This is a genomic window from Shewanella sp. S1-58-MNA-CIBAN-0166 (assembly GCF_040310085.1).
Classification (GTDB): Bacteria; Pseudomonadota; Gammaproteobacteria; order Enterobacterales; family Shewanellaceae; genus Shewanella.
The window spans coordinates 1-49,611 of the sequence record NZ_JBEOPN010000036.1; the positions used below are offsets into that span (position 1 = coordinate 1).

Consider the following 49,611-nt stretch of genomic DNA (forward strand, 5'->3'; position numbering starts at 1 on the left):
AATCCCCACCAGAATACTGGTAGGGATTATCTTTCATCTGCAAGATCGGTCAAGTGCCCTTAAACGATCGGCATTGACCCAATTGGGTAGCGTTTATAAAGAGCGTTATGTATCAATCAATACTAAAAATTATTTCTTAGCTTTTTTCTTAGTTGATTCACTAACCCATTTACCGCCGATAAACTTAGAAGACCAACCGGTAGCTTTGCCGTCAACTTCAGTAGCAACATACTGCTCTTTGGTTTTACGACTAAATTTAACCGAGGCTTTATTGCCTTCATCATCTTCGACTGGCGCATCGGCAAGATACGCATATTTAGGCCATAACAAATCACGATACTGCACTAACTCTTCCACTAACGGCGCACGTGTTTCACGCGATTTAGGGAAAGTACTGGCGGCTAAAAATATGCCAGCAGCACCATCACGAAGCACAAAGTGAGCATCCGATTTAGTACATTTTAATTCAGGTAGAAAGATAGGATCTTCTTTTGGTGGCGCCGCTTCACCGCTTCTCAGCAACTTACGGGTGTTTTTACACTCGCTATTGGTGCAACCAAAATACTTACCAAATCGACCGTTTTTAAGTTCCATATTATTGCCGCAACGATCGCACTCAATAATTGGACCTTCATAGCCTTTAATCTTAAATTGTCCAGCTTCAACTTCGTAACCATCACATGACGGGTTATTACCACAAACATGTAATTTACGTGTTTCGTCAATGAGATAACTGTCCATCGCGGTACCACACTTACCACAACGATGTTTAGCACGTAACGCTTCCGTTTCGCCATCTTCATTGTCGCTTACCGCTTCTTCACCTGGGGTTAAGTTAAGCGTGGTCTTACAACGTTCTTTAGGTGGTAACGCATAACCAGAACAACCTAAGAACACCCCTGTTGAACCAGTACGAATACCCATTGGACGGCCACAGGTTGGACACTTAATGTCGTCTGTTAATACCATCTCATTAGGGCGCATACCGCCTTCATCGGGATCTAACTCGGCCAACAATAACTGCTTGGTAAAGTCGCCATAAAAACCGTCTAATACTTTTTTCCAGTCCAGCTTACCTTGAGCAACATCATCTAATGTTTGCTCCATGCTGGCGGTAAAGTCGTAGCTCATTAATTCTTTAAAACTGCCGACTAAGCGTTCGCTGACAATCTCACCCATTTTTTCAGCAAAGAAACGGCGGTTATCAACTTTAACGTAACCACGATCCTGAATGGTTGAAATAATCGTCGCATACGTTGAAGGACGACCAATACCACGCTTCTCAAGCTCTTTAACCAAAGACGCTTCACTGTAACGCGGTGCAGGCTTGGTAAAGTGTTGCTTAGGAGATAAGGTTTCAAGCACTAACTTGTCACCTTTTGCAACGACTGGTAGCGTCTTATCTTCTTCGTTTTTCTTACTCACTTGTGGCTGAACACGAGTCCAACCATCAAAACGTAAGGTACGGCCACTGGCTTTTAATTCGTAATCACCCGCGGTTACCGTTAAACGTGTTGCATCATATTGAGCAGGTGTCATTTGACATGACACAAATTGACGCCAGATAAGCTCATACAAGCGCTGAGCGTCTCTTTCCATATCGGTTAACGAAGCGGACTGCACAGCCACGTTCGACGGTCTAATAGCTTCATGCGCCTCTTGAGCGCCCTCTTTGCTACCATAACGAATAGGTTCTGCCGGTAAATACTTGTCACCGAACTCGGCACCAATCATTTCACGTAAGTTTTCAACCGCTTCTTTACTCAAATTGGTTGAATCGGTACGCATATACGTAATGTGGCCAGCTTCGTACAAACGCTGCGCCATCATCATGGTTTTCTTAACACCAAAACTAAGACGAGTACTGGCAGCTTGCTGCAATGTCGACGTAATATAAGGTGCCGAAGGTTTGCTTGAGGTTGCTTTATCTTCACGCGCAGTGACAACATACTTTGCATCACGCAACGCATCGACAGCGACTTTAGCTTGCGCTTCATTAATCGGTTCAAATGCAGCAGATTGATACTTCATCACCTGCATTTTCAAGCTAGCGGCGGTAGGTGTATTTAACTCAGCATGGATATCCCAAAACTCTTCTGGAACAAACGCTTTAATTTCACTTTCACGCTCTACAACTAAGCGCACTGCTACGGACTGAACACGCCCAGCAGATAAACCTCGAGCGACTTTTTTCCATAATAATGGTGATACCATAAAGCCAACAACACGGTCTAAAAAGCGACGAGCTTGCTGGGCATTAACCATATTGGTATCAAGTACCGACGGTTTACTAAACGCATCTTGAATCGCTGTTTTAGTAATTTCGTTGAACACAACTCGCTGATACCGTGAAGGATCACCACCAATAATTTCCTGTAAATGCCAGGCAATGGCTTCCCCTTCACGGTCCAAATCCGTTGCGAGATATATTTGGTCAGCAGTTTCTGCTAACGCTTTTAATTCTTTAACAACTTTTTCTTTACCAGGCAGAATTTGATACTTAGCCGCCCAATCTTTATCTGGGTTAACACCCATTCGCGCCACAAGCGCTTGTTTGTCTCTGATCAGCTTGTATTTAGCTTTTTCTTCAGGAGATAATTTCTTAACTTCTGCTGCGGTTTTAGTCACAGTTGTACCGTCAGAAGTAGACGAAGTTGGTAAGTCACGAATATGACCTACACTCGACTTCACAATGAAGTCTTTACCAAGATATTTATTAATTGTCTTGGCTTTGGCCGGCGATTCGACAATAACTAGCGATTTACCCATAGTTTTATTTGCGCCAAAAAGTCTCGAAAAAAAGAAAATTGATTCCATATATAGAGGGTTGAGACAATAGTTTCAAGTTAATCCCTCTTTTACATGGCTAGTAAGTCATTTTTTAATCAGAATTGAATCAAAAATAAAAAATGTAAAAAATAATATGCGTTTTTTAAACGTAATTTTTCACTTAATGATACTTGCGAGCACCTTCAGTGCATTTTTAGTCATTTATACACATTTGTACAAATTAACCACACCTTGTTAACCCTTATAGCTTCAGTATACTGGGGTTAAATTAGCGTTAACTGACATGAACAATCACGTTCCTTTTTTATAAGTAACACAAATGAGTGTAACTACAATAATAATTATTCACTAAAATTCTCAAGGATCACGAATGAAGCATTTTGAAGCGAACTTTGATGGCTTGGTTGGACCAACCCATAACTATGCCGGATTATCATTTGGTAATGTGGCCTCATTTAGTAATGCGGCCCAGACATCAAATCCTAAAGCGGCAGCTAAACAAGGTTTGCAAAAAGCCAAGTCATTAGCAGATTTGGGGATGGTGCAAGGGGTATTAGCCCCACAGGAGCGCCCAGACCTATACACATTGCGTCGAATTGGTTTTTCTGGGTCTGACGCTGAGGTTTTACAAAAAGCTGCTCAGCAGGCTCCTGCGCTACTTAATGCTTGTTGCAGTGCATCAAGTATGTGGACAGCTAACGCGGCTACAGTGTCACCCAGTGCAGACACCTGTGACGGTAAAGTTCACTTCACCCCAGCTAATTTAGTTGATAAATTACACCGCAGTATTGAACCTGTCACTACCGGCAATATTTTGCAGGCGACATTTAATAACGACCGCTATTTTAAGCATCATCAACATTTGCCAGAACACGCAAGCTTTGGTGATGAAGGAGCAGCTAATCATACTCGACTATGTTCTGAATATGGTCATGCTGGCGTTGAATTATTTGTCTATGGTCAAACAGCAACTAACCCTAACGCCCCTAAACCAACAAAATATCCAGCTCGCCAAACTTTGGAAGCATCTCAAGCAGTAGCGCGGTTGCACCAACTTGAAGATGAAAGCTGCGTGTTTATGCAGCAAAATCCAGATGTGATTGATCAAGGTGTATTCCACAATGACGTTATTTCAGTGGGTAACAAAAATGTGTTGTTCTACCACGAACAAGCGTTTTTAAATACCGAAGCAAAGTTCGATGAAATTCGCCGTAAAATGAACTCTGATATGCATTTTGTCAAAGTCACCACAGAGCAAGTATCCATTGATAATGCCGTTCGTAGTTACTTATTTAATACCCAAATCATCACCCTACCTTCAGGTGAAATGGCCATTATTGCGCCAACAAATTGCCAGGAAAACCCTGCTGTATTTGCTTACTTAAATGAACTTGTTACCTTAGGCACGCCGATCAAACAAGTGCGCTATTATGATGTTAAGCAAAGTATGCAAAACGGTGGTGGTCCAGCCTGTTTACGTTTACGAGTCGCGATGAACGAACAAGAAGTCGCTGCAGTTAATCAAAACACATTGATGAATGACGGTTTATTTACGCGATTAAATGCTTGGGTTGATAGACATTATCGTGACCAACTCACGGTAAGCGATCTAGCAGATCCACAATTAATTATTGAATCACGCACCGCGTTAGATGAACTCACACAAATATTAAAGTTAGGCAGCGTGTATCAGTTCCAAAGATAACGTTTTAAAAAAGATTCAAACTCAATACATGCCGTTGATAAAATCAACGGCATTTTCATATGTAAAAAACTCAACATATTAAACAAAAAAATCGGTCACTAATGTGACCGATTTAACACTAAATCACCAATTTAGTAGCGGAAGCAAGTCGAAATATTAACCATCATCACGGACACTTACACTATAACTTTCAGCTTCACCAAGTGGAGTTTTGACTGTAATAATGAGCAACCCAGAAGATTTTTGGTTAGGACTCGCTTCACGAGTAACAGTAAACCCATATAATAAAGGCCTATTTGATGCATTATTACCAATCGTAAAACTACCTAAAGAAGATAATAAACCGTTATCTAAAGACGTCGTTATCGTAGTATCTATAGGTAAGGTATTATTATTTAAATCAGATACAAACAGGTAGACCGTCTTATCCGAAACACCTGTTAAAGCCGTTAAGTCTATCGCTGTAACAGGAGTAATATTCCACCTGAATCAATATCAACTAAACGGCCATAAGGTACAGAGCCTGACATAACAATAGGCATGTTCCTAAACACATTAAGTTGTGCTTGAGTGTTATCTACACCTGTTTGAGTACAGCTTGCGGCAGAAGATGTTGCACACAGTAAACCCGTATAAAATCCATCTGCACTATCGAAGCTTCCATTGGCATTAAAGTCAATGTATTCCTCGGTTACAGCGCCAGCAGGAACTGGTGAACCTCGGTAATTACCATCTTCGTTGTGATCGGTAAAGGCTTCAGTTAAATCGATGAAATCTTCACCAGTATCAAACAGACCATTACCATTTAAGTCTACAAAACTCTCTTCACCAATCGCAAACGCAGTTATCGTAGAACGACCTGGACGTGGTTCAGCTATTATAGAAGCGCTACCATCAACGTAAGCTGATAATAAATTACCTGAACAAGGTGGACGAGAAGCATCTACACCACCACCAACAAAAGCAACAGGACAAACAACCGATGTTCCTTCAAAAGGACGAGGGTTTTGACTTGTCCACTCAACAGAACATGCACCCGTTGCATCTAGTGTCTGGCAACTAGCGCCTATAGAACCACCTTCTGTTCTGAAGTTAATAACGGTTCCGTCAGGTACAGGGTTATTGAAATGGTCGGCTGAACGAATTGTGATGGTGGAAGATGCACCGTCATGATTCCATGCTTCAAGATTAAGAATCGTCGCAGATAACGAGAAACTATTATAATCAGCTAATCCAGTAGTGACCGTTAGGCTATCAGACACATTGGCAACGATTGGGCTTGTAGCATCAGTCGCGTCTTGCCACACTGCAAACACTTTAACAGGCGTTGGAACTGTACCCGAACGCACAGTAACTGAAACGTTACCACTTGCATCGGTATAGGCAACAGCATACTTGTTAGGTGTATTGATGTCAGCTGGGTATTCGCTATCACCAACTTTAGGAAAATTAGGGCAATTAACAAAGTCAGATGCTAATGGGGCTGGAGTAATAACCATCCCACCCACATCTGTCGAAAGCTCAAAACAGACTCGTTGAGCGCTTGCCGGTTGTCCTACTTCATTAAGCAATTTAAACGCGACACTCGATGTTTCTGAGCGAGCACCAGCACCATCTAAGCCACCAGATACTTTTAATGCAAGCTCTGTAGGAGATGCACTTATAAATTGGATTGATCCAACAGAGATAGGACTGATAGTAATATCTGCTGTAGCACTTACACTTGATGCTCCTGTAATTGCTGAAACAGTAACAGTATCCGTACCTTGACAATTAATGCTTCGATAGGTAGCAAAACCTTTACCCGCATTTGTTATCACCGGAGAATCAACCACTGCATTACCTGCCGACATACATTGAGAAGAAAACTCTAATGTGAAGGGTTGGCTTGTCTCAATACTTCCATCCGGAGATTTAACGGTCACTTCAATAACAGTAGAACCACCAGCAGGTAAAGTATTAGTACCTATATAGGTACTAACTTCAAGAGAGATATCTACACGACCGATCTCAAACGCTTTGGTAGAAGTCACTTGTTTAACTTTTAAAGACACTTCACCGGCACCAACATCACCGTTTGAATATAGATCTAAAACAGCCTTACCGTCAGCATTTGTTATTGCAGTTGCTGAATTAGGGCTAATTGCACCTAATGTTGTACCAGCAGTTACTAAGACTTGTTTTAAAGGTTGATTAGAACCATCAAGTTTAACTATTGCCCCTAAAATACCAGGCCGTTGATTGGTAATATTATCTGTAATAGGACATAATTCGAAATTTTTCAATACCTTATCGAAACCAGCAACACCATTACAGTCATAAATTTCAAAACTGATAGATGGGTCTGCTGCGACAGGATCGATATCATCACCAGCCGTGGTAAAACTAGCTGTTGCCGACGTTAAACCATAGCTAGCAGTGACAGTTGCAGCCCCCTCAACGGTTCCTGCTGTAATAGTTAATTCAGCTTTACCTGCTCCATCAGTAAGAGCTGTCCCTACTGAAGGTAAAAACTCACCTAAGCTACTAGAAAATGATACAACTTTTCCACTTAATGGGTTGTTATTTCGGTCAAGTAGATAAACTTGTACACGGCCTGGAGATGCTTGGCTAATACTAGAAGCCTGATTTCCAGTACCATCCAATAAGCTTATAGATAATGAATTGTTTTCACCATCGCCACCAGGAGCATCGCCAGCCACACTATAATTAAATGTTTCGACCAATAACTCACTGCCTAGATTAAAGGTTGCTTGAATAGTACCAGCACCATCCACCGTACCAGTTAATAGAGTCACTTTAGCAAAACCACTCGCATCAGTTAGTGCATTACCTGACGTTGGATTAATCACCCCCTCACCAACTAGAGAGAAATTAATTAATGCATTCGGCACAGCTATTCCATCTTTTAATAACGAAGCTATTACTGTTCCTGGCGAAGTCTTACTTATATTTCGTAATTCATTACTCGATGAATCGAATACTGTAAGATTTAGAGCATAAGAATCGATAGGCTTAATAATGACTTCATCGCCCAAGGTCTCAAAATAGATACTTACTTTAGAAGTCTCTATTTCAACAGATAACTTAGCCGCTCCCGCAACATTACCAGCGGTCAAACTAATTGATGCAACACCGTTAATGTCAGTAACAACTGTACCTATGATAGGGGATAGATTCCCTAAACTAGAAGAGAACGTTGCTAATTTACCAACCAGAGGTAATCCATTTAAATCAACATATGTAGCTTCCACTTTAGCTGGAGTGGAATTACTTATTATAGAGATTGGGTTACCGCTATTATCAACTAACTTTAACGATAATCTATTGGTACCTGCTGCGACACCATCACCTAACATGTAAAAATTAACAGACGTAGTTAAACCTAATGCGGAGCTAATAGTGACTGTTGCGGCAGTCTCCACATCAGCTGTACGCAATTTAATTTTTGCAATTCCTGTAGCATTAGTAAGCGCAGTTCGACTAGCAGGCTCAAATGTACCGTAAGAACTATCATTTAAAGCAAATGAAACGACTTGATTTGCAATACCTACTCCAGCAGAGTCCGCCAAAGCAACCTCTATGTAGCCCGGTTGCGCATCTGAAATTTCAGTTATTGCAGTACCCGCAGCATTAAGTAATTTGGCTGTTAATGTTGAAGAGCCTGAAACACCAGCATCACCTTTAGAATAAAAATTAATCCCAATAGTTTCTTGTTCATCAATAGTAACATTAACTGTGCCAGCACCCTCTTTGTTGGCTGCTATGACTTTAATCATAGCCATACCGTCAGCATCTGTTAACGCAGTTCCACTATTAGGGATAAAAGTCGCTAAGGCTGTATCGTTTAGTTCAAAACTCACAAGACGATTAACTATTGGATTGCCAGCGGGGTCTTGGTAATCAACATGAATATATCCAGGCGTCAAAAAACTAATATTACTAATCTCATTACCGGCGGTGTCTTTTAAAGAAAGCTTTATTTGATTCTCACCTGTCACGGCACCATCACCAGACATTGTTACACCTGTAGATGCCGATTCACCAGAATCAAGAGATGCAGTAACAGTAACGGCCCCTTGAGAAGATGAAGTACTTAACGTTACTTCAGCAACACCATCAGCATTAGTTTTGGCTGTACCTGACGTCGGAGTAAAAACCCCAAATGAACTATCAGATAAAGAAAAAGTAACAACCTTGTTCGCCACTGAATTATTAAGTGAACTCGAAACAGTTGCTTTTAGAATTGCAGGCGAAGCTGCTGATATATCGTTCGATGAAGTACTCAGTGAAATAGATAAAACTTCTGTTATTCCACCATCGCCTCCAGAATCAGTTCCATCATCAGTAATACTTCCTCCTCCACCACACGCGAAGAGAAAAATTGAACATAAAAGCGCAAAATAAACTTTATATGCTGACCTCATTGTCAGGCTCCCTGTTACATTAAGATTAAACTAAATAATTATTATAGTTACTTATACATTAACAATACGCAAACATCTTATAACTTTAGCATAACTCTACTATTTTATTCGCTATTTATTGGCGAAAACTTTCACTTTTATGCCATTTCCTAAGTTGCCGATACCTGCTAATCTTTAGCGCATTCAATAAAGACATAAAATAATATGATGAGAAGGAACACTCTGTGAGTAATCAATACAAGCTCGGACTCACGAGCAAAATTTTAATTGGCATGGCATTAGGCATTATATTTGGCCTAGCATTGAGAAACTTTTTCCCTGGTAGTCAATTTATTCAAGAGTACATTACCGATGGATTCTTACATGTCATTGGTACTATCTTCATCTCAAGCTTAAAAATGCTTGTCGTACCTTTGGTATTTATCTCATTAGTATGCGGTACTTGCTCCCTTAGCGATCCATCTAAACTGGGACGTCTTGGTGGCAAGACCATATCCTTCTATTTATTCACTACCGCTATTGCGCTCACTATTGCGATTCTAGCAGCCGTGTTAATCCATCCAGGTAATGCAAGTTTGGCCGGTAACGTATTAGAATACTCGGCAAAAGACGCGCCTAGCCTGTCTGAAGTCATTATTAATATTGTACCGACAAACCCTATGCAAGCCATGAGTGAAGGCAATATGTTGCAGATTATCCTATTTGCAGTTGTTTTTGGCTTTGCCATCTCACATATTGGTGAAAGAGGTACGCGTATAGCGTCATTTTTTAACGACTTAAATGATGTGATTATGCGTGTGGTTACCTTAATTATGCAGTTAGCACCTTATGGTGTGTTTGCACTGATGGCGACCCTCAGCTTAACGTTGGGCTTAGAAACCTTCGGTAGTGTTGTCAAATACTTCCTCCTGGTGGTTGCCGTTTTATTTATCCAAGGCTTAGTGGTTTACCCTACTCTACTAAAACTGTTCTCGGGTCTCAGCCCGTTGATGTTTTTACGTAAAATCCGCGACGTACAGCTGTTTGCTTTTAGTACCGCAAGTTCCAACGCAACATTGCCGGTAACCATTGAAACCGCAGAGCACAGAATGGGCGTCGACAACAAAATCGCGTCATTCACCTTACCACTTGGTGCCACTCTCAACATGGATGGCACCGCCATTATGCAGGGTGTTGCAACGGTATTTATTGCCCAAGTATTTGGTATTGAACTGAGCATCATGGATTACGCGACTGTAGTGGTAACGGCCACACTGGCATCTATCGGTACTGCGGGTGTGCCTGGTGTCGGCCTTATTATGCTGGCAATGGTGTTAAACCAAGTAGGCTTACCGGTTGAAGGTATTGCCTTAATTATTGGTGTAGACAGAATGCTAGACATGATCCGCACTGCAGTAAACGTCACTGGTGATGCAGTGGCTACGGTGATCATTGCCAAATCAGAAGGCGAATTTAATGAAGAAGTCTTCAACGATTCGCAAGCAGGTAAAGCAGCCAAAAGTTTTGAAGAACAAGTGCTTAACGCAAAAAAATAACACTTAAGTTCACCTTATATAAAAAAGCGCTAATTTAGCGCTTTTTTATTATCTTTTTCCTACATAAATGTGCCATTATAATCAACTTACATTGAAATAAGCTCTCATAGATATCAACAAATGGATATCAACAAATGGATATCAACAAATGGATATCAACAAATGGATATCAACAAAATCTAGCCAGCTTTAACTTATAAAAAACGGAATAAATATGGACATGACTTTATTGGCGGGTTTAGCGGTTATTCACATTGTGGCATTAATGAGCCCAGGACCTGACTTTGCCATTATCGTTAAAATGGCTACGCAGCAAACACGCTTAACCGCACTTTATTGTGCCTTCGGCATTGCTGTCGCTATCTTAATTCACACTTTTTTGTCGTTGATGGGCATCAGTGTGATGATACAACAGTCTCATGTTGCCTTTATGACCGTACAACTAATTGGCAGTAGCTATTTAGCATGGATGGGATATGGGGCGCTCAAGTCAGCTATCACCAGTATGATTAGCAAACGTCGTAATTCAGATATTTCATCAACGCAACCTAATGTGGCAAAAGCGGCGCTGATATCGTCATTAAAGGGATTTAAAGTTGGACTATATACCAATCTACTGAATCCTAAAGCGCTGATCTTTTTTATTACTTTATTTTCTGTATTGATTACGCCACAAGTCAATTACTCAACTAAAATTGCCGCCACGGTATTGTTATTTGTGTTGTCATTGGCGTGGTTTAGTTTACTCGCACTGATCCTATCTAAACCTCGGGTACAACAAAAATTACTCGCGGCCAATACCATTATAGATCTACTCGTTGGGATTATTTTTATTGCCGTTGCAGTCACGATTGCCAATAATATAATTCATCAAATTATCGGTCAGTTTTAAACATGATTAAATTCGATTAAGTAAGCAGTTGAATAAGTTGACTATTTTTATCAAGCAGTTACCTGTTTGAGCCACGATGCTTACCCGTTTATAGCTTTAAACTAAGAGACTTTAGCAAGCCTGTAAACGGCTGCGAGGATAATGCAATAATCGACGTGCTAAATAATCCACAACCACATTCAAACCCGCAGTGAAAAACAACAGCAACAATGCCCCACTAAAGCGAATTTCAGAAAAATTACTGTCGACATAAAAACCCAACGTCATCACCCCAAGCATGCCCAAGATAGCCGTTTCACGGATAATCACTTCAAATCGATAAAACAGCAGTCCCATAAAATGTGGGTATATGGCAGGTAGCACTAGATAACTGTACTGATCAATCCTAGGCTTGTATGTCAACGGCACACTAATGCTGTCAGCTTGACGTGACATTAAAAAGACCATCAGGCCGCTATTGTGCAGCGCTAACGCGATAATCGCTGGCAACATCGAGGGCCCTAATAGCATCATAAACACAAAAGCCAATAAATATTCAGGCAATGAACGTAATATTAAATTCACCGCCCTCATGATTAAAATAACCACTTTTGGCATCATCAAGCGGGTATTAAAAGGCAATAATACCAACGTCAACACATGAGTTAACCCCAAGGCACAAAAAGCCAGTACCAAGGTAGCAACCATCCCGGGAAACACTTGCTGGCTGATTAATGTATAACTCCAGTTAACGAGCTTCGATAGGTTATCTGTGTCAAACCAGCTCAAGAAGGGTTGTCCTTGAAGCATCGGTGGTAAAACATCAACACTGATAAAACGCCAAATAAGTTGCGAGTCGATAACAGGAATGGGAGGTAAGAAGTACACAGCAAGCGGTAAATACAGCCAAAGCATTATCGGTTTAGCCCAAAAACGTATGCTACCAATTAACAACACAAATAAGATTAATAGTGCACCGCCTTGTTGATAATGCCCCTGACGAAAAGCGGATTCTAAATAAAACCCTAATGTCGGCATACCAATAAAGCCCAACACAGCACTACTACGAAGCGCGCATTCAAAACGGTAACGAATATAATCGACAATCTGCGGATACATGTGCATCCATCGACCATATATAAATGCCGACAGTTTATCGGTGCCCTTAGGCAGTGAAAATAAGGTATGCATTGGCGCTTGCTGTAAAATATCAGCAAACACACGGGCAAAAGTAGCAGCATAAGGAAGCGCTATGGCTAAAATACCGGTAATGGCTGAAAGACCAAATATCTGTAAGAATATCAATGCCCAAAATATCTCATGGATAGCACGGATAAATGCACACATTGCCGCCACTACAGGATGTTGATACCACAATGCTAATGGAAATCCCAATAGCAACCCAATCGTAATCCCAAGCAGCGCAAAACTAATGGTTTGCCACAGCGCATCAAGTAAATACTCTGTCGCGAAAAAGTCAGGGTGCACAAAGCCTTGCCACATGCGACCAAGCTCAGACCAAGGATCGAGTGCAATCACCTCGGTATCAGCAAAAAACCAACACACGGAGACCATGAGTAAAAGCAACAGAGTGATTTTCTGCCAATGCCCTACAAAAGAGTAGCGACTGTGAGTCATCATTTTAGGCATTATAAAAACGGGGATAGAATGAAGATAAATCGCTTAGCAGCATCAACATGTTCATATTTATGCCACTGAATGGTTTGGTAAATCGGCTAATGCATAATGCTGTGATAAATGAGCCAGAGATAATTGGCTCGCTTTGTCATCCAGTACTACTTTGCCATCACTAATGACAATAATACGCTCAAAGTTTGCTAACGCTAGCTCGGCATCATGTAGCACACAAATAACACTCTGATGCGTTTGCTTAATCAAGTTTAGTAATCGTAAGCCCATTAGCGGATCTAATGCAGAAAAGGGCTCGTCGCCCATAAACACTGATTGTTGTTGAAATAACGCTCTGGCTAAGGCCACACGTTGGCGCTGACCACCAGACAACTCACTGACTTTCTGTTGCAAAGGCACGGTTAGTTCTAGTTGCTGGCAAATAGCGCCGATTTGTTGTTGCGGCTTATTAAACGGCAACAACAAATTAGCCAAATTATACCAACGGGAATAACGCGCTAACCCACCAATAAACACATTGTGATATATCGACAGGTTATCAACTAACCCCTGTGCTTGTGAGCACAAACAGGTCTGCTCGGCCAATTGTTGATAAAGGTGATGCAACAGCGTGGTTTTACCCACGCCTGAAGGGCCTAAAATAGCCACATGCTCTTTTGCCTTAAATGACAAATTCACTTTAGGTAATATAATTTGCTGGTTATAACCTAAATCAACATCAACCAACGACAACATTAATCGAGCATTCCAATTGTTTTTGCCACGCGCTCAATCGGTTCATAATCGCTATTTTTAGCCGGTACAAATGACTCACGTGGGAAGCTGGCTAACAAATCTTTATCCGTCATACCAATTAACGTTTTAGTCAGCTTTTCTTTAAAGCCTGCACCAAACGTTTCATCAACACCCGAATGCACCGTCCATTGATAATCTGGGTAAGTAGGGCTTTCCCAAATAACTTTCACTTTGCTGGTATCAACTTCACCGTTTTCAACTGCTGTGTCCCACACTTTGTAATTAACCGCGCCGACTTGATAAACACCTGCTTCAACTTGGCTGATAGTGCGGCTATGGTCGCCAGAAAAACCAATGCGTTTAAAAATTTGTTCAATTGGCTTACCGGTATTTTTTTCAATAAAATACTGTGGCATCAAACGGCCTGAAGTTGAGTCTTTAGAACCAAAGGTAAAGGTATAATCATTCAATGAAGGAAAATTAGTTGAAGCAGCCATTTCAGTAGATTTATGAGCAATCAAATAACTCTTGAAAAACTGATCTTCAAAACCTTGGGCAATAGCCTCAGAACCGGGCACTAAACGACGCGCTTGCACACCAGATAAACCACCAAACCAAGCAAGTTGTACTTGGTTATTACGAAATGCTGTTACCGCTGCAGAATATGACTTTACCGGAATATATTTCACTTCCACGCCCAACTGCTCGGTTAAATAATCAGCCACTTTATCAAAGCGAGTCCGAAGCTGACTTTCATCTTCATCAGGGATAGCCGTAAAGGTAAACGTTGCACTTAATGCAACTGTCGAAAATAAACTTAAAAAGCTAGCCGATAATAAATGTGTTAGTTTCATCTCAATCTTAAAAGTTAGTCTGTCAATAACCCTATTCTAACTTACCTGATACCTGATTACACCGACAAAGCCCATTCAGTGTGAAATGTTAGCAAGAATAATTACTACGATGACCATAATGATAATAAGTTTTAATATAACCATCATAAAAAGTTTGGTTAATATTTAACCTTACCAACTTGTAGGGTAATATTGGCCAAGCACATTTCACATAAAGTGACGGCTTAACAAGGATGGATTATGCGCATATTGGTTATTGAAGACGACCCTCTGTTGTCACACCATTTACAGGTGCAGTTATCAGATCAAGGTAATCAAGTGCAAGTGGCATTAACCGCAAAAGAAGGATTTTATCAAGCCACTAATTATCCTATTGATGCTGCTATTATTGATTTAGGCTTACCCGATCAAGATGGAATAAGTCTAATCAAAATGCTGCGTAATGCAGATGTTAAAGCGCCGATTCTAATTTTAACCGCTCGACTAACGTGGCAAGATAAAGTCGAAGGGCTCAATGCTGGTGCAGACGACTACTTAGTTAAACCATTTCAAAAAGAAGAACTCATCGCCAGACTTGATGCCATAGTGCGCCGCAGCAGTGGTTTTGTTCGCTCAACCATCACCAGCGGTGCTCTGCAAATAGATGTCGCGGCAAAACATGTAACGCTAAACCAAACACCATTAGACATCACTGCCTTTGAATACCTTATTCTGGAATACTTGATGCGCCATTGCCATGAGGTTGTCGCTAAACAGCGTTTACTGGATGTGGTCTATGCCGACAAAGAAGGCGATCCCAACACTATTGAAGTGATGGTCAGCCGATTAAGAAAGAAACTTGCTCAAGGTGGAATAGAACAGTCCATCATTACCCTTCGCGGCCAAGGATATAAATTTAACCACCCATGCGACTAATTTTACGACCTAAAAAACGTCTGCTTACCAGGATGTTCTTAACCTCCTTGGGTATTATCGCGTTAGTAGGATTTGGTCTGGCCTGGTTAATTACCTTGCTCCATGCCCAAAATCGCTATAACCAAACCACCAGCGCCTTAATAGCTCAACTACCCATCATTGCCGCTGAGTTTCGCGAAAACAATCTAATCCCTATCACCCAGGCCCGTGAAGGTGACGACGTCGACACGCAATACATTATGGCTACCTGCAATAGCAGCTATAACACCTTATGGCGTTCTGACTTCGCTATCAGCTTAAACTTGAATAACATTTGTGAACAATATCTTGATATAAAAGATGATTTTCCACCGTTCTACCTCAATTTTAATGACCAACAAAGTTACTTTGCTTACTTGCTCAGCATTGACGTTGAAACCGAAATGTATCATCTATTGATTTTAAAAGACGCCACCACATTGAAAACTGAACTCAGTCAATTTAATCGACTCACTTATTTTAGATTGGCAATGGTAATGGCTATTGCACTGTTACTGCTAGTAAGTGCAGCCTACTGGGGAATGCGGCCATTAACGAAGCTGAAACAAGAGTTGATACAGCTGCAACAAGGACATAAAAAAAGCCTCTCACAAGATTACCCCGTTGAATTACAAGGCATCACCACGGCATTAAATCAACTTATGGACCAAACAGATCAACGTCAAACGCGCTATCAAAATGCCATGAACGACCTTGCTCACAGTTTAAAAACGCGTCTCGCCGCCAGTATTGCCATCATTGACGATGACTCATTAGATCGTCAGCAACAGCACCAAAAAATACTTGAACAAATAAATGACATGGATCATTTAGTACAGTATCAACTCAAGCGTGCCATGTTAGGCCAACAAGGCTTACGTCAACAACAAACCGCTATCGCACCGATTGCTCAACAACTTGCGCAAATGCTCGATAAAATATATCGAGACAAACATGTCATATTCACCCTAAACATATCAGCATCATTGCAACTACCACTCAGCAAAGGCGATGTAATGGAGCTATTGGGTAATTTACTGGAAAATGCATTTCGCTTATGTGGCAATAACGTCATGATCAGCGCCGCGAGCCTCGATAACAATATCATCCAACTCAGTGTTGAAGATGACGGCCCCGGCGTAGACCACGCCATTAAACAAAAAATAATCCAACGCGGTATGAGAGCCGACACTCAATCATCGGGACAAGGAATTGGTCTAGCAGTATGCCATGAGCTCGTTAGCAGTTATGGCGGCACAATGACCATTGGTACTAGCGAGCTTGGCGGCGCAGCTTTTGTCATTCAGCTCCCCGCAACGGCATAAGCACGCAGCAACAAAGTCAGCAATCAAATAAGCATATAAAGCCACAACTGGTTTTACTCAACAGTAATCACTAACTTAATGGCGCATAAAGTTGCTCGGCACGATTAAACATCGCCCAAGAAGTCGCAATATACTTATCGTTACTAATAGGTACATTGCCACGATGGCTGTGTGTAAAACCGGCTGGAGCAATCACCATAGTGCCTTTTTTGGGGCTTATTTTACGTTGTTGATAATAAAATTCTGTTTCGCCGCCCTCTTCAACATCATTCAGGTAAAACATGTATAACACCACCCGATGAAGCGCCTCATTATGGCCATTCTGTGGATACTGCTCTGAATGCCAATGCGGATATCCACCCACACCTTGCTGATAATGCTGCACATTAATCGTACCACTGCGATACAAATATTTAGTTAATGCCGCTGCCCTTGGCCGACCCAATACCTCAAAATTATCAGGCGTTAACGTTTGCGGTTGACCATTTTCATCTGCTACTTGTACAGAAACCGCTCCCATTAAGGTTAACGAGTATTGGGTAAAATAATCGCTAATATAGGTAAATGTCGCCGCTAAAAGTTCATTTTTTAATTCAGCTAAATCATCAAAAGCATCTAACATTAAATCACGACTGCGCTTTTTCTCGGTATCTACGCCAAAACCTGTATGGCCTGGCCCTACACTCGGATGCGTTTCAAATGCCGCAATTAAGCGATCACATAAATCATTACTTATCGCGTTGGGATATACTTCAATAAAATCCATAGGGAGTGACTATTGTTAATTTATTTATAGTAGTATGCTGCCACGCAATTAAAGTGCCTGTAAAGGGCAATACATAACATAGCTCATTGTTCTTCAAAGTAACTATCGATTGAATATGAAAAAAAACCAAAAAATCGCTGTAGAACAATTAGAAGTGGGTACCTTTATCCGCTTGCCTATTTCCTGGAAAGACCACCCTTTCCTGTTTAGCAGTTTTAAAATTAAAGACGCTGCACAAATTGAACTTATCAAAGGCTTAGGGCTAAAAGATGTTTTTTTTGATCCCGAAAAAAGCGATATTGAGCCTGTAACGTCCGAGAATGCCAACACCTCTAAACCCGACGAGCAGGCCCTCAACGCACTAAAAGAGCAAATGATTAACCAGAAGTCGGCCAAAATAGATGAGCAACAAAAGCTCAAACGAGATTTAAAGAAAACCGAACAACAATTTAATCGCTCAGTGTCGATGATGCGTTCAATGGTCTCTAAAATCAGTAGCCGACCACTCAATGCGGTCAGTGAAGCGAAAGACCTCATCAGCAACATGACCACCATGCTACTCAATAGCGATAATTTAGCCTTACATTTAATGGGCGATGCCAAAAATGATGAGCATATTTATCACCATTCACTCAACGTCGCCATGTTGTGTATGTTAATGGCAAAAGAGCTAGGTTGGAGCCGCGAAGAAGTTGAAACGATTGGTATTGGTGGGTTATTTCACGATATAGGTAAACTCAAAGTTCCGAGTAACATTATCAATAAGCGAGTGCCTCTTACCACACCAGAAGAAAACTTCATTAAACAACACCCATTAATGAGCATTAATTTTCTTAAACTCGCTGACAGCTTTCCAGACGAAGCCAAACCGTTAATTGCTAATCATCACGAATTTTTAGATGGCAGTGGCTACCCACAAGGGCTCAAAGCCGACAAATTAGACAAGCTGTCGCAGTTAATCGCCGTGGTTAACGAATACGACAATTTGAGTAATGGCACCAACCAAACCAAAGGGAAACCGCCAAGTATCGCCTTGGGGTTACTGTATAAAAACTATAAAAACAAACTCAATACTGAATATATTAGCATGTTAATCAAAATGTTAGGTATTTATCCGCCTGGCAGCATTATTGAATTATCCAGTGGCCAATTTGCCATGGTTATGTCAGTAAACTTGCAAAAGCTATTGTGCCCTAACATTGTGGTTTACGACCAACTGGTACCCAAAGATTTAGCCCCCATCATCAGTTTACAAGATGAAGGCTTAACTATTGTTCGCAGTCTACCTGCCGCAGCATTGCCAGAAAAAATCCATAAATACCTCAATCCTAGAGAACAAATCAGCTTAGGTATTGGCCAAAACTAGTGTGCTGCAGATAACATAGACTATTTCATCTCTTTAATGAGTGACTTACACAACACCATTTCAGTTTATTTACCCTAGCCAACTCAAGTATTTGAGACATAAAAAAAGCCATCAATCGGCAACAATTGATGGCATTATTTTGTCTAAAATAAATTGCGTTATAACCAACCTTTCCGTTTAAAGAAAAAGTAGGTTCCTGCTGCACTGGCTAGCATTAATGCCACTGCCATTGGGTAGCCAAACCGCCAGTCGAGTTCTGGCATAATATGAAAGTTCATCCCATAACTGCTGGCAATTAACGTAGGGGGTAAAAATACTACCGCCGACACCGAAAATATCTTAATGATTTTGTTTTGTTGCAAGCCACTGAATCCCATCGCTGCATCCAATAAGAATTGTAACTTGTCGAAAATAAACTGGCTGTGTGGCATCAATGATTCAATGTCAGATAGCATCTCACGAATGTCTTTCAAGTTTTCATCTGACAATCGGTCACGATAATAACGTTGCATATAACGTAATGAACGCTGAGTATCCAACAAACTCAATCGAATTTTACCGTTCGAATCTTCTTGCAAGGTAATCAGTTTAAAAACACCGTCAAGCTCTTCGTCATTAAATACTTGCTCGCCAACATTTTCTAAAATACTATAAATATCTTCAATTAAGTCAGATAGATAATCAACTTTCAAAGTAAAGAGCTCTAACAATAAGCCTTGTGGAGTGGTAATATCCAAGCGCCCTAAACGTAGGTAATTACGCAGTAAACGAATAAGGCCGACATCTTCTTCACGTATTGTTAGCAAAAAACGTTCTCGCAAGTTAAACGACACGTTCACTGCGCGTACATCTGAACTCACCCGCTGTGGAAACAACGAGTTAATGTGTAAACCGTCTTGGTTTTGGTAAAAACGCGCCGAAGCCTCAATTTCTTTAATATCTTCTTCGTCAGGTACTTCTTCAGCAGAGAATAGCCTCAACCATTGACGCTCTTCGTCGTCGGGTTTTAATAAATCTAACCACAAGGTTGATTCAGGGACTTTATCGCCCACACTCAATTCGGTGGTGATTAATTCTCTATTTTGATAGGCGTATGCAGTGATCATCGCTCCCCCAAAGTCCGTTAGGCTATTACAAGCATAACAAACAAAAACACTCAAAAAGTGGCGCTAGTTTACTCAACTACAAATGAATGAAAAGTAAAATATTCAACTGCGCCAAAAATCGTACCAGTTAGATAATTTGATCGGTAATTTGCTAAATAAGCCATGAGCTAAGCCGTTATATAAATCCAAATAAAACGTTGCAAAGTTCACCGCCATTGACACGATTTAAGCATCAGTAAATTGATATAAAAATCTGCGTAAATTAATGTCACTCTGCACGCTATTGAACCCAAAGTTCACACGCAACACTAGATCCAACAACATGTTAGCTCGCTTTACTCGCTAACTCACCAAAGCATAGCACGCGTTAAACCTAGACTCGCTATTATCTTCGCTCATAAAAAAGCGCCCAAATAGGACGCTGTTGTAACAACACCAATTAAGCTTAAGTTATTCGCCTTTTAAGCGACGGTCTAATTGGTCTTTCAAATTGGCTGGCACGCCTTTAATCAAAATAGTGTCAGATATCGGATCATAAATAACCCGTTCACCTAAATGGCCGCCATCAAAGCTCAAGGTAACTCCGCCACCTGTGCCTGAAAACTTCTTCAAGCTGCGTAGACTGGCTTTATCGGCCGGAAACTCATCGTCTAACTCATAACTGCCGCCACACGCAAAATCATAAAATGAATCCATACCAGAATCAGCTAACTCATCGGCTAAATCTTTAACTTCAATCACATCACCGGAACCTGCGCGTTCAGAACAATAATCAAATACCTTGTTACGACAATCTTGGCGTTCATCTTTGGTAAGCTCACTACCTGCGACAAAATCTTCAACTGCATGGATCAGGGTTTTGTTTTGCGCTTTAATGTTAACGCCTTCAACACAGCCCATAAAGTCTAAAAAGAAATCGGCAACTTTACGGCCAGCACGACCACGAATAAACGAAATATACTTACGCGAGCTTTTATCGGCCTGCCATTCAGTTAAATCAATGCGCGCAGCTAATTGAATATTGTTTAAATCTAAATGGTTGTTTTGCGACAATTCCATGTCATCTAATACTGTCATCGACGACTTAGCGCTTAATAACGCCACAAATAAATAGTCGCTCGTCATGCTGGTGTAGCAAGACATCAACAAAAAACCGCCTTGGCTAAAATCGTACTTGGCCAGTTCTTGTTGCAACAGTTGGCTCGCTTGACCACTAAACTCAACAAAACCTAAATCGCCTTTGCGATAACCGGTTAGTGCATCAGAAAATTCACTGTTGGCTTCGCCATCATCACCATGGGTTCCAAAAAAGCCAAACCCCTTACCCGCTTTACCCGAATAGGTTTGATGTAACTCTTCTAACATGGTTTCAACGGCGTGAGTATTCAACAACGGTTGCGGGCGTAAACGACAACGCATTTGCCCCTGACTGTCTTGAGAAATTTCGTGAATAATTGCTTGCTCAATACTAATGCTCATAAACCTTGTTAATCCTAGTCTGTCGCAGATGATAATTTAAAAAAGAATGATATCAGACCAACCGTATAAATCGAACAAGGGTTTACAATATTCCTCACATACAGCGAATAAAACTTGAGGCGAGCGACGGCTAAATCCGTTATTATGTGCAGCTAATTCATTATTTATTGAAGTTTTCTGACTATGGCAATTCAATCTAAATACACAAACACTCAAGTTGAAGCACTTATCAGCGAGCTGCTTGCAGTACTAGCTAAGCATCAAGCACCAACCGATTTAAGCCTAATGGTATTGGGCAATTGCGTGACCCATTTACTCGACAAAAAAGTCCCTGGTGAATCACGCCAAAAAGTTGCTGAGCAATTTGCCAAAGCCTTAACACAGTCGGTTAAGTAATCGACTAAATAAAATTTATCACCAATGCTAACAATCAGTTACACTGAAAACAGTCTGTGATAATAACGTAGGAATACGAGTTAACATGATCGAGCGCAAAAAGCAGCAAATGACGCGTGATAAAGTGTCACGCTTAGTTAATTGGGGTCACTGGTTTGCCTTCTTTAATGGCATATTAGCGATGTTAATTGGCGCTCGATATATTGGCAGTGTCGGCTACCCAGAAACCATTATTGGTTGGGCTTACCTGTCAATCAGCACCATAGGTCATTTTACCTTTTTGGCCTTTATCGGTTACTTAATTTTTATTTTCCCGATTACCTTATTATTACCTTACTCCAAAATTTTACGTGGTTTTGCTGCATTTATCGCCTCACTTGGTTTATATGCCCTACTGTATGACACCATTATTTATGACGACTACGGTATCCATTTAAGTCCTTTTGCGTTCGACTTAGCCTGGCAAGATCTCAATGCGCTATTACACAGCACTTCATACATAGTGACACCTATCGTCATTGTGATTGTTGAGCTTACTGCGGCCAATTATCTGTGGAAACGCATCGACAAAATTCAGAAAAAACAATGGGGCAACAAAGTGGTGTTGTTTGTCGGTATCTGTTTTGTCAGCAGCCATTTATTTCATATTTGGGCCGACGCGACCAATATGACTGAAGTCACCCGTTTTGACGACGCCTATCCAGTGTCATACCCTGCGACAGCACGCTCGTTCATGGAAAATCACGGCATTGACAGCAGCATGCAGTCAACAGAGTCTCGCAACACTAAATCACGTAAGCTGAGCTATCCCATCAGTCCGATGCAATGTATTGCAGACAGCCAACCCAATATTATGGTTATCAGCATAGACAGCCTACGAGCAGACATGGTCGACAGTGTCACTATGCCGTTCTTAAGCCAGTATCGTATTCAAAATCAGCGCTTTATGAATCACTATAGCGGTGGCACCGACTTTGAAACCAGCATGTTTACCCTCATGTATGGCTTACAAGGCAACTACAGCGATCGCAAAGAGTTTGATAGCACCAGCCCAATATTAACCAACACGTTGTCACAGCAAGGCTATCAATTAGCCATGTTTGCGCCTGAAAATGATCAATACGCTGCTAATAGCGCAATGTTCATCGGTATAAACATTCATATCAGCGAAGGCGATAATGGCAGCGCAGATGCCGATATCAACACCATTAATGCGGTGAATGCTTGGCAGCCAAAACAAACACAACCGTGGTTTGCCTTAGTTAATCTTACCGCACCAAAAGATTACGACACCCCAGTCGGATTTTTAGGTGTACAAACCATCAAACCGCACATGCCATTAAAGCCTGCGCAAAAGGTGCTGTTTAATCAATATCGTCAATCACTTAACTTTATCGACCAACAACTGGCTAGCCTACTCAATAACGTGAGTGATGATACCATTGTGCTCATCACTGGCACTTACGGCCAGGTCTTTACCAGTAATACCAGTGACGCCCGCAGCGATTTATCGCCAGGTAATGTTAAAGTGCCGCTGATAATCCATTGGCCCGACAGCCATGGTAATAAAGTGAATTACCGCACCAGCCATTACGGCATAGCGCCAACCTTGCTAAGCCATGTGTTAGGTTGCACCAATCCAAGTACAGATTACAGTTCAGGCCGCAGTTTGTTAGAACCTAATAATGAAACCTGGGTTTACATAGGCGACAGCCGCCGCTTTGCCATTTACCAAAAAGCTGAAATAACAGTATTGGATCGTTTCGGTAAATACCGCATTTACGATTTAGACTATAAAAAACGTTTAGATAAGAAAATGAGCGCACCAGAATTAATCCAAGTCATGCGTGAAGGCCGTAGACTTTATAATCAATAAGATATTTTATTACTAATAACATATTTAGCTTAAAAGATTGTAAACGAGCGAACTATTCATCAGCTTGCTTGCTTATGCATAGATAAGGTCGACGATTTTATTAAATGGATAGTTTATAATCAATCGATAACCGACTGATAACTAACTACTTGCGTAAACAAATCGCAATTGATACAGTAATTATCCACTTAGTAACCCCCAAGGCTCACAGCCATGCTAAGTGATTGGCATTTATGATGATATTTTCATTATATCTGAAGTCAAACTAAGTAATTTCGGTATGTAGCGCAGCCCGGTAGCGCACTGTCATGGGGTGTCAGGGGTCGGAGGTTCGAATCCTCTCATACCGACCAAATTAAAAATAAAAAATCCTGTACGCATCAACTGCTTACAGGCTTTTTTGTGTCTAAAGATAATACGTGAATTTTATTAATCCGGTCAAACCTTCTACTCTACAATTACAACTTACGTTATTTCTGTCATAACTTTTTTTAATGTCTAAATGTAGCGGGTCGCGAGGTTTGAGAAATGAAAACGGGTGGTTTGAGACAGGCAATATCGTATATTTCTCAAACTGAGTGATGTCACTTGGTTTAAGACAAATCAAAAATACATCAATTGAATAACGTTTAAACCTGCCTTAAATCGATTGTAACCAACGAAGTTTAACCGTCCCAGCACCGCAGGTGCGAACACCCACTTTTTGTTAGGCCGCTATTTAAGAGCAGCTTCGATTTTTTCGGTATCTAAGTACTTCTCAAATGCACCCAAACTTTGAGAGACAGATGATTCTGTCATTAACTCTTGCATTGCCACTTTCCCTACAATACTGAATGCAGACTCAAATGCTGTTGAATTTTCTTCAATAGCCTTCTTGGATATTTCTTTGCAATCTTTAGTTATTAATCTAGTAATAAGCTCTCCAACATATTTATTCATTTGATCTAAGTTAGCATCTGAGACATTTGAATAAGGTTTTATAGTGCTATGCTGGGACATACCAAAGTAGATCCATTTAGCTAAATTCTTCCTTTCTTTTCCATTCATTGAATCTGTTAAACAGACACCTAACTGCTGCGTTGCAGAGACTGTGCTTGCTAATGTATGCGGGCTCATTACAGCTGCTATTAAAATAATAGTGGAGATTAACTTCATAATGCTTTCCTTATTGATTGCCTAACGCCCCTCTAATAAGTGAACCAAGTGCTGGCGGGCGATTTGCTCAGTAAATGGCATGACAGCCTTGGTGAGTCTGAATTTAAAGGCTTGTTATACGCAACTTTCAGCTTTAGGTCTAAAGTAGTTTTTTGAGGCTGGTAATAGCAAAAAAATCATTGCAAATAAGGGGATGATATATATTCCCAATATCGGATAAATTCTAAATGCCTCAAACAGAGAAAGATCGTAAAAATACTGGTCATAAGCCTTCCAAAGCCAAAAAAGAGGTAATCCACCAGTCCCTATTAAACCAATAATCAAAGATTTTTCATCTCGCTTTTTCAAAGCAGAAGCAACCCAAAAAAAGGCTACTCCAGCAATTAACTGTGAAACTGCAGTTGATGGCCTAGCATCTACGACGAAAATCATCCATGCAGCAAGAGTAATGCTGACTCCTGAACTCAAGTAAAGCAACATTAAAGTCATTTTGGCAGAAAAAGGCATTTACAAACTCCTTGTGTATAACGCTTTAGTATTTATGCGTTGCGCTGTTTGCATGGCACAAACCGCTTGTTGGACGTGGCCGATGCCGAGTCCAGGTTAATGGGTAAGCTTTATGCTAAAGGAATTTGCTTTTTTTGATGCTAGCTCTGGGCTGAAAACAATTTCGAATTGATTATGTGGCTTGACTTGTACGTGTTTCATTGAAATTCCCTTGTCATTGTGGTGTTCCATCACATCTCTTTTATGTCTAGCTGATTCAATGAGGATAATATACTCGATTGAGTCTGCATTTAGCTCTGCGTTGCGGCTTAGTTCAACGCTTAGGATAAGGACGCGGCTTCGCGCGGCCTATCCTTATTTGTATGTTTAATTACTTATAAAAGATAGCTATTAATTTTTGATAACCATAGACATCACAAGACCTGCAATCATTCCTTGCGTGGCGGCAACTGCAATACGAACGAGCATCATCGGCTCTGTTATAGAGCTGTAAGTATAAGCTAATGAGCCCTCGTCTATTTTAGCCACAATACCAAACAACAAACCATATATCACACAAACGAAAACCTTTTTAGGTGAAATCAACCATTGATAAATAGCTACGAAAACACTAGAGACAATCAACACCCCAACAACATGATCTATAGGGGAAGCAGTCCCCTGCCTTAAAGCATCAGTTATTTCTCGGTAAATTGGCCTGATGCCAAGTTCTCTAAAGATACCTTCCAAACCAAACCATGCCAAATAATCCAGTCCTGTCCATGTTAAAAAGACCAAAGCTATCGCAGCTATATATTTACCAAACACTTTATACTTTTCCACTAAACTCTCCTGAAACATAACGTTTTAATATTTGTGCGTTGCGCCGTTTGCATGGCACAAACCGCTTGTTGGACTTGGCCTATGCCGAGTCCAGGTTAATGGGTACGCTTTATACTATAGGAATTTACTTTTTTTGAGGCTAGCTCTGGACTGTAGAGCAGTTTGAGTCAATTGATATCGAGTAGTGGGTAAGTTTTTCATTGAAATTCCTTTTCATTATGGTGTTCCATCACATCTTTTAAGTCTAACTGATTCAATGAGGTTAATACACTCGATTGAGTCAGCATTTGGCTCCGCGCAGCGGCTAAGTTCAACGAGACTGTAGAATAACTCTAACAGCCAAATTCAATTAAAAAACGAGCTCTTGAAATCAATCCTAAGCGCTTTTAAGACACTAGGTAATGCATTTGGAACCCAGAAAAAAAGCTGTTTTTCTTTAAAATGAGTAACTCTACAGCCTCAACGCCTAATTAACAGGCAAAAAAATGGTTGGTAAAAATACGCGACGAAGGAGCAAATACCAACTGTTATTTGTCCTTATTTATTAGCTTTTTAGGAAGAGGTATTGTGCACAACTCTTTTCCAAAGAGATCGCCAGATATATACTCTGTCAAATAACCAGAAATACCACATTGTTTTTGTATTCCTTCGATAATTGAGACATGTATATAATTTTTATTATTTATTGAAACTATATTCATTGAACTAGGTGAACCGCCTCCGCAACGATCAGAACCGAAAGACTCCTCTTTATCTCCATTCAATATTTCTAAATATGGAACTTGTTGTGTTCCTCCAGAAAATCTAGCAACTTCTTCTAAATCACCATCATTATCAATATCTATCGACAAAAAATTTTGTGTATCTCTTGTTCCTGGGAAATTAAATGGAATATCTACTTTTACCCAGTTTTCTCCTTGATCTATCCCTTCGGAAATTTGATGGCAAACATTAACTGCCTGAACAGATGCACTAAGCATAACCAATACAAGGGCGACTGATAACTTCATTACTCTGCCTCAACGCCCAATTAACGGGCAAAAAATTGTTGGCTAAAATAAGTGAACGTAGTGAACAAAAAGCCAACTTTTTTTGTCCTAATTTAATGACTTGTAATATTTTTATTGCATCAAGTTCATATGTTTTACGCTTTGCAGTTACTCTAACCAATAGAATCGATTAATTTCTATACTTATTTGAATGCTGCATGCTAATAAGAAGAGGGCTACCGAGAACAATCATAAAGAGTATAATGAAAACAACAAACGAATAATAAGATATAAAGAGCATTAATACTACGGTTAGCAGTAAAGGCACTATTAATGCTGTAAAAGCGTAAATAAGCTTTGTAGTTAAATTTGAATTACTTTTAATAGACAAAATCATTCCAATGCTTATGGCTAGACTTATAAGCAGAGGCAAAAAGAAAAAAAGAAAAAGTAAGCCCCAAAAAAATCCAATTGGATTTCCTACCATAAAATGCTCCTTGCAATAATCAATTGGGTCATGCTCACCTCAATGTCAGACATAATCTAACTCTACCAAGGTATTCGCTAATTGTGGATAACACAAAAATATAACGTTTTAGTATTTGTGCGTTGCGCTGTTTGCATGGCACAAACCGCTTGCTGGACTTGGCCGATGCCTAGTCAAAATTAATTGGTATGCTTCATGCTATAGGAATTTGCTTTTTTTGATGCAGGCTCTGGGCTACAGAGCAGTTTTGAATTGATTATGAGGCTTGATTTGTATGTGTTCAATTGCAATTCCCTTGTCATTCTGGTGTTCCATCACATCTTTTTTAAGTCTAACTGATTCAATGAGGTTAATACACTCGATTGAGTCAGCATTTGGCTCCGCGCAGCGGCTTAGTTCAACGCTGCAAGCAACTGCAGCTGTAACGGAACTTGTGCATGCACGAATATTTTACCGCACATACACAAGTGAAGAGTAAGCTGTCAGATTGACTTGCTTTGCATTACCCAATAACTCTCTGATTCTTTAAGTACGCATATAAAACCATGCTTCCAGGTACATTAAATATGATCACAAATAACGAAGCTAGCATGGAACTCACAACCCCCAGTTTCTTCCGTTTAATGAAAATGACAACAAGTGCAAAAGCAACCAACAATATACAGGCCGCCACTAAAAAAATGGATGCTGAAAGCCCGAGATACCAGATGATACTTCCTTGCTCAGTGGCCGGAAAAAACATTACTGCAACCAATAAAACCCAGAAGACAATAATTAGCCATTTCCATATAGGGGCAATCAATAGGTTTTTATTATAATTTGATTGATAAAACATTGCCTAAACTCTACTGATGCTTAACAGCGTATTAGCTATAATTTCGATAAACATCTTGAGAAGTCAACCAAAACCCAGCATCTATACCACTTTAATTATTAATAATTTTAGTAACTTATCAGCTTAAATCTCGCGAATCAATCACTCTTTAGTCTGGATGAAGCGATAATGTAGATAACCGAAAATGATATGGCTCGTTATGTAAATAATTTTTAACAAAAGCACATTAATTCAATAGGCTAGAGTCATTACCAATCTAAAGCCGAGAGTATTTAACTAGGTTGCTAAACTCATTCAGCCACTCAGATCGACTAGGTCTATTTGAGTATTCAAAAAGTTGGTATATAAAAAGATCGAATAAACGCCCAAAATGAATGCCTAACAAATCAGTATTTAAACATCACTTTCATAGACTTAACAAAACTAAAACGGGGTATTAACGCGAATAGAGTTTACATAGTCCATAAAACAACAACACAACCCTCTAAATTTCTCATATGTAGTGAAGCTCTGCGCTTGTCCTCCCTTGCAGAGCACCGAGCCGGAAGGAACCTTTTTATTATTCACATTAAAACTATTTTTAAATTACCTTTTATACTGTAAAAACAGTAATATCGAGCAACACAGTTCAACAAGGACAGTACATGAGCTTAGCAACAATCATCACGACCATAATCGGTGGGCTTATAACTTTCGCCTTATCAACAATAATCTATGAAAAATACAAACTAACCCAAGAGAAGAGAAGAATCTTAAGGTTAATTCAGTCTGATTTAGACTATCAAAAGAATGAACTACAAAAAAAAATCAAAGCAAGCGAAAAACTAATAGAGTACGCGCTAATTGTTGATTTAAAGATATCATTAGAATTGCCCGACTTCGTTATTCCAAGAATTCAGAATTTAACTAACATAGGACTGTATAAGCCATCTGAATCACCCCTTGAGTTGCCAGAAGATTTAATCAAAAAATTTGAAACTCTCATTGATATGCACAAAAAAGCAAATCAGATGTCTGAAAACATTCTTCAAAAGAATAATTTACTTAGTATAGAATCTGCGCTTGAGCTTCATTTACAATATCTTCGTTTTTTTGAACTAATTACTTACCTTCACAGTTCAAAAAACAACCTAAAAAACTTTGTATTTGATGAATAATTATACAAGCAAGATATACAAAAAATAGCTGCAGCTTTCAAAACCATAGCCCAGACCGATGATTTACTGCAAAGATTAATAAGCAGAAAATCAGGTATGGTGAAGTAAACTAATCTCCCCCAGCCTCAACCAATACAAATATGACTTCTTGCTATCGAATCCCATCAAGGCCCACTGCCCTTTGCAGATGTAGTGCGCTCTAATGGCCCGTATACATTGCGGTGATAACCGCTCAATCATCTGGTCGAACTGTCTTACTTCTAACGGAGGCGTTATCTCGACTACTGCCGAACTACCGTAAACAATCACCTCGCCTAACTTGTCGCACTGGCTTCTGCTTGCGAACCCTTAACCATATTCTTGATGGGCCCAATAGTTACCCCAGCGTGTTAACCCATGACGCAACGCCTTCATGTTCAGCGTCACTTGCTGCAGCTGCCGCTGCTGCACATTAATCTTCATCATTATTCTTGACCATTACTCTTCATCATCAATCATTGCCCTTATTTCATCAATCCCTAACTTAAGCACCCGGGCGCATATTGCCGAAACATCATCAAATGGCACTCTCACATCACCCCGCTCCCAACGCTGATTAATTCCAAGCTCAAAATCTGGGTCACTTTTATGGTCACTTTTTAGGGGGTTAGACTATGACAACTCTGTGATTACAGGCTTCAGAGCTAGCTTTCATGGCTCTGCCATGGGGCCGGAAATTAGAATCCTCTCCTAACACAGGAGGATACCGACCAAATCTAAAATAAAAAAGCCTGTACGCATAAAATGCTTACAGGCTTTTTTGTATCTAAAAACAAAACGTGAATTTTATAAATCCGATCAAAAACTAAACTCGATATCCTTTTTAATCTCAACATCCATCGGCGTTATATTTAGCTCCCTTTGTGCATAATAACGCTACAACGTTCGCATGCCCTTGCTGCTTGGCGCGCATTAAAACGGTTCGGCCTTTATTATCGCGTAAATTGACATCTGCACCTTGGGCTAATAACAGCTGCATGATGTCGATGTGTTGCTTGTCGGCAGCGTAGAACAATGGCGTAAAATGCTTATTATCATATCGATTAACCTCAGCAGCATGGGAGAGGAGTGTTTGCACTATCTTGAGCTGAGCTTGCTCTGCCGCGGCCATTAATGGCGAAAAATCATCACTGTTTGTGCCATTAACATCTGCTCCGTTATCTAATAAAAGGCTAATCGATTCAATATCGTTATGCTCAATGGCCAGTAATAGTGGCGTCATCTTACTTTCAGCACTTTGTAACTCAGTTTCAGCGCCATGTGAAAGCAATAAACTCACCATTGCCACATTGCTAGTGGCAACTGCATATAACAAAGGAGAGGTACCGCCATTATCTTTGATATTTATATCAGCGCCATAGTTGAGTAATAACGTGACTATATTTAGGTGCGATCGATTTGCCGCCCAGTTAAGTGCGGTATGGCCAGTTCTATCTTTTAAATCCACACTGGCACCTTGTTTAAGCAGTGTATTAACCACGTTTTCATGACCACTCAATGCCGCTAGCATTAATGCTGTTCGCCCTATTCTGTCTTTTGCTCTGGCATTTGGGCTTGCTCCTTGCTTGAGTAATGCTTTTACCGCTGGCTCGTCGCCAAATGCGGCTGCATGAAGTACTCCTTTGCGCTGCTGGTTAATCATCGCGCGTGTTTTGACGCTTTTTACTGATGCATCAACCGATGGTGCATTACTCTGTGCATCGCTATTTTGTTCGGTTGGTTTAGTCTGTACTGGAGATGTATCTGCTGGAATAGTCTCTATTGATTCAGCCGGAAAGCGTGGCGGATTTTGATATTGCTGATGTTGTGGGTAAGCCGAGTCTCCCTCGCCGCGGTAACCAGGAAAGCCTACATCTGCACCACTTTTGTGCTGGATATCGACAGGGTTATCTATGTGGTTATCTATTATTGATGGCTCTTTTGATTGACTCTCTGGATTGTTGATTATGGGTTGAGCATCAGATACAACCTCCTTCCCACCACGATAATTGGGATCACCTTTGCCAAGCTTGGGCATATTTTTTTGGTAATCGTGACCCATTGCCGGTTTTTTCGCACTTTGTTTAGGCACTGGCGGGGTTACTGCTGGGTTTGCTATAACTGGCGTGACTGGCGCTGCCGACGTTACTGCCGGAGTTATGATGGCTGGCGTGACAGCTGGTGTGACTAGCACCGGCGTGGTTGCAGTAGCCGGTGGAATGGTAGTTGCCGGTTGGATTGGATCGCTGTTTTCTTCAGCGAATAACGAGGTAATCGCCGAAGATAAAATAATGGCCGAGACAAAGATTATTCGTATGATGCACATTTGCTATTCCTATCTTCTAAGTCCGTAAAGACCGTTAATAACAATATCAATTAGGTTAAGTTAAAAGGAGAGAAACAAAAGTTCTCCCCCTTTGATTCACCTGCTAATCCTTAATTATCATCTACGGATTTTTGTTGTTGCGGTGGCAGTATCGTTATCACTATTAAGATCGCCTTCTGCTGTCACCGTCGCCGTCCAGCTAACAGCGGACGTTCTGATGATGTTGGCTGTCCAACTTGCATTTAATGAAATCGTATCTCCTTCAGCCAAGTCGCTGAAAGCCATCGGCGGCAGTTCAATAACCACGCCTTGGTTAGTGACTCCAGTAATGGTTACCTCACCACTGACACTACTAGGTTTAAGATTGCTCACATCGACAACCATTGCCACCGTTTGATTAAAGGACACTGTAGCTGATGCTGCAAAAGCAGTCAGTGCAACATCGACATCAGTATTCACCACAGGAACTTCGCCTTCATATTCGATAATGAGCTGTGCGTTATATAAGGCTGTTGATTTACTATCGCCCTTAATGTAAACCGCAAGGTCAAAATCTGACGTCATCGGTAAACCATTGCTGGTAACCGCCGGTTCGCCGTCCTCAGTGACAATAGTGACATACTCATTTGCCGTCACATCAACCCAACCTCTACTGGTTGCCAGAGGAGATATCTCTCCCTCTTCCCAATCCAGTAAATTGATCACTGTGGTCGTTGGCGTACCGACCTCATACTTAATATTTTCTTTGGCAAAAGGCGGCGCGCTACATTCAATCAACGGGATCTCAAGTCCAGGCAAGTCTTGACCAAACTTATTAGGTTTAAGTCTCCAGCGAGGGCCTGAAACAAGCTCACCGAGTGACGCATTTGGCAGTGCACTACCGATGAAATCCTGAATTTTTGGATCAGGATTGGCATCATAAGACCATTCAAAGGGGTCACGATTGATGGTGGTATAGTAAGCATTAGAATAGCCACCAGCGAGATCTGATGAGAATGCATAAGGTTGCTCTGCAGCGCTTTCACCTGGTGTAGCCAAAGGGTCCAGTGCTTTAGGGGTATTCTTTAATATTGTACCGACACCGATAAAGGATGGATCGAAAGCGCCACTTTCAGTATCGATTATATCGCTGTCGCCTTCATAACACGGAACAGTACTTTTCCATACGGCTGCGTCACCATCACCTTCAATTCTATAGGAAGGTTTACGCCCTGTTGCAGCTTCATTTTCCAAGTCTTCTGGACGAAGTTGGTCATTAGGGTTATTGGTGATCCAGTGATTAACAACAAGCTCTGCACGAGTAACGACAAAGTTTTCTGTGGATGTTTTCCATTCTTCAGGAAGCGCCAACTGGGCATACATGCGGATATCGTTCGGCCGTTTATGTATTCCGCCCCAACCATAAAGTGGCTTACCATCATCTTTAAGCTGCACGGAATAATCACTGCTTAAGGCGATGTTATCGAGCATGTTGGTCTTGTCGTTAGGAAACATTTGGCACCCTTCAGGCTGACCATCTGTTTCACAGGGTATCGCATTGGTTAGGCGATAGGCTTGTTGTCCACCCACTAACACTTGAACATTATCATCTAGTGGCGCGCCAGCGCAGTCATACGACAGAGTGCCGTCTGGGGTTGATATAATGGCTTGGGTACCGTCCGGGCTGGCAAAAAAGTATGGGATGGTCTCATAACAACTAAGCGCATGTTCCATAACAGTATAATGCTCTGTTTCACATTTTACCGAGGTGCCACCGAGCCCTTGACACCATGTTCCTAATGGTGGTTTTACCTTGTATTTTTCGGTGGCGGCATTGGCAACTTGAATACCAATCACCCCTCCGCCTTCGTCAATATTACCAACGAATCCTTCGAGGTAATCGCCATTACGCGCTTTGGGCTGCGCGCCTAGAAAATCAACCACATAAAAGCCAAACTCGCTATCCACTGGATATAACATCACCCCCGACTTGTCGAGAAGCGCTGGATTATCATCAGGACAACTCACTGGGCCAAGGCCACAAATGATCGTTTGGTCGTCTGCGAAGGTCACTCCATTCAACCCTCCCAGTACGTCATTAACAGAAAACACATGCACTGGCGATTCATAAGCCACCGCACTTCCTATTGAGGCCAGCAATGCTAAAGAGATAGCAAGGGCAATCGGCCTTTTATTAAAGTATTTAACAAATAACATAACAACCTCCTGTAATTATTGTTGGGGTTAAACTAGTTAGACATAACGACCTCCTGGATTTATTTTTAACCAAAACACGTCAGCTCAGTGTCAACACCTACACGCACTGCAAATTAACAAACAGGTCGTCATTCGATGATGAAATGAATGACAAGTAAGTAATAAGTAGTAGGTTATTTTTACGGCTACATAATGCTATGTCTCACTTTTACAGCACTCGAGATATTTACTTATGCGCCTGCTATTAACCATAGAAAAATCATGGTTAAATTCAAGAGGCAAAAAATCATAAAAGTAACGCTAAACACGTTTTTGGCGGGGGAAATCCTTCAACATCAATCTATTAAAATAATACGGGGTCAGATCAATAAAAAGTCATATTTTCATCGTTACTACTCAATAGGTTAGCTTCGTAATTCTTTAGAATGACACCTAAATAAAAATAGCCAGATCGGACAAAATAGGCTGTATTGACGAGTAACATCGAAATGAATCAGAGGATGATATTATGGAGACAAAAACCACGTTTTAGATACTACCAAAAGGTTATATTGAAGCGAAAACAGGGTGATTTTAACGAATAGATCATACTAAATAATTATTTATTTTTATAACTTATAACAATAAATACCTACAAAGTGATACCAAATCATTTTAAGTTTGGTGCGCATTGTTAATGGTCAAATACACACTTTAGATAACAAAAATCATAAGGGGAGTACAAGTTGCAGATTGAATAAAACCACCGTTTTGGAACTGTCACTCCGATGTAAGCATCGATAGTAACTTCACCAATAGATGGACGGGGAATAAAGCTGCGATGGGACGCATTTTTAGTCAACAGTCGCATCGCGAATTAGACGGTAAGGTTAATACCAATGCGTCCTAAATGATTTTACGCATTTAGGACGCTAAAATGGCAATACTAAGGTAACGTACATTAGACAGGCATAATATTATTGAGCAATGTTACTAATTTGTATCACGGGATGGGTATTTGTGAAATTAACTATATCTGCCGCTATCACAGCTTGATGTGGGCCAAATGATTGTTTAAATGTTTCTACAGATTCAAATGTAAGATGACCCATTGCGATGTAAATAGGAGGCTCACCGGGTACAACACTAGCAAGGCCAAGGTCTGCACTGGCTGAAATAAGTGCTTCCCCGACTAAATCTGCAACAAGTGGTAAATGGGTTTTACAGTAGTAATCCATATCGAAAGTAGCACTTTCACTATTTGGGTACAATACACTGACTTTAATCATGACATTCTCTCTTTTGTTAATCGTTAAGTTCTACAGTATTCAAACATAGTGGCGACAGGTTAACACTTTGGCGAAAACCTTATCTACACAATGCCCAGTCACCATATCGTTTTTTAAAATTGTTGCCCATGCTCATTGCTTCGTTTGCAAAGTGTTAGTTACATTTAATGAGGCTAGTCTACGCAACAACTTGTATAGGTACTTATCAAAAAAGCTCAGTTGATGGTCACTTTAGTCCAAAACGAATTAACGCGACCTCCATTGCTACATATTAAGGAATTGCCGTTGCTACATATTAAGGGGATTGCCGTTGGCGATACTCAGACGGCGAGCAACCGATATGTTTTTTAAACACACGATTAAAGGTTGATATAGATTCAAAGCCTGTTTGAAAAACAATGTCGGAAACCCGAGAGCTTGGTTCGTCTAGCAAACTAATGGCTTTATCAATTTTTAATTGGCTGATATGTTTTTTAGGGGACTGTCCATAAACCTCGTTGAATTTTCGTTTGAAGCTCGACACACTCATATGGCACAACGCGGCCAATTCTTCGATGCTTACATCACTGAATAAGTGATGTTGGATAACTTGTTCGAATTTGACAAAATTAGGCTTAAACATCGATGCTAAAAAATCTAATTCTGATGGGGCTGACACCTTTTGGGTCATCAACAACACAAATTCACGTAACTTGGTTTCTATCATCAAGGGCGTTGCCAAATCAGGTGTGTCGAGCAATATAGAAATACTGTCCCGAAAATGTGTCAACAATTGGTCCACTTCTACTTGCTTTAAGTCGTAATCGACTTGATAGTCCGATTGGGTGAAATCGAAATGGAATAAACGTTGAAAAATATCGGGAAACAAAAAAACACCAATCACCTCACCACGGCCTTGCTCTAACTGGCCACTTACGGTTTCATAGAAATAATTGACGCATTTGGCAAGCAAGCCAATATCACGGTTTACCGTCAATACTCCTGTTGCAGTACGCACCTGGTACTCACCTTCGGTAAAAAAAGCAAAACATGCTTCGTTAGACGCAAATTCTCGAGCAAAACGCTTAAAAGCTGGAATAGTAAGTTTTTTAAAAACAACATGACCTTTGTATTCAAGTGTTTTCTCAATAGAGGAACCCTGCATGAATGAACTACCGCATAATTGAACAGTCGTTAAAGTATGTAATACAGCTGTCTTTTACGCCAGAGGTTTGTGGTTCAAGACCTAACCTTAAACGAAAAATAGCGCCATAAGTGTTGGATAACAAGGCGCAGTTTCTTATATCTCGTAGCGTCATTCGTTACCTATATCAAGGTAATGAATACTCTATAAAAACTGATTTTTAATCGTTTAATACTCTTGTTCTGAAGTTAATCATTTAACACTTAACCTAGAAAAATGAGCTTCAAACAATACATTTCAATCTTCAAAAAAGACTCCCTTAATCAATATTTAAAGGGTTAGGTATTAGTGATAAAATGAACAGGATCATTTTGCTAACTGCATTACCTGACTGAGAGATAATAAACAACATCATGGTATTACCTGTACTCTATTCGTTGAGAAATTGTCCTTACGCAATGCGCGCCAGACTGGCTATTTATGCATCCAAACAGCAAGTAAACCTGCGCGACCTAGTGTTAAGCAACAAACCTGCAGAAATGCTTACGGTGTCGCCCAAAGGTACAGTGCCAGTTTTAGTCACCACAGATAATCAGGTCATCGATGAAAGTTTATCCATCATGCTATGGGCTTTTTCACAAACAGACCCTGACGATTATGTTAAAAAAGCAACGCCAAACGCGTTAACTGAAATGTTGGCGGTTATTGCGATATTTGATAATGAATTCAAAGGACATTTAGAGAAATACCGCTGCTCTAAACGTTACCATGAACCGTCGCTTATAGAAGACAGACAACAATGTGAGCGTTATCTTGCGGATCTCGAATTAAGGCTTTGCCAGCACTCATATTTAATGTCTGACCAACCAAGTTTGACAGATTTAGCATTAATGCCGTTTATTCGTCAGTTTGCCAGAGTTGAGCGACAATGGTATTTACAATCCCCCTACCCCAAATTGCGACAATGGCTAAATGATTATTTACAGAGTCGAATGTTCAGCAAGGTGATGGTACAAAACCCAATGTGGTTAGACTCAAAACAAGAAATTGTTTTTGGGTCCAATGTATAAGGCTGGCTTGATAAGCCAGTCATCAAAACTCGCGGCGACAACATTAAAATATTCGTCTTAGAATATGAACTAACAACCGTCTAAAATAAAAATCATCTCAGATAACAATCATCTCAGATAACAATCATCTAAGTTAAACGTCATCTAATATAACAATCACCTAAGATAAAAGTCATCAAAGATAACAATCATCTAAGATAACAATCGATAGCCTATCAACCTTGTGCATCGCAAAGTAAGTTGGCGTAACGTTCCATCGGAATACTCATTTGCTCTTGTAACGCTTTGCCTTTCGCCAGTAGATCGTGTCTTTTTATCGCAGGAATGTCGCTTTTGAATGCGAGCACAATGGTGTTGCCGCTTTCGACGTCAAAACTGAGTAATCGATTTTCAAATTCGAGCGCGAGTAATTCATCTAACTCTTGGCGTAACTCTGCTGACGTATGCCAGATATTGAGCACCAAAACCCCTTGTTGATTAAGCGCATTTTTACAATCGTGTAAGTAGGATGATTGTACTTGTTTCGGCTCCATACCTTGTGAGTTGTATAGATCTGAAAAGATAATATCGCTTTTTATGTCGGTGTTTTTAATGTAATTCACCGCATCGTCAATATGAATAGTAAGACGATCAGTTTCAGGTAAGTAAAAAAACTCTTTCGCAGCCTTCGCGACTGCTTCACGGTATTCAACCGCGTGTACCTTCAAATCGGCGAAGCTACTGAGCAATATTTTAGTCATTGAACCTGCACCCAGCCCCATGATTGTGGCTGTTGTTACTGCGGGAATAAAAAATAAACCGGCCATCATGGCTTGGGTGTAACCTAGATGTAATCCATTAATATCATTGATTTTCATGCAACTTTGATAGATTTTTCCATCAAAACTGAGAATGCGGCTGTTTCTTGTTTGATAAACATAAATGGGGCCGTGCTCATCTGCTGTAGATGAAATGCAGGTTCCTTTGATATCCATGGTATTTTTGATACCTCTTAAATATGGGGTTGTAGCGGGTAAGGCAGTATAACGGAAAATAAGCTTAGGTCTTTGTTATTGATTTTTATCGTTTAATAAATGAAAGTATTTAGTGAGTAGCCACTTTTATTTGCTACCGTTGTCTCGCAACAAAGTATGAAATTTCACGCTACAGAGTATGAGCTTTAGATCAAAAACCTCCGATTTACAAAAATGAACCTTGCACCGTTAATTTAACGTTAGTCGCTTTTTATCCGTCATCAAGCTTATGCGAAACATCTTATCTATCATTAATGTCTATCGTTAATATCTAACCTAGTCATCTCTAATCTAATAATCTCTAACCTGGTCATCTCTAATCTTATAGTGTTTAACTTTGCTATGCCTTACAGCAGAGTGAATCAATTCACTCTGCTCATGCGCTATTTTTTATCAAACTTGCTGAGACTGTTTTACGGGTTTGAATTAGGGTATATCCACCACTTAATACCACCAGCAGACTTCCAAGTAGGGTTGCTAAATCTGGCGATTCTCCAAATATAAATATCCCCAAACCTAAGGCAAATAATAAACGGGTATAACGAAAAGGAGAAATAACCGATACATCGCCCGCGCGCATAGCGATTGTGAGGGCATTATACGCCATCACCCCAAACACAATTGCACCGATAATTTGCGCTGCTGCAGTGGAACCAAGTTGTAATGGCTCGTTTTGGTATAATTGTATGGCAATGCCTGCTGGAATTAGCACAAAAAAACCATACACCCCAAGTTGCATATTAGACAACACTGGTGAAGCTGCGCGAGTTGCTAAATCACGACCCGCAAAACCTAAGGTCGCGACAACCGCAAATAAAGACGTTGCTTCAAAGCCATCAAGACCAGGGCGAATAATCATCAACACGCCACAAAAACCAATCAATACGGCAATCCAGCGTTTAAAACCAACCTGTTCACCAAACAATAAAGCGGCACCTATCATTGCGATTAACGGGGTGGCCTGCAAAATGGCCGATGCACTTGATAAAGGCGTTAGCGTGATAGCCAATGCAAAACAGAAACGACCAATAACTTCGCACACCGCACGGATGAGTATTGGCGTAGACAATATCGCTGGGTGTAAAATTGTTTGCCCTTTACGCCAAGTCAGCAGCATAAAAATCAACATTCCGCCCAATCCAAATAACGCTAAAATCAGACCAATAGAAGTGGTTTCGGCTGCCGATTTAATCAGCATGTCTTCAATAGAAAATGCTGCCATCGCGGCAACCATAAAAAGACTACCTTTAGTATTATTCAAAATAACTCCAACAATGGGTCGATTGTATCCAGCTGAAAAAGCGGAAAAGCTGACGAACTCAGCCGATAAAAATATAAGCCGGCAATGATATCACTCACCATATGCTATCGAGAAAACATCATTTGTTTACAACTGTGTCTAACTTGAACTTGAACTCAAATCTAAACTCAAACTTAAACTTAAACTTAAAGCTAAAACTAAAACTAAAACTAAAGTATTTATCGAAAGTAAGGCTGTTTCAATTCTGCCAATGCTTATGACACAGCTATTTAATGCGTTACTTGTCTGTGCGTGTAATATCAACTTCACTTGCAAATAGATTGCCCATCAATATTAAAGCCCAGTGCGATAACTCAACACTGGGCTTTAATGACTACACGCAAAATATCAATTTATGGCTTCATGTAACTCTTGATACATCAACTCACGCATCTTAAATTTTTGAATTTTCCCCGTCACTGTCATTGGGTATTGGTCAACAAACTTGATGTAGCGCGGTACTTTAAAATAGGCAAACTTTTCGGTTAAAAAGTGACGAATATCGTCTTCGGTGATGTCGGCATTGGCACGGACCTTAATCCACGCGCATACCTCCTCGCCGTATTTGTCACTCTGCACGCCAAACACGGCAGCATCCTGCACGTCCTTATGGCTATAAAGTTTTTCTTCAATTTCACGCGGATATATATTCTCACCGCCGCGGATAATCATGTCTTTTATACGGCCAACAATTTGCACATAGCCTAATTCATCCATTTGGCCGATATCGCCCGAATGTAACCAGCCTGCGCTGTCGATGGTTGCAGCCGTTTTGACTGCATCATTCCAATACCCTTGCATGATGCAGTAACCTCGACTGCACACTTCACCGGGTTGACCAATAGCAACCACGTCGCCAAACTCATTGATGATTTTCACTTCGGTATGCGGCAATGCTCGGCCGACGGTGAGCACTTGTTTTTCGATTGGGGAGTCAATTTCAGTGATGTGATTTAACGGGCTGCACTCGGTTTGTCCGTAACCGATTAGTACTTCTTTCATGTACATTAACTCTTGTACTCGGCGCATCACTTCTTCGGGGCATGTGGCGCCCGCCATAATGCCTGTGCGCAATGAGCTAAGATCAAACTGGTTAAATTGTGGATGTTCTAACTCGGCAATAAACATAGTCGGTACGCCATGTAACGCTGTGCAGCGTTCATTTTCTATTACTTGTAACGTGGTGAGTGGGTCAAAAGACTCCCCAGGATATACCGCAGCCGATGCATGAATAATACTGGATAAACTGCCTAATACCATGCCAAAACAATGATACAAAGGGACTGGAATGCATAACTTGTCGGCTTGAGTGAAGCCCATGGCATCAGCGACTAAATAAGCGTTATTTAAAATATTATGGTGCGACAACGTCGCGCCTTTGGGGCTGCCCGTGGTACCTGAGGTAAATTGAATATTAATCGAATCATGAGTATCGAGAGAGTCAGCAATGGTGGCCAACACATGTTGAGCTTCGTCGTTAACCTCCAGCAGCAAATCATTAAAATTGAGCATACCGGGAGTACGGTCGGTGCCCATTCGAATAACATACTCGAGTTCAGGCAGTGCGAGTGTAGTGAGCTTACCTGCAGTGCTGGTGCTTAACTCTGGCAGCAACTCATTTAACATCTGTAAGTAATCACTGGACTTAAATTTATCGGCACAAATCACTGCTCGACAGCCCACATTACTTAAAGAGTATTCCAGCTCTTCAGGCCGATAAGCCGGATTAATACACACCATAATGGCACCAATTTTAGCCGTAGCAAATTGGGTTAAACACCACTCAATGTTGTTAGGAGACCAAATTCCGACTCTATCCCCGGGCTGAATACCTAGCGTTAATAAGCCGGTGGCAAGCGCATCAACCTTTGCTTGAAACTCACGGTAATTCCAGCGGATTTGTTGATGATGAACGACTACCGCAAGATTGTCTGGGTAAGCACTGGCAATATCATCAAAATATTGACCAATGGTTTTATCGGTAAGCGTCGTTGAAGTGACACCATGATATTCACTTTGAGTAAGCGGTAGTTGTGCTTGATGTTGATTGACCATTAAAGCCTCCTTGCATGTGCTTCGTCATGCTCAAGCTAACCAATTAACGGCCTGACTCACAAGTAAAAAAGCACTACATTAGACTAAAGAGGCATGGTGAGTAATGTTTACAGCAAAGGCTAATATTGACAGTAACGCATTCATTTTTGTCAGTAACGGTTTGATGATGATGTCTAAACAACCTTGTTAAAACGACTTTTTAACGCCCCCTAAAAACAATAAAAAAAAGTGAACGACTAACTGGAGTGATAACCGGAGCGATAATTAAAACGATAGACGAAATCGAAAAATTAATCATAGCCCAAACTAAATACCTAAATACCTAAATACCTAAATACCCAACACCTAAATACCTAAATACCTAAATACTTAAATACCTAAACACCTAAACACCTAAACACCCAAACACCTAAACACCTAAATACCACCGACTATTAACATTATTACAACAACATCACGTAAGTTAACTACAGAATGGAATTGAAAAACACAAAACTATTAACCACAACCCGCACTAAATCATTTAAACGTTGATCTAGCGCAAGCTTTAGTTAAAAATCGAACAAATACTGATGTTTTTTAATTCCAAGCCGATAGCTTCCTTATACTTATCTAAAAGTGACATTCATCTAATTATTATGCTTGAGACAATTCGCACACTCTTTTCCGTTACAGATGAAAGCCTTTTAGTCGTTGGTGACTTTCAACCTATAGTCGTTTTCATCTCTATCGCTATCGCGGTTTTCGCCTCGTTTATGGCATTACAAGTCGCGTCGCAAGCGGTATTAACGCTCAATAAATATAAACGATACTTACTCACCAGCTGCGGCAGTATTGCACTTGGTGGCGGTGTGTGGTCGATGCATTTTATTGGCATGTTAGCGTTCAGTTTATGCACTCCGGTGAGCTATGACATCGGCTTAACCGCGTTATCGTTTATTCCGAGTATTGCCGCATCTTGGGTAGCCTTAAATGTCATATCAACAGCCAAACCAAAACTAAGCCAGTTTGTGGTGGGCGGTATATTGACCGGTGCAGGTATTGGCACCATGCATTACGTCGGCATGGCGGCTATGGAAATGGCTCCCCTACTACGTTACGACTTATTCTATTTTGGCTTATCAATAGTTATTGCCATTATTTTGGCCATTGTCGCACTGTGGATACGTTTTAGCTTGAACCATCTAGGTCGCTTTACCTTAAGTGAATTACATAAAAATGCGATTGCGGCGATGGTGATGGGTTGCGCTATTTCCGGCATGCATTACATCGGTATGGCTGCGGCTCGTTTTGTCCGCCCACCAGGATTTGAATTTTCTGAACAAACCACAAAAATGTCACTGTATTTAGGCATTGCCGTTGCCACGATTACGGTGGTGATTATTTTATTGGTGTTAGGCGTCAACATGCTGATTAAATACCAAACCTCGTTACACCAAGCCAAATTATCTGAAGCACGCTACCGCGCGACCATTAGTACCGCCGTTGACGGTATCATTACCTTTAACGCTAAAGGGCGTATTGAAAGCGGCAACCAAGCGGTAGAACTACTCCTGGGCTGGCGACTTGAAGATGTGTGTCACCAAAATATTCGTGACTTTATACCAGGCCCATTTATCGAAGAATTTAACGCCCGTTTAGACAGTTTTTTTAACCACAACATAGCGCAGCAAAAAAGTACTGGCCGCGATGTAGAAGCGCTACATGTTAACGGTACGGTCATTCCGGTTAGGGTATCTATTGGTCATGCATGTATTGAAGGTAAAAGCCTGTTTGTGATGTACATAAGCGACTTACGTCACCGTATTGAAATGCAACGTGCACTAATTAAAAGCGAAGCCCAGTTTCGCTCACTTATCGCCAATATTCCCGGTATCGCCTATCGCTGTTTAAATACTGAAAACTGGCCGATGGTATTTATTAGCGACGCGGTTGAAAAGATCACCGGTTATCCAGCAAGCGACTATATAGGCGCAACACCAAAACGTCATTTTTACCAACACGTACACCCAGATGACCTTGAGCAAATCGGTAATCAAGTCGTCACAGAGCAAGTGTTTAAGCTGGAATACCGTATCTATAATGCCAACGGCGATATTCGCTGGTTGCTCGGTTATGGTGCTCATGTTGACGGGATAGATGTACAAGATAAATGGCTCGACGGCTTTATTATGGACATCACCGATCGCAAAGAAATGGAACAATCTTTATTAATTGCCAAAGACAAAGCGGAACAAGCAGCATCAGCTCGTTCGGCATTCCTAGCGAACATGAGCCACGAAATTCGCACCCCAATGAACGCCATTATTGGCTTTAGCGACATTTTACTCGACGATTCGCTACCCGCTGAACAGCAAAAGCATTTACGTACCATTAATCAGTCTGCTAAGTCTTTATTGCACCTATTAAACGATGTTCTCGATAGTGCTAAGTTAGATAAAGGCAAGTTCGATCTCGAATTACGCGATTTCTCTGTTATTGAAGAAATTGATTCGGTGGTATCGACTTTATGGTTACAAGCTAGCTCTAAAGGTCTGTTCTTAAATGTGAATGTATCAGCAGATGTGGCAATGTCCTATCATGGTGCTCCAGATCGAATTCGTCAGGTATTGACTAATTTAATTGGCAATGCGATTAAATTTACCGCCGAAGGGGGTGTCAGTATCGATGTGAGCGTTAAACCAAGCGGTTGCATTGAATTTGCCATTAACGATACCGGTATTGGCATGACACCAGAACAATTAACCTTAGTGTTTGATGCCTTCGCTCAAGCAGATGCCAGCATGAATCGTCGTTTTGGTGGCACCGGTCTTGGTACGACCATCAGCAAACAATTGGTTGAATTAATGGGTGGCAAAATTACCGCCAAAAGCACATTTGGCCAAGGCAGTTGTTTTGGTTTTGCCTTGCCATTAACCGCGCCCAAACACATCAACAGCACGTTGACCCCGTTAACAAACAGTCACATTAAACCATTGGCCATTTTGATTGTTGATGACATTCAGCAAAATATTGATTTGCTCACCATTATGATGAAGCGCCAAGGTCATAGCATCATTACTGCCCGCGACGGTAAACAAGCCCTATTGCGGATGCGCAGCGACAAAATTGATATTGTATTGATGGACGTGCAAATGCCTATCATGGACGGATTAACCGCCTCGCGTACTCGTCGTGAACAAGAGCAAAATGAACAGTTACCGCATATGCCAATTATTGCATTAACGGCCAGCGTATTGCCTGAAGACAAAAAAGCAGCCTTGGATGCCGGCATGGATGGTTTTGCCAACAAACCTATCGATATGATGCTGCTTAATCATGAAATTGCCCAAGTATTGAAACTTGAACAAAGCAATGTGGCCGTCGATAACCCCGCTGTTGATATCGACAACAGGCAAGTGGTTAATGAGAAAAAAGGCGCTTCGATGTGGGGAGATCAAATGACTCTCGTGAAAGAAATCAGCCTATTTATGACTAAACAACACGATAGTAACCAACAGCTTAAACAATTAATACAAACTGCCGACTGGCCAGCTATTAGTCAACAACTGCATGGACTCAAAGGGCTGTCTGGCAATTTAGCTCTAATGCAACTGACACGGTTATTTAGCGATGCTGAACGCTCAGCCATGACAAAATCCAGCACAGAATTACTGACCTTGCTGCCAAAGATTGAACAGGCTTTTGCGCGCATCGCAGCCTATCTTAGCACTCAAGATATCAGTCAACACCCAGATAAAGCCGCAGAAAAAGATCCTATGAGCGTCGGTGAGTTCATCCAAATCATTAACCTTATTCGCTTAGCTGCAAAAGAAAATCAATACAATGAACACGATGTCGATACACTAATTGCAGCCACTCCGTCGGCATACCGACAGCAATGTATCAACATACAACATGCTCTAGACGACTTTGAATTTGAACAAGCAATAACACAACTCAATACTCTTGAGTCCGATGTTACTGCACAGTAAAAAGACTGAATTGAATGATATATAACAACCAAGACCGTATGCCGACAATTTTAGTTGTCGACGACGAGCCCGCTAACCTCAGAGTATTAAAGAAAATGCTTGAGGATCAGTACAGGCTGATATTTGCTAAAAGTGGCGAAGAAGCTCTGCGTTTAATTGAACGCGACCTGCCTGATTTGATTTTACTCGACGTGATGATGCCAGGTATGACTGGTTTTGAAGTCTGTCAGCAACTAAAAACAGAGCAACGCACCAAAGCAGTACCGGTCATTTTTGTTACGGCGTTAAGTGACGAAGTAGATGAAGCCAAAGGCTTTGATGTTGGCGCGGTAGACTACATCACTAAACCCGTGTCCCCAGCGGTGGTTAAAGCACGTGTTCGTACTCATTTGTCTTTAGTGCAGGCAGACGATTTGCGCCGTACTCGTTTACAAGTCATTCAACGCTTAGGCCGAGCATCAGAATACAAAGACAACGAAACCGGTATGCATGTGATGCGCATGAGCCATTTTTCTAAAATCATTGCCCTCGCCTATGGTTTATCAAAATCGGCCGCCGACAATTTACTCCATGCAGCACCAATGCACGATATTGGTAAAATTGGTATTCCCGACAGCATTATGCTTAAACCGGGTAAGCTCACCGATGAAGAATTTGCCATCATGAAAAAGCACCCTGAAATCGGCGCCGAAATTCTAGGTGAATCAGATTCAGATTTGATCGCCTTAGCCAAAGTCGTCGCCATGACTCACCACGAAAAGTGGGATGGCAGCGGCTACCCTCATGGACTTAAAGGTGAAAATATTCCTATTGAAGGACGTATTGTGGCAATTGCCGACGTATTTGATGCTCTCACCAGTAAACGCCCTTACAAAGAAGCATGGACTGTCGACAAAGCCATGGCATTTTTACATGACCAAAGCGGCATACATTTTGACCCGCAATTAGTGACATTATTTCAGCAATCTTTACCCAGTATTTTATACATTAAGCAGCGCTGGCAAGACTAATATGCCGTAATTAGCACGTTAGTTTTTGTCATGCACAAACGGGCTTAGCTCAGTGGTTTAGCCCGACATCAATTGTTAAATTCACCGTATTTTATTATCACCACTAGGATTTTTTATGACACCGGCTGCAGCATTACCAAGCCAACTGAATACTACCGCCATTTTGTTAGTGTTAGCCTTAGGCACATTTATATTGGGATTATCAGAGTTTTCAATGATGCCAATGCTGCCATTAATTAGTGAAACATTTTCCTCAACACCGTCACAAAGTGGTTATGCGATTAGTGCTTACGCGATAGGCGTTGTTGTCGGCGCCCCTATTTTAATGCTGACCACAGCCAACATGAAAAAACGCCATGCCTTGGCAATATTTCTGACATTAATGTTTATCTCTAATGGCTTAAGTGCCATGGCAACCTCACTTGAACAGCTTATTGTATTTCGCTTTTTAAGTGGCCTACCCCATGGCGCTTATTTTGGTGCCGCTATTTTATTGGCTGCCGATATTGCTCCTCAAAATAAACGTGCAAGTTACATGTCTAAAGTGTTTATGGGCCTAACCATAGCCACCATTGTAGGGGTTCCCATTGTCACTTTAGTCGGCCAAAACTTAAGCTGGCGCTATTGTTTAGCGGGTGCATCTGTCCTCGCCTTAATTGCATTAGTGTGCGTATATGTGGTGATCCCTAAAATTGAAAACAACCAACCATCAAATTTAATCAATGAGTTTAGCGTATTAAAGAATAAGTTGGTCTGGTCAATTCTTGGCATTGTGATTATTGGTTTTGGTGGTGTATTTTGTATTTACACTTACATCGCCGATACCATTTTAGTGGTGACGGAAACGCCGGCATACACCATTTCAATCGCGATGGTAATGTTTGGCATTGGTTGTACCTTAGGCAATTACGTATTAGGCAAAGCAGCCGATCGCGCAGCCTTAAAAACCACTGGTATTGCCTTAGTGTGTACGATTATATTTTCGCTTGCTTACGTCAGTGCCAGCCATAATATTTGGCTATTGTATGCGGTAATTTTCTTTATTGGCTGCAGTGTGGGTTTAGCGACACTGATTCAAACCTTACTGATGGACGTATCGCCAAATGGTCACGCGATGATAGGGGCATTAGTACAATGTTCATTTAACACCGCCAATGCTATCGGTCCTTGGGTGGGCGGCATGTTTATCGCACAAGGCGCAATGCCTAACGAGACAGGTTATGTAGCGGCAGTGTTATTTGCCGGCGGCTTAATGATGTGGCTGTTAAGTTATCTGCAAATGAATAAGAAAAAGGCTCAACTGGAACAATGTTCTGCATAATCAGGCTTTAGAATTTATTCTTTAACGAATTTTTATAACAAATAATCTAACTAATTATCTAACTCCCTAACGAATTATCGAACAAATTGCCGGGCTCAATACCGATAACATTGTCGGTAACATTGTCGGTAACCGTTAGGGTAAGTAGTTTGAGCGTCTGAGAAACACCTATCTCGGCGACTTATCAAACCATTAAAAGCGTCATTTATATTACGTGATGAAAATGTATCAATATCAATAATGTAAATTAATTAACTATTATTTAATCTCAAATTTTTGCATCCATTTATCACAACGAGCGTCATCAAGCTCTTCATAAAGATGCAGTGCAGGTAATAATTCAAGCTCAAAACTTTCCTCGCTATCATTAGCTATCGCGGTTAACAGCATGGTAAACCAAGCCGTTATTCCACCTTGAGGTGACGCCTTTAATCGAGGAAAACTAGGGTCAGTTGCCGTCCCAATTAACCAGTCTTTCGCAAGTTCAGGGGCTATAACTAACGCACGCGCTAATCCAACAAAATCAACAGCGCCACATTCTATTACTTTTAATGCCTGAGTATAGGTTTTAAACCCTCCAGTAACGGCTATAGGCACATTTGTTACGCGTTTTGCTGTGGCTGCAAATTCTGCAAAATAAGGGTCTTTTGTAGATGAATCAGAGCTATATTTTGCTCCGGGGAAATAAGATCCACCGCTTATTTCTATCAAGTCTAATGAAGTTTGATCAAATATTCGGATAGCGGCTAATGGATCTTCCTGCGTTAAACCACCTTCTAATTGATCGGTGGAATTAATCTTAATACCTATTGGGAATGAATCCCCAACAGCACTTCGCACTTTCTCACTTAATAGTGTTTGTGTGGCCGCACATCGCGGTATTGGCAGTTGCCCCACTTGTCTATCGTCATAACAACACGACTGCAGTGCTCTGATTTTTCTGCGACGTAAAGTAATGTAAAGCTAGAGAATTTTAAAAAATGTGGCATAATATGGGCATGCCTATGACCAAAACGACTGACAACATTTTGCTAATCGACGACGATGAACGTCTCGCAGCAATGATCAAAGAGTATCTTGAGAAAGAGGGGTACTCTGTCACGTCTGCAATAGATGGTTCTTCTGGATTAGCTTTGCAGCAACAAGGAAATTTTCGAGCGGCAATTCTTGA

Annotated in this window: 36 protein-coding genes, 1 tRNA gene and 1 pseudogene; 16 read left to right on the plus strand and 22 right to left on the minus strand. The window is 40.9% G+C overall.

The annotated features are described in order from the left end of the window. Positions 1-129: 129 nt before the first annotated feature. The gene (topA, locus tag AAEY99_RS18045) at positions 130-2,769 is read right to left on the minus strand and encodes a type I DNA topoisomerase (protein WP_335692282.1); all 2,640 of its coding nucleotides are present in this window, start codon (positions 2,767-2,769) and stop codon (positions 130-132) included. Positions 2,770-3,160: 391 nt separating this feature from the next. On the opposite strand from topA, the gene astB reads away from it, so the two are divergent. Both astB and AAEY99_RS18055 read left to right on the plus strand, forming a co-directional pair. Beyond that, positions 3,161-4,495, plus strand: a complete 1,335-nt coding sequence (gene astB, locus AAEY99_RS18050; RefSeq protein ID WP_162022778.1) for an N-succinylarginine dihydrolase — start codon at positions 3,161-3,163, stop codon at positions 4,493-4,495. Positions 4,496-4,718: 223 nt separating this feature from the next. After that, positions 4,719-4,913 carry a hypothetical protein gene (locus AAEY99_RS18055; RefSeq protein WP_351011461.1) on the plus strand — a complete coding sequence of 65 codons (195 nt, stop codon included), beginning with the start codon at positions 4,719-4,721 and terminating at the stop codon, positions 4,911-4,913. A gap of 37 nt (positions 4,914-4,950) precedes the next feature. On the opposite strand, the gene AAEY99_RS18060 is transcribed toward AAEY99_RS18055, so the two are convergent. Then, entirely contained in the window at positions 4,951-8,922 is a 3,972-nt protein-coding gene (locus tag AAEY99_RS18060; RefSeq protein ID WP_351011463.1) for an Ig-like domain-containing protein, read from the minus strand. Between the two features lie 224 nt (positions 8,923-9,146). Between AAEY99_RS18060 and AAEY99_RS18065 the strand changes: the two genes are divergently transcribed. Further along, on the plus strand, positions 9,147-10,457 hold the full coding sequence (locus AAEY99_RS18065; protein WP_277949095.1) for a dicarboxylate/amino acid:cation symporter: 1,311 nt from the start codon (positions 9,147-9,149) through the stop codon (positions 10,455-10,457). A 214-nt stretch (positions 10,458-10,671) separates the two neighbouring features. Beyond that, the gene (locus AAEY99_RS18070; RefSeq protein ID WP_059745481.1) at positions 10,672-11,349 is read left to right on the plus strand and encodes a LysE family translocator; all 678 of its coding nucleotides are present in this window, start codon (positions 10,672-10,674) and stop codon (positions 11,347-11,349) included. 111 nt (positions 11,350-11,460) lie between these two features. On the opposite strand, the gene AAEY99_RS18075 is transcribed toward AAEY99_RS18070, so the two are convergent. From AAEY99_RS18075 to AAEY99_RS18085, 3 genes are read right to left on the minus strand one after another with little or no spacing between them, the layout of a single operon-like run. Further along, positions 11,461-12,978 (minus strand): PhnE/PtxC family ABC transporter permease, encoded by a 1,518-nt coding sequence (locus tag AAEY99_RS18075; RefSeq protein WP_350979645.1) that lies wholly within the window; start codon positions 12,976-12,978, stop codon positions 11,461-11,463. Positions 12,979-13,035: 57 nt separating this feature from the next. Then, positions 13,036-13,713, minus strand: a complete 678-nt coding sequence (locus tag AAEY99_RS18080; protein ID WP_350979647.1) for an ATP-binding cassette domain-containing protein — start codon at positions 13,711-13,713, stop codon at positions 13,036-13,038. Further along, a complete protein-coding gene (locus AAEY99_RS18085; protein WP_350979649.1) occupies positions 13,713-14,567 on the minus strand; it encodes a putative selenate ABC transporter substrate-binding protein in 855 nt (284 codons plus the stop codon). The genes AAEY99_RS18080 and AAEY99_RS18085 overlap by 1 nt, the downstream gene beginning before the upstream one ends. Before the next feature lie 240 nt (positions 14,568-14,807). On the opposite strand from AAEY99_RS18085, the gene AAEY99_RS18090 reads away from it, so the two are divergent. Both AAEY99_RS18090 and AAEY99_RS18095 read left to right on the plus strand, forming a co-directional pair. After that, complete coding sequence (locus tag AAEY99_RS18090; protein WP_101088025.1) at positions 14,808-15,482, plus strand: response regulator; 675 nt, start codon at positions 14,808-14,810, stop codon at positions 15,480-15,482. Continuing rightward, a complete protein-coding gene (locus AAEY99_RS18095) occupies positions 15,473-16,825 on the plus strand; it encodes an ATP-binding protein (RefSeq protein WP_182744938.1) in 1,353 nt (450 codons plus the stop codon). Before AAEY99_RS18090 ends, AAEY99_RS18095 begins: the two co-directional genes overlap by 10 nt. A 70-nt stretch (positions 16,826-16,895) precedes the next feature. On the opposite strand, the gene AAEY99_RS18100 is transcribed toward AAEY99_RS18095, so the two are convergent. Then, complete coding sequence (locus tag AAEY99_RS18100) at positions 16,896-17,591, minus strand: 2OG-Fe(II) oxygenase (protein WP_351011466.1); 696 nt, start codon at positions 17,589-17,591, stop codon at positions 16,896-16,898. A gap of 115 nt (positions 17,592-17,706) precedes the next feature. Between AAEY99_RS18100 and AAEY99_RS18105 the strand changes: the two genes are divergently transcribed. Further along, entirely contained in the window at positions 17,707-18,957 is a 1,251-nt protein-coding gene (locus AAEY99_RS18105; RefSeq protein WP_101088019.1) for a cyclic di-GMP phosphodiesterase, read from the plus strand. 158 nt (positions 18,958-19,115) lie between these two features. On the opposite strand, the gene corA is transcribed toward AAEY99_RS18105, so the two are convergent. Both corA and yejK read right to left on the minus strand, forming a co-directional pair. Continuing rightward, positions 19,116-20,063, minus strand: coding sequence for a magnesium/cobalt transporter CorA (gene corA / locus AAEY99_RS18110; RefSeq protein ID WP_101088017.1), 948 nt, complete (start codon positions 20,061-20,063; stop codon positions 19,116-19,118). A 450-nt stretch (positions 20,064-20,513) separates the two neighbouring features. Beyond that, a complete protein-coding gene (gene yejK, locus AAEY99_RS18115) occupies positions 20,514-21,542 on the minus strand; it encodes a nucleoid-associated protein YejK (protein WP_101088015.1) in 1,029 nt (342 codons plus the stop codon). Positions 21,543-21,725: 183 nt separating this feature from the next. Between yejK and AAEY99_RS18120 the strand changes: the two genes are divergently transcribed. The 3 genes from AAEY99_RS18120 to AAEY99_RS18130 all read left to right on the plus strand — a co-directional run bounded on the left by AAEY99_RS18120 (position 21,726) and on the right by AAEY99_RS18130 (position 24,167). Beyond that, complete coding sequence (locus AAEY99_RS18120; protein WP_011637946.1) at positions 21,726-21,938, plus strand: YejL family protein; 213 nt, start codon at positions 21,726-21,728, stop codon at positions 21,936-21,938. Between the two features lie 85 nt (positions 21,939-22,023). Beyond that, positions 22,024-23,814 carry a DUF3413 domain-containing protein gene (locus AAEY99_RS18125; RefSeq protein WP_351011467.1) on the plus strand — a complete coding sequence of 597 codons (1,791 nt, stop codon included), beginning with the start codon at positions 22,024-22,026 and terminating at the stop codon, positions 23,812-23,814. A 276-nt stretch (positions 23,815-24,090) separates the two neighbouring features. After that, positions 24,091-24,167, plus strand: a tRNA-Pro gene (locus AAEY99_RS18130). A gap of 361 nt (positions 24,168-24,528) precedes the next feature. Here the strand turns inward: AAEY99_RS18130 and AAEY99_RS18135 are convergent. The 5 genes from AAEY99_RS18135 to AAEY99_RS18155 form a co-directional block, all read right to left on the minus strand. After that, a complete protein-coding gene (locus AAEY99_RS18135; RefSeq protein WP_192115959.1) occupies positions 24,529-24,969 on the minus strand; it encodes a hypothetical protein in 441 nt (146 codons plus the stop codon). Between the two features lie 114 nt (positions 24,970-25,083). Continuing rightward, positions 25,084-25,476 (minus strand): hypothetical protein, encoded by a 393-nt coding sequence (locus tag AAEY99_RS18140; protein ID WP_351011470.1) that lies wholly within the window; start codon positions 25,474-25,476, stop codon positions 25,084-25,086. Positions 25,477-25,866: 390 nt separating this feature from the next. Further along, complete coding sequence (locus tag AAEY99_RS18145) at positions 25,867-26,298, minus strand: hypothetical protein (RefSeq protein ID WP_182773041.1); 432 nt, start codon at positions 26,296-26,298, stop codon at positions 25,867-25,869. Between the two features lie 527 nt (positions 26,299-26,825). Then, positions 26,826-27,308 carry a hypothetical protein gene (locus tag AAEY99_RS18150; protein WP_182773042.1) on the minus strand — a complete coding sequence of 161 codons (483 nt, stop codon included), beginning with the start codon at positions 27,306-27,308 and terminating at the stop codon, positions 26,826-26,828. 169 nt (positions 27,309-27,477) lie between these two features. After that, positions 27,478-27,774, minus strand: a complete 297-nt coding sequence (locus AAEY99_RS18155) for a hypothetical protein (protein ID WP_351011472.1) — start codon at positions 27,772-27,774, stop codon at positions 27,478-27,480. Positions 27,775-28,364: 590 nt separating this feature from the next. On the opposite strand from AAEY99_RS18155, the gene AAEY99_RS18160 reads away from it, so the two are divergent. Together AAEY99_RS18160 and AAEY99_RS18165 are read left to right on the plus strand one after the other, a co-directional pair. Beyond that, on the plus strand, positions 28,365-28,592 hold the full coding sequence (locus tag AAEY99_RS18160) for a hypothetical protein (RefSeq protein WP_350996104.1): 228 nt from the start codon (positions 28,365-28,367) through the stop codon (positions 28,590-28,592). Positions 28,593-29,253: 661 nt separating this feature from the next. Further along, positions 29,254-29,766 (plus strand): hypothetical protein, encoded by a 513-nt coding sequence (locus AAEY99_RS18165; RefSeq protein WP_351011473.1) that lies wholly within the window; start codon positions 29,254-29,256, stop codon positions 29,764-29,766. Between the two features lie 90 nt (positions 29,767-29,856). Here AAEY99_RS18165 and AAEY99_RS18170 read toward each other — a convergent pair. From AAEY99_RS18170 to AAEY99_RS18190, 5 genes and pseudogenes are all read right to left on the minus strand, one after another. Then, positions 29,857-30,231: pseudogene (locus AAEY99_RS18170) on the minus strand (hypothetical protein). 403 nt (positions 30,232-30,634) lie between these two features. Next, entirely contained in the window at positions 30,635-32,110 is a 1,476-nt protein-coding gene (locus tag AAEY99_RS18175) for an ankyrin repeat domain-containing protein (RefSeq protein WP_351011475.1), read from the minus strand. A gap of 117 nt (positions 32,111-32,227) precedes the next feature. Beyond that, entirely contained in the window at positions 32,228-34,306 is a 2,079-nt protein-coding gene (locus AAEY99_RS18180; RefSeq protein WP_351011477.1) for a hypothetical protein, read from the minus strand. A gap of 956 nt (positions 34,307-35,262) precedes the next feature. Then, on the minus strand, positions 35,263-35,574 hold the full coding sequence (locus tag AAEY99_RS18185; RefSeq protein ID WP_351011479.1) for an EthD family reductase: 312 nt from the start codon (positions 35,572-35,574) through the stop codon (positions 35,263-35,265). A gap of 295 nt (positions 35,575-35,869) precedes the next feature. Then, complete coding sequence (locus AAEY99_RS18190) at positions 35,870-36,718, minus strand: helix-turn-helix domain-containing protein (protein WP_351011480.1); 849 nt, start codon at positions 36,716-36,718, stop codon at positions 35,870-35,872. 392 nt (positions 36,719-37,110) lie between these two features. Between AAEY99_RS18190 and AAEY99_RS18195 the strand changes: the two genes are divergently transcribed. After that, positions 37,111-37,767 (plus strand): glutathione S-transferase, encoded by a 657-nt coding sequence (locus AAEY99_RS18195; protein ID WP_351011482.1) that lies wholly within the window; start codon positions 37,111-37,113, stop codon positions 37,765-37,767. 215 nt (positions 37,768-37,982) lie between these two features. On the opposite strand, the gene AAEY99_RS18200 is transcribed toward AAEY99_RS18195, so the two are convergent. The 3 genes from AAEY99_RS18200 to AAEY99_RS18210 form a co-directional block, all read right to left on the minus strand. Beyond that, positions 37,983-38,741, minus strand: a complete 759-nt coding sequence (locus AAEY99_RS18200) for a spermine/spermidine synthase domain-containing protein (protein ID WP_351011484.1) — start codon at positions 38,739-38,741, stop codon at positions 37,983-37,985. A gap of 415 nt (positions 38,742-39,156) precedes the next feature. Beyond that, complete coding sequence (locus AAEY99_RS18205) at positions 39,157-40,041, minus strand: DMT family transporter (protein WP_242445193.1); 885 nt, start codon at positions 40,039-40,041, stop codon at positions 39,157-39,159. Positions 40,042-40,428: 387 nt separating this feature from the next. Continuing rightward, entirely contained in the window at positions 40,429-42,135 is a 1,707-nt protein-coding gene (locus tag AAEY99_RS18210; RefSeq protein ID WP_351011485.1) for an AMP-binding protein, read from the minus strand. A gap of 638 nt (positions 42,136-42,773) precedes the next feature. Between AAEY99_RS18210 and AAEY99_RS18215 the strand changes: the two genes are divergently transcribed. The 3 genes from AAEY99_RS18215 (at position 42,774) to AAEY99_RS18225 (ending at position 48,440) form a co-directional block, all read left to right on the plus strand. After that, positions 42,774-46,109 (plus strand): MHYT domain-containing protein, encoded by a 3,336-nt coding sequence (locus tag AAEY99_RS18215; RefSeq protein ID WP_351011486.1) that lies wholly within the window; start codon positions 42,774-42,776, stop codon positions 46,107-46,109. Positions 46,110-46,123: 14 nt separating this feature from the next. Next, positions 46,124-47,119, plus strand: coding sequence for a response regulator (locus tag AAEY99_RS18220; protein ID WP_174839634.1), 996 nt, complete (start codon positions 46,124-46,126; stop codon positions 47,117-47,119). A 115-nt stretch (positions 47,120-47,234) separates the two neighbouring features. Further along, the gene (locus tag AAEY99_RS18225; protein WP_123882708.1) at positions 47,235-48,440 is read left to right on the plus strand and encodes an MFS transporter; all 1,206 of its coding nucleotides are present in this window, start codon (positions 47,235-47,237) and stop codon (positions 48,438-48,440) included. A 258-nt stretch (positions 48,441-48,698) separates the two neighbouring features. Here AAEY99_RS18225 and AAEY99_RS18230 read toward each other — a convergent pair whose 3' ends face one another. Beyond that, positions 48,699-49,337, minus strand: a complete 639-nt coding sequence (locus AAEY99_RS18230; protein ID WP_350979669.1) for a beta/alpha barrel domain-containing protein — start codon at positions 49,335-49,337, stop codon at positions 48,699-48,701. Positions 49,338-49,611 lie beyond the last annotated feature (274 nt).

Coding starts and splice junctions, on each gene's coding strand:
- topA (WP_335692282.1), bottom strand. CDS start 2,769: ATGGGTAAATCGCTAGTTATTGTCGAATCGCCGGCCAAAGCCAAGACA.
- astB (WP_162022778.1), top strand. CDS start 3,161: ATGAAGCATTTTGAAGCGAACTTTGATGGCTTGGTTGGACCAACCCAT.
- AAEY99_RS18055 (WP_351011461.1), top strand. CDS start 4,719: ATGAGCAACCCAGAAGATTTTTGGTTAGGACTCGCTTCACGAGTAACA.
- AAEY99_RS18060 (WP_351011463.1), bottom strand. CDS start 8,922: ATGAGGTCAGCATATAAAGTTTATTTTGCGCTTTTATGTTCAATTTTT.
- AAEY99_RS18070 (WP_059745481.1), top strand. CDS start 10,672: ATGGACATGACTTTATTGGCGGGTTTAGCGGTTATTCACATTGTGGCA.
- AAEY99_RS18075 (WP_350979645.1), bottom strand. CDS start 12,978: ATGCCTAAAATGATGACTCACAGTCGCTACTCTTTTGTAGGGCATTGG.
- AAEY99_RS18080 (WP_350979647.1), bottom strand. CDS start 13,713: ATGTTGTCGTTGGTTGATGTTGATTTAGGTTATAACCAGCAAATTATA.
- AAEY99_RS18085 (WP_350979649.1), bottom strand. CDS start 14,567: ATGAAACTAACACATTTATTATCGGCTAGCTTTTTAAGTTTATTTTCG.
- AAEY99_RS18090 (WP_101088025.1), top strand. CDS start 14,808: ATGCGCATATTGGTTATTGAAGACGACCCTCTGTTGTCACACCATTTA.
- AAEY99_RS18095 (WP_182744938.1), top strand. CDS start 15,473: ATGCGACTAATTTTACGACCTAAAAAACGTCTGCTTACCAGGATGTTC.
- AAEY99_RS18100 (WP_351011466.1), bottom strand. CDS start 17,591: ATGGATTTTATTGAAGTATATCCCAACGCGATAAGTAATGATTTATGT.
- AAEY99_RS18105 (WP_101088019.1), top strand. CDS start 17,707: ATGAAAAAAAACCAAAAAATCGCTGTAGAACAATTAGAAGTGGGTACC.
- corA (WP_101088017.1), bottom strand. CDS start 20,063: ATGATCACTGCATACGCCTATCAAAATAGAGAATTAATCACCACCGAA.
- yejK (WP_101088015.1), bottom strand. CDS start 21,542: ATGAGCATTAGTATTGAGCAAGCAATTATTCACGAAATTTCTCAAGAC.
- AAEY99_RS18120 (WP_011637946.1), top strand. CDS start 21,726: ATGGCAATTCAATCTAAATACACAAACACTCAAGTTGAAGCACTTATC.
- AAEY99_RS18125 (WP_351011467.1), top strand. CDS start 22,024: ATGATCGAGCGCAAAAAGCAGCAAATGACGCGTGATAAAGTGTCACGC.
- AAEY99_RS18135 (WP_192115959.1), bottom strand. CDS start 24,969: ATGAAGTTAATCTCCACTATTATTTTAATAGCAGCTGTAATGAGCCCG.
- AAEY99_RS18140 (WP_351011470.1), bottom strand. CDS start 25,476: ATGCCTTTTTCTGCCAAAATGACTTTAATGTTGCTTTACTTGAGTTCA.
- AAEY99_RS18150 (WP_182773042.1), bottom strand. CDS start 27,308: ATGAAGTTATCAGTCGCCCTTGTATTGGTTATGCTTAGTGCATCTGTT.
- AAEY99_RS18155 (WP_351011472.1), bottom strand. CDS start 27,774: ATGGTAGGAAATCCAATTGGATTTTTTTGGGGCTTACTTTTTCTTTTT.
- AAEY99_RS18160 (WP_350996104.1), top strand. CDS start 28,365: ATGGAACTCACAACCCCCAGTTTCTTCCGTTTAATGAAAATGACAACA.
- AAEY99_RS18165 (WP_351011473.1), top strand. CDS start 29,254: ATGAGCTTAGCAACAATCATCACGACCATAATCGGTGGGCTTATAACT.
- AAEY99_RS18175 (WP_351011475.1), bottom strand. CDS start 32,110: ATGTGCATCATACGAATAATCTTTGTCTCGGCCATTATTTTATCTTCG.
- AAEY99_RS18180 (WP_351011477.1), bottom strand. CDS start 34,306: ATGTTATTTGTTAAATACTTTAATAAAAGGCCGATTGCCCTTGCTATC.
- AAEY99_RS18185 (WP_351011479.1), bottom strand. CDS start 35,574: ATGATTAAAGTCAGTGTATTGTACCCAAATAGTGAAAGTGCTACTTTC.
- AAEY99_RS18190 (WP_351011480.1), bottom strand. CDS start 36,718: ATGCAGGGTTCCTCTATTGAGAAAACACTTGAATACAAAGGTCATGTT.
- AAEY99_RS18195 (WP_351011482.1), top strand. CDS start 37,111: ATGGTATTACCTGTACTCTATTCGTTGAGAAATTGTCCTTACGCAATG.
- AAEY99_RS18200 (WP_351011484.1), bottom strand. CDS start 38,741: ATGGATATCAAAGGAACCTGCATTTCATCTACAGCAGATGAGCACGGC.
- AAEY99_RS18210 (WP_351011485.1), bottom strand. CDS start 42,135: ATGGTCAATCAACATCAAGCACAACTACCGCTTACTCAAAGTGAATAT.
- AAEY99_RS18215 (WP_351011486.1), top strand. CDS start 42,774: ATGCTTGAGACAATTCGCACACTCTTTTCCGTTACAGATGAAAGCCTT.
- AAEY99_RS18220 (WP_174839634.1), top strand. CDS start 46,124: ATGATATATAACAACCAAGACCGTATGCCGACAATTTTAGTTGTCGAC.
- AAEY99_RS18225 (WP_123882708.1), top strand. CDS start 47,235: ATGACACCGGCTGCAGCATTACCAAGCCAACTGAATACTACCGCCATT.